This window comes from Staphylococcus argenteus (assembly GCF_000236925.1).
Taxonomy (GTDB): domain Bacteria; phylum Bacillota; class Bacilli; order Staphylococcales; family Staphylococcaceae; genus Staphylococcus; species Staphylococcus argenteus.
In genome coordinates this window covers 2,710,558-2,762,785 of the sequence record NC_016941.1, presented here as the reverse complement: position 1 = coordinate 2,762,785, position 52,228 = coordinate 2,710,558, and the positions used below count along the sequence as shown (strand labels likewise).

Sequence of the window (52,228 nt, the reverse complement as noted above, 5' to 3'; positions counted from 1 at the left end):
ATAAAAGTAAAAAAATTGAGCAGTAGTATAAAATGAACTTGCGTTATAAAAAGGATTTTGTTATATTGTAGTAGTTGCTTGAATTATGACTAGATAATCAATGAGCTAAAACGAGAATTTTAATCTAAGAAACGCAAAATCTTATCTATTAAAGTGATCAGAGTCTGCATAATCTGGTATATTAGATAACTGTATAAAGATGGAGGTGTTTTGCATGGTAAAACGTACTTATCAACCAAATAAACGTAAACATAGTAAAGTTCATGGTTTCAGAAAACGCATGAGCACAAAAAATGGCCGTAAAGTTTTAGCGCGCCGTCGTCGTAAAGGCCGTAAAGTTTTATCTGCATAAGATCACTGACTCATCAGTGATCTTTTTTTTCGTTTAAATTAAGAATAAATAGAATTTTTGCGTTAAGCTCAATAGATGTTTAAATATAGCTTTAAATAAAAAACGATAAATAAGCGAGTGATGTTAGTGGAGAAAACTTACCGAATTAAAAAAAATGCAGATTTTCAGAAAATATATAAAAAAGGTCATTCTGTAGCCAATAGGCAATTTGTTGTATACACTTATAATAATAAAGAAATAGACCATTTTCGCTTAGGTATTAGTGTGTCAAAAAAACTAGGCAATGCAGTACTGAGAAACAAGATTAAAAGAGCAATTCGTGAAAATTTCAAAGTACACAAATCACACATATTGGCAAAAGATATTATTGTAATAGCGAGGCAACCAGCAAAAGATATGACAACTTTACAAATTCAGAGTAGTCTTGAACACGTGCTTAAAATTGCTAAAGTTTTTAATAAAAAGATTAATTAAGATGGGGTAGGGGAGAAGGTAAGTACAAATAAGACTCACCGAAGTATAACGTCAGACAAACGTAAGGCTACCTTACCGTGTATTTCAACTTTTTTCAGTATTCTGAAGCGAACAAAAATAAAAGAATTTCAAATAAATGATACGTCATTAAAGGAGGCGAGTAGTAATATGGATTTAGATACAATTACAAGTATTTCAACACCAATGGGTGAAGGAGCGATAGGTATTGTTCGATTATCTGGGCCACAAGCTGTTGAAATAGCGGACAAGTTATATAAAGGAAAGCATCTATTAAAAGATGTACCTTCTCATACAATTAACTATGGTCATATTATTGATCCAGATACTAAAGAAGTAGTTGAAGAAGTTATGGTTTCTGTATTAAGAGCACCGAAAACATTTACTAGAGAAGATATCATTGAAATTAATTGTCATGGTGGTATTTTGACTATAAATAGAGTATTAGAACTTACTATGACACATGGTGCTAGGATAGCTGAACCTGGTGAATTTACGAAGCGTGCCTTTTTAAATGGTCGTATCGATTTATCTCAAGCCGAAGCAGTTATGGACTTTATACGTTCGAAAACAGATCGTGCTTCTAAGGTTGCAATGAATCAAATTGAAGGTCGACTTAGTGACTTAATCAAGAAACAACGTCAATCTATATTAGAAATACTCGCTCAAGTAGAAGTGAATATTGATTACCCAGAGTACGATGATGTCGAAGATGCGACAACAGAATTTCTTTTAGAGCAATCTAAAGAAATTAAACAAGAAATTAATCGCTTATTAGATACTGGTGCACAAGGAAAAATTATGCGAGAAGGTTTGTCTACAGTAATTGTTGGTAAGCCAAATGTAGGTAAATCTTCTATGTTAAATAACTTAATACAAGATAATAAAGCAATCGTTACAGAGGTGGCAGGTACGACTAGAGACGTCTTAGAAGAATACGTTAATGTTCGTGGCGTGCCGTTAAGATTAGTTGATACTGCTGGTATCCGAGAGACAGAAGACATTGTTGAAAAAATCGGTGTTGAACGTTCTAGAAAAGCGTTAAGTCAAGCGGACTTAATTTTATTTGTATTAAACAATAACGAGGCGTTAACGCAAGAAGATTACACATTATATGAAGTTGTAAAAAATGAAGATGTTATCGTAATTGTTAATAAAATGGATTTAGAACAAAACATAAACATTGATGAAGTTAAAGAGATGATAGGTACTACGCCTTTAATTCAAACATCAATGCTAAAGCAAGAAGGTATTGATGAATTAGAAATTCAAATTCGTGATTTGTTCTTTGGTGGAGAAGTACAAAATCAAGATATGACATATGTTTCTAATTCAAGACACATTTCATTATTGAAACAAGCAAGACAAACGATACAAGATGCGATTGATGCAGCAGAATCTGGTGTGCCTATGGATATGGTACAAATTGATTTAACTAGAACTTGGGAAATATTAGGAGAAATTATTGGTGAAACTGCAAGCGATGAACTTATCGACCAGTTATTCAGCCAATTCTGTTTAGGTAAATAGATAAGTGATTTAGACGGTATGATGTCTAAAGAAAGGCTAGTAAGATATCAAATAAGGAGGTTTATATTGTGGTGCAAGAATATGATGTAATCGTAATAGGTGCTGGACATGCAGGTGTTGAAGCAGGTTTAGCATCAGCAAGACGCGGTGCTAAGACGTTAATGTTAACAATTAACTTAGATAATATAGCATTTATGCCATGTAACCCATCTGTAGGTGGACCAGCTAAAGGAATCGTAGTACGTGAAATTGATGCTTTAGGTGGCCAAATGGCGAAAACAATCGACAAAACGCACATTCAAATGAGAATGTTAAATACAGGTAAAGGTCCAGCTGTAAGAGCGTTAAGAGCGCAAGCAGATAAAGTTCTTTATCAACAAGAAATGAAGCGTGTGATTGAGGATGAAGAAAATCTTCACATCATGCAAGGTATGGTAGATGAATTAATTATAGAAAATGATGAAGTTAAAGGTGTACGTACAAATATTGGTACAGAATATCATTCTAAAGCAGTTATCATCACAACAGGGACATTTTTACGTGGCGAAATCATCTTAGGTAATATGAAATATTCAAGTGGTCCAAACCATCAATTACCATCTATTACATTGTCGGATAATTTGAGAGGGCTTGGATTTGATATTGTTCGTTTTAAAACGGGTACACCGCCACGTGTTAATTCGAAGACGATTGATTATTCGAAGACTGAAATCCAACCTGGTGATGATGTAGGACGTGCGTTTAGCTTTGAAACTACAGAATATATTTTAGATCAATTACCATGTTGGTTAACATATACTAATGCAGAAACACATAAAGTTATTGATGATAATTTACATTTATCTGCCATGTATTCAGGTATGATTAAAGGAACAGGGCCACGTTATTGTCCATCAATTGAGGATAAATTTGTGCGATTCAACGATAAACCACGACATCAACTTTTCTTAGAGCCTGAAGGTCGCAACACAAATGAAGTATATGTTCAAGGGTTGTCTACGAGTCTTCCTGAACATGTGCAACGCCAAATGCTTGAGACAATCCCTGGTCTTGAAAAGGCGGATATGATGCGTGCTGGCTACGCAATTGAATACGATGCGATTGTACCTACTCAATTATGGCCTACACTTGAAACGAAAATGATTAAAAATCTATATACAGCAGGTCAAATTAATGGTACATCTGGATATGAAGAAGCGGCCGGCCAAGGTTTAATGGCAGGTATAAATGCAGCTGGTAAAGTTTTAGGCACTGGTGAAAAAATATTGAGTCGTTCAGATGCATATATTGGTGTATTAATCGATGACCTAGTAACTAAAGGTACTAATGAACCTTATCGATTATTAACTTCACGCGCAGAGTATCGTTTACTATTACGTCATGATAATGCAGATTTAAGACTAACAGATATGGGCTATGAGCTAGGTATGATTTCTGAAGAACGATATGCACGTTTTAATGAAAAACGTCAGCAAATTGATGCGGAAATTAAGCGTTTATCAGATATTCGTATTAAACCAAACGAACATACGCAAGCGATTATTGAACAACATGGTGGTTCTCGCTTAAAAGATGGTATTTTAGCTATCGATTTATTACGCAGACCGGAAATGACTTATGATATCATCTTAGAAATTTTAGAAGAAGAACATCAATTGAGTGCAGATGTTGAAGAACAAGTAGAAATACAAACGAAATATGAAGGCTATATCAATAAATCTCTACAACAAGTCGAAAAAGTTAAACGTATGGAAGAGAAAAAAATTCCAGAAGATTTAGATTATAGCAAGATCGATAGTTTGGCGACAGAAGCGCGTGAAAAATTATCTGAAGTAAAACCTTTAAATATTGCACAAGCTTCTAGAATTTCAGGTGTAAATCCAGCCGATATATCTATATTATTAATTTACTTAGAACAAGGTAAACTCCAAAGGGTGAGTGACTAATGACTGTAGAATGGTTAGCAGAACAATTAAAAGAACATCATATTGAATTAAATGAAACTCAGAAGCAGCAGTTTCAAACGTATTATCGTTTACTTGTTGAATGGAATGAAAAGATGAATTTAACAAGTATTACGGATGAACATGATGTGTATTTGAAACACTTTTATGATTCCATAGCACCTAGCTTTTACTTTGACTTTAATCAGCCTTTAAGTTTATGCGATGTAGGCGCTGGAGCTGGTTTTCCAAGTATTCCATTAAAAATTATGTTTCCGCAGTTAAAAGTGACTATTGTAGATTCTTTAAATAAGCGTATTCAATTTTTAAATCATCTGGCGTCAGAATTGTATTTAGAAGATGTAAGCTTTATTCATGACAGAGCAGAAACATTTGGCAAAGGTGTCTATAGGGAGTCTTATGATATTGTTACTGCAAGAGCTGTAGCTAGATTATCGGTATTAAGTGAGCTTTGCTTACCGCTTGTAAAAAAAGGTGGACAGTTTGTAGCATTGAAATCATCTAAGGGTGAAGAAGAATTAGAAGAAGCACAATTTGCGATTGGTGTTTTAGGTGGTAATGTTACTGAAACGCATACTTTTGAATTACCTGAGGATGCTGGAGAGCGTCAAATGTTCGTTATTGATAAAAAAAGACAAACACCTAAAAAGTATCCAAGAAAACCTGGGACGCCTAATAAGACTCCTTTACTTGAAAAATAATGCAGAATCCTTTACAACTAACATAAAAGGAGCGAATGGATAATGAAAAAACCTTTTTCAAAATTATTTGGTTTGAAAAATAAAGATGACATCATTGGACAAATTGAAGAAGATCGCAATAGTAATGTTGAATCCATTCAAATTGAACGTATCGTTCCAAACCGTTATCAACCTAGACAAGTATTTGAGCCAAATAAAATAAAAGAACTTGCTGAATCGATTCATGAACATGGTTTATTACAACCTATAGTTGTTAGACCGATTGAAGAGGACATGTTTGAAATTATTGCTGGAGAACGTCGATTTAGAGCAATACAATCACTAAATTTACCTCAAGCAGACGTTATTATTCGTGATATGGATGATGAGGAGACGGCGGTTGTAGCTTTAATTGAGAATATTCAAAGAGAAAATTTGTCTGTTGTTGAAGAAGCAGAAGCCTATAAGAAGTTATTGGAAATTGGTGATACAACGCAAATTGAATTAGCAAAAAGCTTAGGTAAAAGCCAAAGTTTTATAGCTAATAAACTACGCTTATTGAAGCTTGCGCCGAAAGTGTTGCTTCGCTTAAGAGAAGGTAAAATTACTGAACGTCATGCTAGGGCGGTATTATCATTGTCCGATAGCGAACAAGAAGCGTTGATTGAACAAGTCATTGCACAAAAATTAAATGTGAAACAGACTGAAGATAGAGTACGCCAGAAAACGGGACCCGAAAAAGTCAAAGCACAAAATCTTCGTTTTGCACAAGATGTCACTCAAGCACGAGATGAGGTAGGCAAAAGTATCCAAGCAATACAACAAACAGGATTACACGTTGAACATAAAGATAAAGATCATGAAGATTATTATGAAATAAAAATTCGAATATATAAACGTTAGTAGTAAGATAGGATGTCGTATCATGGTTACTAACACGCAAAAGGCAAAGCTAAGATTATAACAGCTTTGTCTTTTTGTTTTACGTGAAACATAAAAATTCATATTTGTATGTTAATTTAAAAATTACAGTTAATGATAAATATTAATAATTTGAATTGGATTTATCATCATATAAAAACATTTATTGATAGTTAATGAAAGTATCATGAAAGCTTTATGAACATCGCTTTAGTTACCTTTACAGTGTGAAATTTAAGTTTTTCACTTTGTGTGAATGATACGTTTCGTATTGAATTTATTATAGAAAGGTACGTTGAAGATGTTTTCGATTGGAAGTGCAATTCTTCATTTTGTTATTGGTGGTATCGCTGTCGCACTAGCATCGATTATTGCTGATAAAGTAGGCGGTAAGTTAGGAGGGATTATTGCAACAATGCCGGCAGTCTTTCTTGCGGCTATTATCGCATTAGCTTTGGATCATCGTGGTACGCAATTAGTGGAGATGTCGATGAATCTTAGCACAGGAGCAATAGTAGGTATTCTCTCTTGTATTTTAACTGTATTTTTGACATCTCTCTACATTAAACACAAAGGTTATCAAAAAGGAACGATTTTTACAGTTGTTTGTTGGTTTATTATCTCCCTAGCGATATTCGGTATTAGACATTTATAGTTTGGAAAATGCGTGATAAATAGTTGTATTCAGCTAATAAGTAATAAATTATTGGAGGCAGAACATCATGAAATTAACATTAATGAAATTTTTTGTAGGGGGATTTGCAGTATTACTAAGTTATATTGTGTCCGTAACACTACCTTGGAAAGAATTTGGTGGTATATTTGCAACGTTTCCAGCAGTATTTTTAGTATCTATGTTTATTACAGGAATGCAATATGGCGATAAAGTTGCTGTGCATGTAAGTCGTGGCGCAGTGTTTGGCATGACAGGGGTATTAGTATGTATTTTAGTTACATGGATGATGTTACATATGACGCACATGTGGTTGCTTAGTATTATAGTTGGTTTTTTAAGTTGGTTTATCAGTGCGGTATGTATTTTCGAAGCGGTAGAATTTATAGCACAAAAAAGATTAGAAAAACATAGTTGGAAAGCTGGGAAATCGAATAGTAAATAGTGTGAACGTAGTCTCTTTTATAGTACTAACTTCGCAAGTATTGAATAGCATTGAAAAGTTGCATCAATAATAAATGAAATTTAAGTTGTCATTGAGAAAATTACAAGCGCGTAATCATACAGGTACGTCTTGAGGGAGTCTTCAAACCCTGATGCTATCGTATGTCAAAACATTTAGTCAATCATAAAGGTGACTTTAATTAAGTTTATCTGATAGTCTGAATGTAATGATTGCACTAATTGAATGGAGGCGTATGTAATTGAATCTGAGTAAACAAATTAAAAAGTATCGGGAACGAGATGGTTATTCACAAGAATATCTTGCTGAAAAACTATATGTATCTAGGCAGAGTATTTCTAATTGGGAAAATAACAAAAGCTTACCGGACATACATAACTTATTAATGATGTGTGATTTATTTAATGTAACTTTAGATGATTTAGTAAAAGGAACTATTCCATTTGTGCCAGATGTTAAAGTGCAACGAAGTCTTAACTTATGGACGTATGTGATGCTTATTTTTCTGACATTAGCTGCAATTTTAACGGGACCTTTAGTTGTTTATTGGAATTGGGCTTGGGGTATAACGGTAGCAATCATTATGGGAATAGGTTTTTATGCATCTATGAAAATAGAAGATTTAAAAAAAGTGCATAAAATGGACAACTACGATCGAATTGTTGCTTTTATGAATGGAAAAGATCCTAGTGAAGTACAAACGACTAAAGCTAGAAATACGATGACAAATGTACTTTCTGTTATATCAGTAGTTGGTGCATTCATTCTTATAGCTTTGATTAGTATGTATCTGGCAATTAAGTTTTTATAAATCATCGTCGTATCGTCTCATATTATTTGTATTATCCGAAATAGCATAAAAAAATACCAACAAGATTCTAAACCTTGTTGGTAATCAAAGCGATTCATTTATAATGAGTCGTTTTATTTTGTAAGATTAAACAGTTTGTACGTTAACTGCTTGGTCTCCACGTTGACCTTCAGTAATTTCGAAAGTAACTTTTTGACCTTCTTCTAAAGTTTTGTAGCCATCGCTAGCGATACCTGAGAAATGTACGAATACGTCTCCGCCATTTTCTTGTTCGATGAAACCAAAACCTTTTTCTGCGTTAAACCATTTTACTGTACCGTTATTCATATAGAAAACCTCCGTGTGCTTTTGCACTTAATATTTGTAACAAATTCATAACTAAAAAAGAGGATATTCTAAACAAATACACTACAATTTAATTCACGAGCTTTTATTACGTAAGACCAACTATACGCTCATATTGGCATAATGTACAGTGTTTTTTTAAAATAAATTAAAAAAGATTTTTAAAAACCTTAGAAACGTTGATTTAAAGGGGTTTATAAAAATAAATAAATTTTAGTCTTTTATGGCATATAGTTGTTTTCAAAGTAACATATCGTTTAAACATGATGATTTTATAAGTAATCAATAAAAAAACAAGCAACGATAAACGCTACTTGTTGATATTAAAACCTGACTTGAAAGGTCATAGCAATGTTATATACTGATGTAATGCGTTTATTTGCCTTTTTCTTCGCGGCGTTTTAAATAATAAGCGCCACCTAATAAACCAGCTGGAATACCTATAAATGGTGTAGTAACTGAGCTTAAGACAATAACAATTATTGCTAAAGCAATAACGTTATACCAAGTTACAGTCAAATTTTTCAAATCCTCATATGATTGTTTTACTAATTCTTTAAATTTCATGGTTTAATCTCTCCTTTTCTTAAATCAAAGTAATAGTTACACTGCATTTCCAAAAGAAAAATCACAATGTGTTAAATAGTTTTCTTAATCAACATGTTTGAGTGAACAAAAGCAATCAATGCGAAAACAATATAAATAAGTGTATATATAACGATGACAATAATCACCGGCATAAACGAAATATTACCCATCAGCTTCATAAAAGCAATGGCTGCAAATAAAGCATGTAATATGGCAATTAATAAAGGTAAACCAAAGTTAAATGTAATTTTTAATAAGAGCCCTTTAAGCATATCGGTATGAGTAAAGCCTATACGTTTTAATACTCTAAAATTGCTTAATTCATCCTCGGTTTCATCCATTTGTTTAATATAAATAATACATCCTGCTGCGACTAAAAATGCTAACCCTAAAAATGATGTCACAAATATTAAAATACCGTTAGTAGCATCGACCTCTTTTTTCATTTCATCATAAGTGATGACTTTGTCTCCAAGCTGTTTTGCAATTGCTTGAGCTTTTTTCTTTTGTGATGTTTGTTTAATATCATATCCATAAAAAGTATGAACGTTATTTTGTGTTTTCAACTGCTGATACTTTGCAGGACTTACTTCGACGACAGGTGAGTTGAAGCTTAGATTTAAAGGATAAACCTTACTTTTGTCTTCTTGTGTAACACGGAAAGTTTCATTCTTAGTACCTTTTACTACTAAATCTTTGTTTAAATGAATTTTAATAATGTTAGGAAGTGATTTTGTATTTGTAATGATTGCATCATTCCCATTTAACTTTGTATTTGCACTTAAAATAGAATTTGTGCGACCTGAATCGCTACCATTTTCCAAAGTAATAACCTGATCTTTAACATTATTTACAGTGATAGTTTCATAATAATTTTTAGTAAATGTAATATGTTGTTGGCTTAGTTTAGATTCAAATTGTTGCGCATCTTGAGAGGCGACAATGTTAAATTCATTTGGTGCCATAGAGTCGAGCGTTTGATTCGTGTTTGATTTCGATAATGCCGCGAAACACAATACAGTTACAGTTACTGCAGAAATAATTGCAATGATCGTTAAAGACATGGCATTTTTCTTCATTCGGTACATAATAGAAGATGTAAATACAACATCTGTAATAGATACGCGTCCATTTTTTGATTTTTTCAATGTTTTAAAAATAAGTGACACAGAACTTCTGAAAAATAAATACGCCCCTGCAACTGTTAAAAATAAAATGATAAACGGTGATGCCATTGCCATAGTTAGTGCTTTGAATGTACCAAACATTTCTGTTGCCATATAGTAACCTAACGCAATCATACCAATACCTAATATGCCTGAAATAACCTCTAAAACAGTTACTTTTGCATTTGTGGCATCTGTTTTAATTGAATCTTTCATCATTGATAAGATACTGCGTCTTTTTAGAAACAATGCACTTTGAAATAAAATCAACGCGTATGCAATTGCTAACATAAAAACGGTTAATACTAATGCCATAGGTTCGAAATGTATCGATAAGTTAATCGATAACGACATGACTTTGGAAACAATTGATAATAATAATTGTGCACCTGCAATGCCACATAATACGCCGACAACACCCGTGATTAAAAATACAATCATTTGTTCAAGTGCTAACATTTTCAAAATGTTTTGTCGTGTTAAACCAATCAACTGATATAGCGCAAATTCACGTGTACGACGTTTCACGAATAAATGATTGGCATACATTAAAAAGATGACGATAATGATGAATAAAAAGATTGACCCTACAAAAGCACCTTTCTTAATAATTGCCATAGAATCGTCATTGTTTATACCTTTAGTGAACTGTAAAGTGGTAAAACTGAAATATAAGACGATGCTAAAAAATAATGAAAATAAATACATCGCATAATGTTTTATATTTTGACGTAAATTTTTTAAAACGATATGGTTAAATGTCATTTGACACACCACCTAATACAGATTGAAGATGTACGATGTCTTCATAAAAGGCCTGTTTAGAACGTCCTTCCTGATAAAGTTGTGAATGAATTTGTCCATCTTTTAGCATAATGACACGCTCTGCAAAACTTGCTGCTACGGGATCGTGTGTAACCATAATAATCGTTGTATCAAAAGACTTGTTCATATCTTCTAAACGTTGTAATAAATCGTTGGCACTTTTCGAGTCGAGTGCGCCTGTTGGCTCATCTGCAAATATGATTTGTGGTTTGTGAACAAACGCTCTTGCAGCGGCCGTTCTTTGTTGTTGGCCACCAGACAATTCACTTGGGTATTTATTTCCCAGGTCATAAATACCTAATGCTGTTGTGATTGTTTTATAATTTTCTTCCATTGTTGTTTTCGACATTTTTTGAACAGACAAAGGCAACATTATATTTTCCTTAACAGTTAATGTCGGTAAAATACTATAATCTTGAAAAATGAATCCTAATGATTCTTTACGGAACTTGGCAAGCGCTTTTTGATTAAGTTTATTAAGTTCTTGTCCATTAGCAATAACACTGCCTTCAGAAACTTGGTCAATTGAACTCAGTACATTTAACAAAGTAGTTTTACCTGAGCCAGAAGGACCCATTATTGCAACGAATTCACCTTTTTCTATATCAAAATTTATGTCTTTTAGTGCTTGAAATGTATGCTTTTTACCATACGTTTTTGACAAATGTTGAACTGATAATATTGTCATGGTCTCACTCCTTTGGTATGTAATTTTATTTTAAATAATGTTTGGAGGAGTAGCCTTTATCTAAACTTACAATTCAATCAATGAATCTTACAGAGTTGAAAGTTTGTGGCATAATATATAATTTAAGTAATAACAATTGGAATTTTCCATAAAAATTCAACACATTTAGAACGCTTTATATTATGCTGAAATGTTTGTCAAAATTAGAAAAAGGGAATTTCATTATTGTATAATAAATTTTTTGTAAAAAATTAAAAGAGGACGTTAGTTGAAAGGAAATGGTTGTCATGGCAAAAACAAATCAAGGTATTAAATGGTCTAGTTTGATAATGGGTGTATTGTTATTAATGCTGGCAGTCGTTATTTTTACATTTCCAATTGAAAACTTTTATGCGATTACGTGGTTGATTGGATTATTTGTATTAATTAATGGTGTGATTCAAATTGTTTATCGTAGAAAAGCCAAAGCTTTAGTGGGTAGTAACCAAAATTGGATTCTGTTTATGGGAATTGTAGATATTCTCTTTGGTCTTATTGTAATTTTTAATGTTGGTGCAAGTTCAGCATTCTTTATTTATATGTTTGCATTCTGGTTTATTTTCAGTTCTATTGCAGGACTATTTACATTTTCAGGTAGCGGTAGCTTAAAATTAATTTCAGTTATCTTTAACATTTTAGGTATTTTGTTCGGTATTATTTTATTATTTAATCCACTAATGGGTATCGTATTTGTGTCAACGATGATTGCCATTACATTTGTATTTGTAGGTGTCATTTATGTTGTAGATGCACTCGCTTAGTAAAATGAAGCGGTTCAAAAGAAGGATGTGGTATGTTTAATGCCATATCCTTTTTATTATATTTATGAAGCGTTAAAAAGGGCGATACCTACAAGTTGTAAGTTACGCCCATCATTTTTATGATTTACTATCGCTGTTTTCAAAACGATTAATAGTTACATTTAGTCCAAAATATTTTGCTAAAAAATCTTTATAGTTATCTTTCGTCACATCAAATTTTTCTAAGGTACTATTTCTTGTTAAAGTTAAATGATTTTCAGACATTGTGGCGCGTCCAAATGATTGTGGCATTGTAATTAGTAAATGTTCAACAAAAATTGAATCTGGATTGGTTTGATTATATTTGATGCTGTTATTAAAATCTTCTATTTGTTTAGGTTTAAACTCAGCTTCGTACTTTGTATTCCAGTTATCATTTTCAAATTTTTGTACGTAAAATAGCTCCTTATGTTCATTTTCAAAAATAGCACGAAATGTGCCGTTTATATCTGTGACTGGTTGTGTATGCTCTGACGAAGTAATTGGCATAGCATGTAGAGGTAAGTCTCCAAAGCCAACATCAGTTACATAGAATTCATCATTTATAGAAACAACAAGTGAAGCATGTGAACCGTTCAGACTACGACCGCCACCAGGCGTATGAATGGTAGCTGACATTAACATCGGATTAAATCCTTTTTGTAATAAATATGCTTTAAAAAAAGAGTTCAATTCATAGCAAAAGCCACCACGTTTATCATGAACAATTTTATTGAAAAGAGCATCAATATCTACAGAAATTGGTTTGCCATTTTGTACGTCAATATTTTCAAATGGCACTGTTAACATAAATCGAGTCGCATAATCATTTAATGCTTCGACGCTCGGTTCATCATAACGATTTGAATCAATTTGTAAGTAATTCTCTAACTTTACAATATCCATTTCAATACCGCCTCCTGTTTTAAGACTTCAAGTAAATTGTAAGCGTAAATATAGAAAATTTAAATGAGAACGCACTATATCTTAAGTAACTACAATATAAAAAACTACATTCTTAAATGATGACCGAAACAAAAATGTGATGTGGACACCAATTAAGAATGTAGTATATCAAAGTCATAGTGCTGGCTGTCTAAATACTTACAAAGTAACATTAATTACAAGATAGTCTGTTTTACTTAGCCCATTTACGCTCGATACGACCAAATTTCCAAATCAAACTTGAAATTAGCCATGTAATTAAAAATAATGCGACTAAGATATAACCTAAGTTATCAAATTCGATTGAACTAACGAATGACCAAAAAGTACCATGTAAATCCAATTTGTCAGCAAGGATTTGTAGTAATTCAATCATCCCGATAACTAACGCAGCTATGACAGATATCGCAGTAATTGTAATATTGTAATAAATTTTGCGAATTGGATTGAAGAACGCCCAATTATAAGCATATTTCATTACGACACCATCTAAAGTGTCTAATAAACTCATACCAGATGCAAACAGAATAGGTAAAGATAAAATGCCGATAAATGAAATTGCTTGTTGTGATGCACCTGAAGAAAGGGCAAGTAAGGCAATTTCACTAGCTGTATCAAAACCAAGTCCAAATAAAAATCCAAGTGGTAATACATGCCAACTACGTGTAATTAATTTGAAGTAAGGACCGACAAATCGAGAAACAAACCCTCTAGATTCAAGTAATTCATCGACTTCTGCTTCTTCAACATGTTCGCGACGTAATTTGGCAAATAATTTAATCAATGAGATTAAAATGATTAGATTTAATACACCTATAAGCACTAAAAAGAATCCAGATACGAGTGTACCAATTGTCCCACCGATATCTTGGAAATGCGGTAATTCATCTTTAGCCCATTTTACAGATACCCCTAAAAATACCGCCATTAAAAATACCACAGATGAATGTCCAATTGAGAAGTAGAATCCTACGCCAGATGGATCTTTACGTTGTTGCAATAATTTACGTACAGTATTGTCTATTGCAGCAATGTGATCGGCATCAAACGCGTGACGTAATCCTAATGTATATGCAAGAATTCCCATTCCAAATAGAATATGATGATCTTTTCCAGCAATCCATAGAAAACTAAACCCAATAACATGTAACAAAATAACAATAGTTATGTATGGTAACCAGCTTAAACGCTGATTCTTAAAAACAGTCAAAATAATAGCCTTCTTTCACAATATGATAATTAATCATACTGCAAATACAACAATCACTCTAATAAAAAATACTGATATGACAAAAATGTTATACAAAATTCTTTATTATATAAAAATATACATGTAATTATAAAAGTTTTTTATACATTTATATTCGAGTTTGCAATATTAATCAATGACAATATAAGATGTCAATTTACTCACTTTGGCGTCTTTTTTATGATTTTCAAATTCGAAAAAGTCAGCAAAATGAATTTGTGTTCCATTTTTTAAAATTTGAGTACCATGTAAGGCGCCTAAATGACCATGTGTGATAATAGATTGAATATTGATAGATTCGATATGATCTTGATGTTCGGAAAGTTCTTGAATTAATATTTGTGGGCCATGGATATCAAAATGACCGGGGACAGACCAAATAAATTGGGGTGTAACGAGTGATCGTAACAATTCTATATCTAGTGTGGCTGTAGCGACAATAAAATCAATCATTTGTTGACGCTTAGGTGCATGACTACATGACACATCACCAGTCAATGAAAATGGTAATACGTGGTTACTTTCTTGTTTAAAATGCAGATTATGCTCACTTAAAGCTTGTTCCAAAATTGATATAGCTTTAGGACCAACGCCATGTAAACCTGATAAAAATGACTTTGTATGTTGTGAGGCTGTTTCTAATGTATGAATACCTTGCGCATTTAATGCGCGAGTTGCAGGCTTTCCAATTTTAGGTAAATTCATATGTACCCATCCTTTATGTTTTATGGTTGTCTTTCCCAAGGTATACCCAAATTTAAACTGATTTATTTATAAAATTAATATTTATTGTTTGATGGCGAATGAATGTGAAAAACATAAACAAAATCATATCTTTATCTAAATTTTATTAGTAAAATCGATATATTAGCTTAAACAAATGAGCGATGCAGTAAATTAACAATTGGGAAAGTAAGGAGGTATGTTGATGAATACAGAATACAAAAAGAGCATATTTTTAGCACTAAGTGCCTATGTTCTTTGGGGAATATTGCCTATATACTGGCAATTTATTGATACGATAGGTGCTTTTGAAATTTTAGCGTTTCGAATTATATTTTCAGTAATATTTATGATTTTTATATTAGCTGTAGGTAAGAAGCAACGGCACGCTTTTCAAAGAGATGTGAATCAATTGTTAGCCAAACCTATTCAACTATTAGCTATCGTTGTAGCAGGCTATGTCATTACGTTGAACTGGGGAACCTTTATATGGGCAGTAACAAATGGACATGTCTTACAATCAAGTTTAGGATATTATATTAATCCACTTGTCAGCATTTTACTCGCACTGATCTTTTTAAAAGAAAGATTTAATAAATTTGAATGGTTAGCCATTTTCTTCGCATTCATCGGCGTATTATATATGACAATTAAAATAGGCGAGTTTCCAATAGTATCTATTATCTTGGCGCTATCTTTTGGAACATACGGTTTATTGAAAAAAGTAGTACATATAGATGCTATCAGTAGTATTACCATTGAGTGTATTGTTACCGCACCAGCCGGCATTATATATGTCATTTATTTATGGCAACAACATCAGATGTCGTTCGGGTTTAACATGTCATCATTTTGGTTGTTATTCTCCGGTGCGATTACGGCAGTACCACTTATCCTATTCTCAGCCGGTGCAAAACGTATACCTCTTTCATTGATTGGATTTATTCAATATGTAGGACCAACAATTATGTTTGTGCTTGGTATCTTTGTATTCAAAGAGCCTTTTAATATACATCAATTAATTACTTTTGTATTTATTTGGATAGGTATTGTGTTATACAGCATTTCTCAATATATTAAGTTGAAGAAAAATCCGGTAGCAAAAACGCTGTAATATTTAGTCTACATGTACTGCATGTTCAAATATGTTTGAAGGACCTTAAGATAACGTTAGGGTTAGACTGAGGTATGTGTGCAGTAACAGTGACATGTGCATAAAATATGAGACTGAAAAGTAAATAAAATTTAAGTAAGCATAAAACACTTTTGTTGAATTTATCATTGTATTGAATTCGAACGAAAGTGTTTTCTTTATGAGAATAAAGTTTTTAAGAGAAGATACTTACTTTTGATATAGTATATATTTTCTTAAAATAGCGTATTGTAGCTCTTAATTAAAAAAGCGCCCTAATCGACACGATTAGAGCGACAAAATACACTATATTAAAATATACCAATGACTTTCATCCAAAGTGATCCTAAACCAATCCAGATAATAAAGTAGACGAACCCTAGTATTAAGTTCATTGTCCACCAACGTTTTTGTGTCACGTAACCTGAAGAGAATAGAATCGGCGCTGGACCACTACTATAGTGCGTTGTAGAAGCTAATAAGTTACCGAAGAACCCTAACATTAATGCACTAAATAATGGTGGTGCACCAGCTGCAATTGCAACGCCTAATAATGCTGCATACATAGCACTAATATGTGCAGTGGCACTTGCGAATAAATAATGTGAATAGAAGTAGAACAGTATTAAAATGACAAGCACGATAGGCCAGCTTAAACCACCAAGACTTGTAGCAATAGATTTACTTAACCAAGGAATAAATCCAAGCTTATTTAATTGGTCTGCCATTAATACTAATACTGAGAACCAAACTAATGTGTTCCAAGCACCTGTTTCATTTAAAATATCTTGCCAAGTTAACACACCAGTTAATAATAATAATGCTAAAGCAATAAATGCTGTTAAAGTTGCATCAATGTGAATGAAACTGCCAACAATCCATAGTGTTAGGGCTACGACAAATATACCAATCATAAATTTTTCAGCTAAAGAAATTTTACCCATAACCGTTAATTCATTTTCAGCCCAACTTTTAGCATTAGGTGTTTCTTTAACAGTTGGTGGATAAATTTTATAAATGATAAAAGGTACAACAATTAAAGAAACAAGTCCAGGAACTAAAGCAGCTAGGAACCAATTCATCCATGTAATATGAATATTTGACGTGCTAGATGCTAAGTTTTGTGCAAGTGGGTTACCCGCCATTGCAGTTAAAAACATTGCTGCTGTAATTAAGTTACCTTGAAATTCTGTGAAGATTAAAAAGGCACCCATTTTACGCGATGAATCATCTTTAGGTTTTGAGCCAAATGATTCAGAAAGTGATTTGATAATCGGGAACATGATACCTCCCGCACGCGCAGTATTACTTGGAGTTGCCGGTGCTAAAATCAAATCCACACCTACGATAGAATATGCTAAACCTAATGTTTTTTTACCAAATAATTTGACGAAATGAAGTGCGATACGTCGTCCGAGACCTGTTTTCACAAATCCTCTAGAAATGAAAAATGCCATTGCAATTAACCAAATGCTATTATTACCAAAACCAGCAACAGCAGTTTTCATGTCAACAATACCAACGAGTACCATGACTGTAAAACCAATTATAGAGACAGCTCCAATTGACATCGGTTGTGTAATACAAGCGATAATTGTAGCCACAAATATTGCGAACATATACCATGCTGTCGGATCAACAGCTTCCGGTTTAAAAGGTGTAAGTGCCCAAATAAGGAGACCTACGATAATCGGGAGTACAAACTTACGATATTTAACCGTATTTTCCATGTTAAAACGTCCTTCTTTCTATGTTTTATACATATTTCACTTTAAGAATAATGCTAACTGCAAAAGATGTACAGTAATAATTAAATATAAAATCAATTAATGAAGTATAAATATAAATGATTAATTGGGAAGCGGTGTATAGAAGGTAAAATTGATGTTTATTAAACTTAGAAGAGTGGCCTTTTTAATCAAAAAAATCCGTTAACGTGTTGTTAACGGTTAACTAGCTTGTCTTTATTTAAAACTTTTTAATACACGAGACATTTCCTCAATTTTACCAGCATGAAGTGGGATGTGAATGGCATTTAATACTAATAACTCTTCTAAAGTTTTACATCCGGCAATCGGCTGTTGCAATTCAATTGCTAAATCATCTTCAGTTAGTTTTCGTGCACGTTCAGGTAATGTTTGAAGCCCTTCTAAAATTGTTTCAATACTAGGTACTTCATCTTTCCATTCAGTTGGGGACGAACCGTTTCCAAATAAAGGTCTATAAATATTCAAATCAATATTCTCTTTGCCAGCAACAGCTAATGCCGATTCGAAAATAGTTAATACATGCCCAAATTGCCAATGAATTGTATTCGCAAAAGGCTTATGATAATCATCAAGTACCTTGTCAACTTTCCAAGTATCATACACATTTACTAAATATCCTAAACCCATATCAATGACATCAAATACCGTTTTTGTAGTCATTATTAATTCCTCCTCCATAAATAAAACATACTTCCGTAAGTATTACCCTATTAACAAAGTTGTTAGTCATAGCAGGGAAATATTCGCAACTAACTTATTATGCAAGATAGTAGGTGATGAAAATGTCAGTTTCTAATCAAATTATGAAAGGTCTCTTAGACGGCGCGATATTAGGTCTCATTGCACAAGGTGAAACTTATGGATATGAAATTATGACGAAACTCAAAGATCAAGAGTTTCCAGAGATAAGCGAGGGTAGTATTTATCCAGTTTTAATGCGTTTAAACAAAAAAGGATACGTTGATACGACTATAAAAAAATCTAGTAATGGTGGCCCAAGGCGAAAATACTATACGATTACCGATTCAGGTTTAAAGGAACTAAAAGTATTTAAATCAAAATGGCAAGCTTTGAATAAAGGGATGATTAACTTGTTTGGAGGGGAAAACGATGTTAAGTAAACAGTCTCAAGATTTTTTGGAAAAATTACGTGTTGAACTGTTATTTAGAGGTAAGACTGAAGCAGAAGTAGAAGAGTTATTGGAAGAGCTCGAAGATCATTTAACTATGGCTGAAAAAAATAACGAAGATACAAGTTCAATTATTAATACACCAATTAAGTCAATGGCTGATCAGTTATCACCTGAGATAAGCCTTACTACCGGTTTGTACAAATATATTACTTTATACTTCGCTTTTATTTTATCAGTCATTATAATTCCTAGGTTTTTAGGTTTGGGTACATTTGATGTGACAATTGCATTTTTACTTTATATTGCTAGTATCGTTATTTTAGGTGTTGTCATTGGTATGCTGATTCTACGCAATACATTAGTTCGATTTGGTGACCAAAAAATAACATATGTAATAAATGTGACTTATGGCATAATCGTATTTTTGTGGATGATTTTTGGTGGCTTGATTATTAAAAAATATCCTATCTATCATTTCTTTGAGTTAAGTGACAAACAGAGTTTCATTATTGGGATAACATTTTTAATATTAGTTATTGGAACTTGTATTTTAATTAAACAAAAAATTTATGCGCTCATCGTGTTGGTAATTTCATTGCCAAGTTTGATAGCAAGGATAGCATCTATCTTTAGTAAAGAACCAGACACTTTTAATTTAGTTTCAGTAAGTATACTCATCATTCTAAATATAGCATTTATTATTTATACATTTGTAAATTATAGGAAGTTAAAAAAAGAAGACTAAACAATGTCATGTAGCTAAAGTGTATCTCTACAATAGAAATATCAAATAAGCCCTCTTAAAGCACCCTAAAGTTAGACTAAAACTATCAAATTAGGGTGTTTTTTGTTTGTACATTTATAACTATTCCGTTGTGCCTAGGGCTATGCGTAAATCATCGTCATCAGAAATAGCTTCAATGGCTGCAGTCAAACCTGCAACTATCTTTTCTAATGGCATAGATGGTGTATTAAGCTTACCAACGACCTGCTCTGGTATGTATGGCACATGGATAAATCCAAAGCGAAGGTGAGAATAGTACTTTTCCTTTAAATAGCCTAAGTGATAAAGTACGTGATTACATACATACGTACCTGCGCTATTTGAAAGTGCTCCCGGAAGTCCTTGATCAATAATACTTTGAGTCATTGCTTTAACTGGTAAATTTGAAAAATAAGCTGGCGCACCGTCTAAATGAATGGATTGATCAATAGGTTGAAAATCGTCATTATCGGGAATACGTGCATCATCAATATTAATGGCGACACGTTCAGGGGTAATGGCATTTCTACCACCAGCTTGTCCGATTGCTAGCACAACATCATAGTGATTAGACGCCAAGGCATTATTTATAATAGTATCTACTTTTTTAAAAGATGTTGGTAGTTTTAGTTTATTGATTTTATGTTCACCAATGTGATCTTCTAGTTGACTCACGGCTTCCCAAGAGGGATTAATTTTTTGATTATCAAAAGGTGCAAATCCAGTAACTAAAATTTTCATTCTAAGACACCCCGCAGTATTAAAATTTAATTTAGTATAACATGCTCACAATTAAAAGCATATCAGGCTATGTATGGCATAAAAAATAGCCTTGAAAAACCTTTATAATATTGGTTTTCCAAAGACTATTTTAAAATGTATTAATTGCTTATGCATGTTGATGTAGATCATCAAAGTTTGTTAAACGTTGTTGCCACTCGCTATCACTAATTTGATTTGTTTGAACATAACGATTGCGCTCATGTTTAGCGCATTCATAAGAGCATGCGCCTAAATATTTGGCTTCATTTTCTTCTGAAACTAATATTTGTTTATTACATTCAGGGTTGGCACAATTAATATAGCGTTCACACGGCTCACTATCAAACCAATCCTTACCAATAATTGTTTTTTCAACTTGATTAATATCAACACTGATACGGTCATCAAATACATACATTTTACCGTCCCAATATTGACCTTTTGTTTCAGGGTCTTTACCGTATGTAGCGATACCACCGTGAAGCTGTGCCACATCTTCGAAACCTTCTTTTAAAAGCCATCCAGAAAATTTTTCACAACGAATACCGCCAGTACAGTATGTGACTACTTTTTTATCAGCAAATAATTCTTTGTTTTCTTTAATCCAGTCTGGTAAATCTCTAAAACGTGTGATATCTGGGCGAATTGCGCCACGGAAATGACCTAAATCAAATTCATAGTCGTTACGTGCATCAATAATGACCGTGTCATCATCTTCAAGTGCTTTTCTAAATTCTACAGGTGATAAATACTGACCAGTTGTTTGGCGTGGATCTACATCATTCTCTAAATCTAAAGCAACGATTTCTTTTCGAGGTCGTACGTGCATTTTCTTAAAGGCATGTCCATCAGCTTCATCAATTTTAAATACCATGTCTTTGAAGCGTTCATTGGCATGCATATGTGCCATATATTGTTCGGTTTCTTCTTTAGTACCAGATAATGTACCGTTAATACCTTCTGTAGAAACAAGAATTCTACCTTTTAAATTGTGCGCTTTGCAAAAAGCTAAGTGATCCTGAGCAAACAGTTCAGGGTCATCAATCGTCGTATATTTATAATATAAAAGAACTTGATAGTTCATAGGTTAATCTCCTTCTAAAAACATGTTATAAGCATGTTTATTTTTAAAATAAAGCGTCAATACGCATATTTGTCTACGTCAATCATTTTAACAGAGTTGTAGTTTCGTTCAATATTTATAGCTTGAAATCAGCCACTAGACCGATAAAATAGATAAATGAAAACGTTATCATTTGATTTAATGATTACCTTGTTTAAAATGAAAATGATAGTTAAAACGAATAAATGAAATGAGAGGAATGATCATGATGACACAACAAGATTTACCTACATTAGTTTATAGCGGGAAGTCTAACAGTGCTGTTCCAATTATATCTGAAAGTGAGTTACAAACAATTACAGCTGAACCATGGCTTGAAATTTCCAAAAAAGGATTGCAACTAGAAGGATTGAACTTTGATCGACAAGGACAACTATTTTTATTGGATGTATTCGAGGGAAACATTTTCAAAGTCAATCCTGAAACGAAGGAAATTAAACAGCCTTTTGTAAGTCATAAAGCAAATCCTGCAGCAATTAAAATACATAAGGACGGCCGATTATTTATTTGTTATTTAGGAGATTTTAAATCTACAGGCGGTATTTTTGCAGCGACAGAAAATGGTGACAACATACAAGATGTTATTGAAGATCTTTCAACAGAATATTGTATTGATGACATGGTGTTTGATTCTAAAGGTGGGTTTTATTTTACAGATTTTAGAGGATACTCTACCAATCCACTAGGCGGTGTTTATTATGTTGCGCCGGGCTTTAAAACAGTAACGCCTATCATTCAAAATATCAGTGTAGCTAACGGTATTGCATTAAGTACTGATGAAAAAGTACTATGGGTAACTGAAACGACAGCCAATCGATTACACCGTATTGCACTTGAAGATGATGGTGTTACAATACAACCATTTGGAGCTACCATACCGTACTATTTTACAGGTCATGAAGGACCAGACTCATGTTGTATTGATAGTGATGATAATTTATATGTGGCAATGTATGGTCAAGGCAGAGTGTTAGTATTTAACAAAAGAGGTTATCCAATAGGACAAATATTGATACCAGGACGTGATGAAGGTCATATGTTACGTTCTACACATCCACAATTTATACCTGGAACAAATCAACTCATCATTTGTTCTAATGATATAGAAATGGGCGGAGGATCCATGCTTTATACTGTTAATGGCTTTGCAAAAGGGCATCAAAGTTTTCAGTTTCAATAAGACCTACCTGAGTGAAAGGTGTCTTAATATTGTTTTAAACATTAGAGATTTTTAATTAGAAGTTAAATATAATTTGCTTCAATTTGTAAAATGAAGTTTTGTATAACGTAAATAGGCAATATTTAATATAAGAAAGTATAAAGAAAAATTTTTTTGATTATTTCTGATGAAGCCAATGCTAATTTAATAAGGAGTTGTTTGTTTTGGCTATTTATATTTTTTGTACAATATTAGTTTTAGTTGCAATTGGAGCGCTTTTGACAAATATGATAAGGGATAAAAAAGATAAAAGGCTAGATATTTTATCTAGTGTATTACTTTTAATTTCATCAATATCGTTGTTACTTTATGGTGTTATTATCAATTAAGTTAAATATGATTTTTAATTTTATCGCCCATTATTTTACAATTAGCAATTCAATGATTTATTTTATGATAAATTAAAGAAAAAATGCCAACTATACCTAGGGATGATATAGTTGGCATTTCGTATATATTAAATCAATGAGGATTGTGATGTGAGATTATTCTGAGATTGAAAATTCAGCAGATGCTTCGAATTTAACATCTTTGCCTAGCATTACGCCACCTGTTTCAAGTGCTTGGTTAAAGTTAATGCCATAGTTTTCTCTATTGATAGTACCAGTAACAATAACACCTGTTACTTGAGAACCATCCATTGGGTTTTTACTTACTCCGTTGAATTCAACGTCGAATGTTTCTTCGTTAGTGATACCTTTAATTGTTAGATCACCAACAACTTTGCTTTCAGATACTGATTTTGTCACAAATGTGATTTTATCAAATTCATCAGTACCAAAGAAATCACCAGATTTTAAGTGGTTATCACGTGCTTCGTTTTTAGTGTTAATTGAGCTTGGAATAATTGTTGCAGTAGCTTTTAAAGTACTGAAATCATTAATATCTCCTTCAACTGCTACGTCAAATTGATCAAATGAACCTTTCACTTTAGAAACCATTAAATGTTTAATTTGGAATTCTAAACTACTGTGTGCGCCATCAAAAGTAAAGTTAGTCATAATATAAAACCTCCATATTTTTATCTTTTAGATATATTTTTTATATTCGATATACATACGATACCACCTATAAAGTAAAGATGCAAGCTTTTTATTTCGAATTCGAATTTTTTTGTGATGCATATAAAGAATGACCTATAAAACACCACACTATTGTTATACCCTAGTCAATTAATTCAAACATAAATAAATGTAATCATCGTTCAATACAATTTAATTAATGAGATAAATCTGACTATTATTATCATTTTTATAGTCGCTACTATTGACTTTGAAACAAGTGACTCGTACTATTTTAATATAATTCTGAAAATTCAAAATATGAAACTTTGAATATGTAGATAATAGTTTTTGAAGTTTAAAAGATAAGGAGGTATTTTATGGGAAATTATTTGGTATTGCAATCAGATTTTGGACTTAGTGATGGCGCTGTAAGTGCAATGTATGGAGTCGCATATACTGTAAGTGATGATATACACGTTGAAAACTTAACGCATGATATACCACCGTATGACATTTGGGTAGCGTCATATCGGTTATATCAAACTGTAAAGTATTGGCCCCAAGGCACAGTTTTTGTATCAGTGGTAGATCCGGGCGTAGGTAGTGATAGGAGGAGTATTGCTTGCTTAACAGAATCGGGTCATTACATTATTACACCTGATAATGGCTCTTTAAGTCATATCAAACATTACGAAGGTATTAAAAAAGTTATCGAAATTGATGAAGTGAAAAGCCGATTGCCTCATTCGGAAGAAAGTCATACTTTTCATGGTAGAGATGTTTATGCATACAATGGAGCGAGATTAGCTGCAAATAAGATAGCGTTTGAACGTCTTGGTCAGGCAATTAATGTTGATAGTATTGAGGCATTAGAAATAAGAGAAGCGACAAAAAATGAGGATTCTGTTACAGGAAGCATTGATATTTTAGATATCAGATTTGGGTCATTATGGACAAATATTCCATTGGCATTCTTAAAATCCTTGGAAATTGTTCATGGTAATAATTTGGTGGTAACAATTTATCATCAAGATAAGAAAGTCTATCAAAATATTATTAAATTTGCGCGATCGTTTGCAGATGTTAATGTGGGTGAACCTCTTGTGTATGTTAACTCGCTAGTAAATATTGGTGTAGCGGTCAATCAAGACTCATTTTCAGATTTATATCATATTGGTACTGGAAATGATTGGACGATTCATTTATCTAAAGCACCATCAATTTAATGAATTTTTTATGTAAGGAGTAATGAAGATGAAAAAACAAGATATTTCAGTTAAAACTGTTGTTGCGATTGGTATAGGAGCAGCGGTATTTGTGATTTTAGGGCGTTTTGTTGTAATACCAACAGGTTTTCCTAATACGAATATAGAAACATCTTATGCATTTTTAGCATTAATATCTGCAATATTTGGACCTTTTGCTGGTTTAATGACTGGATTAGTTGGACACGCTATTAAAGATTTCACGACATACGGTAGTGCTTGGTGGAGTTGGGTTATTTGTTCAGGAATTATAGGCTGTTTATATGGATGGATTGGCCTAAAATTAAATCTTTCTTCAGGCCGATTTTCTAGGAAATCGATGATTTATTTTAATATCGGTCAAATTATTGCGAATATTATTTGCTGGGCACTTATTGCACCAACATTAGATATTTTGATTTATAACGAACCAGCTAACAAGGTTTATACACAAGGTGTTATCTCTACAGTATTAAATATTATTTCAGTTGGCATTATTGGGACAATATTATTAAAAGCATATGCTTCATCTCAAATAAAAAAAGGTAGTTTACGTAAAGAATAATTATTTTGTTGAATCAGATATGTAAATGAATGTAGAAAGGTAATGATATATCATGACTGAACCAATTATATCGTTCAAAGACTTTAGTTTTCAATATCATAGTCAAGCAACACCTACATTACAGAATATAAATGTTGATATTTATCCGGGAGAAAAAGTATTAGTAGTTGGTGCTTCGGGTAGTGGTAAATCGACTTTTGCAAATTGCATAAATGGATTAATTCCATTTAAAACTAAAGGTAACGTAACTGGGGAACTACATATAAATAATCAAGATGCAACTGTTGGTTGTTTACACGAAAGATCTAATGTTGTTGGTACAGTTTTACAAGATACAGACGGACAGTTCATAGGCTTAACAGCAGCTGAAGATATGGCCTTTTTATTAGAAAATAATTGTGTTGAACAAGATGATATGAAGAAAAATGTAAGTTATTGGGCTGAAAAAGTTGGTATGTTAGAACATTTAAATCACCGACCGCAGGATTTATCTGGAGGTCAAAAACAACGCGTTTCATTAGGTGGTATATTAATCCATTGTACACCTATTTTAATATTGGATGAGCCACTAGCCAATTTAGATCCTGTGACAGGACATGAAACACTGAGATTGTTAAATAATATTCATGAAGAAACAAAGTCAACGATGATCGTTGTAGAACATCGATTAGAAGAATCATTAGATGATACGTTTGATAGAGTTATTCTTTTTAAAGATGGAAAAATTATCGCTAATACAACACCTAGTGATTTGCTAAAATCATCTAAGCTTAAAGAAGCAGGCATACGTGAACCATTATACTGTACAGCGCTTAAATATGCAGAAGTAGATGTTGAATCCATTGATAACTTAGCGAATTTACGTGAAGTTTGTATGAGTGAACATGTTAAATTTAAAGTGAAAAAATGGATAGATAAAACATCTTCAAATGATGATAATAAGTACAAATCTGAACCGCTATTAGAATTAAATGAGGTGTGTGTTCAATATAGTAACTATAGTAATAGTGTGCTTAATAATGTTCAATTAAATGTTTATAGAAGAGAAATGCTTAGTATAGTTGGTCACAATGGTGCCGGCAAATCAACACTTGCTAAAGCAATTTGTGGATTTTTAGATATAACAGGTAATATCCAATTTTGTAATAAGGGATTTAATCAATTGTCAATTAGCGAACGATCTGAATTCGTAGGTTATGTGATGCAAAATCCAAATCATATGATTTCCGAAAAAATGATTTACGATGAAGTAGCATTAGGGTTAAGAGCACGAGGTATGAAAGAATCAGATATAAAGATACGAGTAGAGAATGTGCTCAAAATATGCGGACTTTATGCATTTCGGAATTGGCCAATTGCAGCTTTAAGCTATGGTCAAAAAAAGAGGGTCACTATAGCATCTGTTTTAGTCTTAAATCCGGAAATAATCATATTGGATGAACCGACTGCTGGTCAAGATTTCTATCATTATAATGAGATAATGTCATTTTTAATTGAGCTAAACAGACAGGGGAAGACGATTATTATGATTACGCATGATATGCATTTATTGTCTGAGTATAGTTCAAGAACAGTTGTATTATCAAAAGGTCAAGTCGTTGCTGATACCACGCCAGTATTGGTATTAAATGATAAAAAAATCTGTGAGATTGCATCATTGAGACAAACATCGCTATTTGAAATGGCCGAATATATAGGGATTAGCGAGCCACAGAAATTAGTACAATTATTTATTAACCATGATAGGAAGGTGAGACGCCAATGAATCAATATAATACTATAGGTTTTCACCCGGGAAATAGTCGTATTCATCAATTAAATGCGACTGTTAAACTTTTATTCTTATTAGTTGTTTCTATTTCTGCAATGGTGACTTATGACACAAGATATTTAATTTTAATTAGTGCTTCATCTATTTTATTGTTCAAATATGCTCATATTGAATGGAAACAAGTTCGTTTTGTTGTTAAATTCATTCTGTTTTTCACAATATTAAATATTATTGCCGTATACATATTTGACCCTGAATATGGTGTGAAGATTTATAATCAGCGTACAGAGTTAATCAATGGTATGGGTCGATTTACGCTAACATCACAGGAATTATTCTATCTTTTTAATCTAATATTAAAATATATTAGTACAGTTCTTTTAGCGTTAATATTTTTATTCACAACGAATCCGAGTCATTTTGCTGCAAGTTTAAATCAGCTAGGTGTGAATTATAAAATCAGTTACGCAGTTTCACTATCGTTAAGGTATATTCCAGATATACAAGAAACATATTTTAATATTTCACAAGCGCAACAAGCAAGAGGATATGATAATTCAAAAAAGGCGAAATTCACTAGCCGTGTTAAAGGTATCAAACGCATAGTGTTACCTTTAATATTTTCTAGTATTGAAAGAATAGACACTATTAGTACTGCTATGGAGTTAAGACAATTTGGACAGTATAAAAGGAGAACCTGGTACGTCAAAAAACAATTAAAAAAAGATGATTATGTTGTTTTGTGTCTGACGTTAATACTTCTGATATTAGTAGTTGCATTATTCTTTTTAAATAATAGTCGATATTTCAACCCGTGGTATTAGTATTCAAATAAATAGTCTTTAAAGAGAAATAGGAGGGAGACACTTAATGATAAATACTGAAAGATTAAGTTTAATGATTCCAAGTTCCTTACATTTGATTGAACTTTATAATATTTGTAGTCATCCACAAGCAAATATATACACTCCCAAAGGTTTGCATAGTTCCAAATTAGACACACAACGGTGGATTGAAAAATGGCGAAACCATTGGCAACAATATCAATTTGGTTACTTTGTATTGGTAAAAAAAATAGATTGTAGTGTTATTGGTATTTGTGGATATGAATATCGGCAATTAAAGCAAGAAACGGTACTTAATTTATTTTATAAACTTCATCCAGATTTTGAAGGACATGGGTATGCATACGAAGCGATTATAGCAATTACAAATTTTGTCGATCACATTGATTATGAAACCACAAAGGTTATCAGGACAAATAAATATAATCATCGTTCAATACAATTAGCAGAAAGGCTTAATTTCAAGAGAGACGATACAATGGACGACATTATCAATAAAGGGGATATTGTGTTTTATAAATAAAATACTATGACTTTATCTAAAAAATAAAATTTAAATCCCAACAGTTTATTAAAAAGTTACGAGCCACATAATAAAAATGTTATAATTGTGCTTAATAAAAGATAGGGAGATATTTTAATGCACAAAAAATATTTATTGTTATTTTTTCTGATGTTATCAGTTGGCGTGTTATATAGCTGTTCTAAGCACAATGAGCAAGTTAAAAATACATCTATTGATCCAAATGAATATGCAAAACATAAATCGAAAGTGAATGATAATTGGGAAACTTATCACGGTCAGGTTTATCATGTGTTCTATCATCCTTTAGTCACGGATCCAAAAGTAGCATTTACAGGAGATTCACACCAAGCAAAAGGGAATAATGATTGGATGATAACTGTCAGTGAATTTAAAAAATCGTTAAATGAATTATATAAAAATAATTACATCATTGTTAATCCACATGATGCTTACGATTTATCAGCTCATCCGGTCAAAGCAAAAAAATTAAAGTTACCTAAAGGGAAAAAGCCTTTAATTATCTCAATTGATGATATGAATTATTATAGTTATATGAGACATCATGGATATGTTGACCGCTTAGTACTCGATAAAAATAAGCATGTTGTTTCTGAAACGACAGATAAAAAAGGCCACACTACATATTCAGATGATAATGATATTGTGCCGATTTTAAATAAATTTGTAAAAGAGCATCCAGATTTTTCTTTAAACGGTGAAAAAGGCGTTGTTGCATTAACTGGTTATGAAGGTGTATTAGGATATCGTACGAATGAATTAAACAGTAAAGACTATGAAAAAAATAAAAAGGCCGCTGAAGAAGTGGTTCGCGCTATGAAACGAGATGGTTGGTCATTTGCGAGTCATTCATATGGTCATATTAATTTTGAAAAGACATCATTTGATGGTATTAAAAAAGATACTAAAAGATGGAAAGATGAAGTTGAACCAATTGTAGGTAAAACGGATATGTTTGTATTTCCTCATGGTGCACAAGATAGACATACACCAGCATATAATTACTTGGTAGATGATGCCGGATTTAAATTCATTGCAGGCGTCGGACCGAATAATTTTACAGATATTTCATCAACGAACGTTTACCAAGATAGAGTTGCAATTGATGGTCTAAACTTATTTGAATTTAAATATAAACTAAAACCATTTTTCAATCCTGAAAATGTATATAGTCAAGAAGATCGACATTACTTTAAAGGTAATCGAAATTATGAAGAATAAGTTGAAATGAATAGAATAATCCTGAAAAAAAGATAATGTATTAAGTCATTAGGCAAGGACAATATGTGCAAGAAGTACAACTTCAATATAAAAATTTTAGTTATGAATTTTTATATGCGCTATTGTCCTGCTTTTTTATTCAAAAAATCCAACCTCAATATAGTGAATTTTCAGAAAAAGGTTGTAATAATTTGATAAAAATGATAAGTTATTATCCATATTACACTTTAGCGTGGTAGAGAATTAAAGTAAAAATCATAAAACATTATTTGTTTTACATAGGATATTGAAGGTAAGGGTGGTCGAGTGAATAATTCAAAACAATTAATTGCTTTAAAAGAAGCAGAGACAGCATTTTTAAAATACTTTAATCAAGCGAATTATGAGCTTGTAGATTTTAACGTCATTGAAAAATTGGACTGGAAACAATTGAATCATGAAGATTTGCAGCAGATGGGTGAGCGTAATTTTTGGCAACATGAACACCAAATTTATGCACTTAGAAATGATTTTACAGATCAATTATTACGTTATTACACGATGTATCCAACATCAGCAACGAAAGTAGCATATACAGGCTTAATCATTCGAAATAATGAAGCGGCTGTACAAGTAGGTTTGGAAAACTATATGCCAACATTAACTAATGTGCAACAGAGCTTACAGCTATTTATTCAATTTATCCAACAACAATTACAAGATAATGTGCAATTTGTCGTACTAGGGCATTATCAATTACTCGATGCATTGCTAGATAAAGCATTACAAACACCGGACATATTATCGATGATTGAGGAACGCAATTTATCAGGTTTGGTTACATATTTATCAGCTGAACATCCGATTGTTCAAATTTTACAAGAAAATACGCAACAACAATTAAAATTATTGCAACGTTATATTTCTAAAGATCACCCTGCACTTGTTGAACTAAATGTTTGGCAACAATGGTTAGATACACAAGGTTATAAAGATGTTCATTTAGATATTACGGCACAGCCGCCAAGATCATACTACAAGGGACTATTTATTCAATGTCATTTAACAGAAAATGAATCACGTATTTTAACCGGAGGCTACTACAAAGGAAGTATCGAAGGGTTTGGATTAGGACTAACTCTTTAATGTAAAGGAGTGATGATTATGTTAAGAATTGCTATAGCGAAAGGGAGACTAATGGAAAGTTTAATTGATTACTTAGATTCAATTAAATTTACGGTATTATCAGAAGCATTAAAGAATAGAGAACGCCAACTATTATTAAGCGTAGACAATAATGAATGTATTTTAGTAAAGGGAAGTGATGTGCCCATCTATGTTGAGCAAGGCATTGCTGATATTGGCATCGTTGGTAGCGACATATTAGATGAGCGTCATTACAATGTTAACAATTTGTTGAATTTGCCATTTGGGATGTGTCATTTTGCAGTTGCAGCGAAACCTGAAACAACAAATTATCGTAAAATCGCAACAAGTTATGTCCATACTGCTGAAACATATTTCAAATCAAAAGGCATTGATGTCGAGCTTATTAAATTGAGTGGTTCTGTTGAATTAGCCTGTGTCGTTGATATGGTCGACGGTATTGTTGATATCGTTCAAACAGGCACTACTTTAGAAGCAAATGGACTGATTGAAAAGCACTATATTAGCGATATCAATGCAAGGTTAATTACTAATAAAGCAGCTTATTTTAAAAAATCACAGTTAATAGAGCAATTTATTCGTTCTATGGAGGTGTCTATTACCAATGTATAATGCACAACAATTTTTGAAACAATTTTCACTAGAAGCGCCATTAGATGAGTCGTTATATCCAATTATTCGCGATATTTGTCAGGAAGTTAAGGTTCATGGGGACAAGGCTTTAAAAATGTATAATTTAACATTTGATCATACTAAAACAGATTGTTTAGAAATTAGTCGTGAACAGATTAAAGCAGCATTTGATACGTTAGATGAAAAAACGAAGCAAGCATTACAACAAAGCTATGAAAGAATTAGAGCATATCAACAAAGTATTAAACAGACCAATCAGCATGTAGGAGAAGCAGGTGAATGCTATGAAATTTATCACCCACTAGAAAGTGTCGGTATTTATGTACCAGGTGGTAAAGCAAGTTATCCTTCAACGGTATTAATGACCGCGACATTAGCACAAGTTGCAGGTGTGGAAAATATTGTCGTTGTGACACCACCTCAACCTAATGGTGTGTCTCAAGAGGTATTAGCAGCATGTTACATTACGCAAGTTAACCAAGTATTTCAAGTTGGGGGTGCTCAAAGTATTGCAGCATTGACATATGGTACTGAAACGATACCTAAAGTAGATAAGATTGTTGGTCCAGGTAACCAATTTGTTGCATATGCCAAGAAATATTTATTTGGACAAGTAGGTATTGACCAAATAGCAGGGCCAACAGAAATAGCACTGATTATTGATGAAACAGCAGACTTAGATGCCATAGTATATGATGTTTTTGCACAAGCAGAACATGATGAATTAGCTCGTACGTATATTATTAGTGAAAATGCGCAAGTACTTAAAGATCTAGAATCACGCATTGCCAAAGCATTGCCTAATGTAGAAAGATACGACATTGTATCTAAAAGTATTACTAACCAACACTATCTTATTCATGTTAGTGATTTTGAAGAAGCATGTCATGTTATGAATACGATTGCCCCTGAACATGCGTCGATCCAAACGGAAAATCCTCAATTATATATTGAAAAAGTGAAGTATGTGGGTGCATTGTTTATTGGACATTATTCGCCGGAAGTCATAGGGGATTATGTAGCAGGTCCAAGTCATGTATTACCTACAAATAGAACGGCTAGATTTACCAATGGGTTATCAGTCAATGATTTCTTAACACGTAACACGGTGATTCATTTAACAAAAGACACATTTAATCAAATTGCTGATTCAGCGCAACATATTGCTCAAGTCGAAGCACTATTTAATCACCAACAATCTATTTTAATACGTCAGTCTTAGGGGAGTGTAATTGAAATGATTTATATTGATAAAAATGAAAGTCCCGTTACGCCGTTGAATGAAAAAACAATAGCTTCAATTATTAGTGCGACACCATATAACTTATATCCAGATAAAGCATATGAACAATTCAAGGAAGCTTACGCTAACTTTTACGGGTTATCGGCTGAACAAATTATCGCAGGAAATGGTTCGGATGAATTGATTCAAAAGTTAATGTTGATAATGCCAAAAGGTCCAGCGTTAACTTTAAATCCAGACTTTTTTATGTATCAAGCATATGCGGCACAAGTAAATCGTGAAATTGCATTTGTAGATGCAACACCTGATTTAACATTTGATTTGGAAACTATTTTATCGAGAATTGATGAAGTACAACCGTCATTTTTTATCATGAGTAATCCGCATAATCCATCAGGTAAGCAATTTGACACTGCTTTTTTAAAAGCTATTGCAGACAAGATGAAAGCATTAAATGGATACTTTGTCATTGATGAAGCATATTTAGATTATGGCATGGCATATGATGTTGAAATGGCACCACACATTTTAAGAATGCGTACATTATCAAAGGCCTTTGGTATTGCTGGATTAAGATTAGGTGTATTAATTAGTACTGCTGAAACGATACAGCTTATCCAAAAAATAGAACATCCATATCCATTAAATGTATTTACACTAAATATTGCGACTTATATTTTTAGACAAAGAGATGATACAAGACGATTTTTAACGATGCAACGTCAATTAGCTAATCAGTTAAAACAAATATTTGATACACATGTTGCAGATAAAATGTCAGTATTCCCATCAAATGCTAATTTTGTACTTACTAAGGGTTCGGCGGCACAACAATTAGGACAATACGTATATGATCAAGGTTTTAAACCTCGTTTTTATGATGAGCATGTCATGAAAGGTTATGTAAGATACTCAATTGCAACAGCATCACAGTTAAAGCAATTAGAAGAAATTGTTAAAGAATGGAGCGCAAAATATGATTTATAAAAAACAACGAAACACAGCTGAAACGCAACTAAATATTTCAATATCTGATGATCAGTCACCATCGCATATTAATACAGGTGTGGGCTTTTTAAATCATATGTTAACTTTGTTTACGTTTCATAGTGGACTGTCGTTAAACATCGAGGCACAAGGTGATATCGATGTAGATGATCACCATGTAACTGAAGATATCGGCATTGTTATTGGCCAACTATTACTTGAAATGATTAAAGATAAAAAGCACTTCGTTCGTTATGGAACGATGTACATTCCAATGGATGAAACATTAGCGCGTGTCGTTGTGGATATAAGTGGGCGTCCATACTTATCATTCAATGCATCGTTAAGTAAGGAAAAAGTAGGCACATTTGATACGGAATTAGTGGAAGAATTTTTCAGAGCGGTCGTAATCAATGCGAGATTAACAACTCATATTGATTTGATTCGTGGAGGCAATACACACCATGAGATTGAAGCTATATTTAAAGCATTTGCCCGCGCATTAGGTATGGCATTGACTGCTACTAATGATCAGCGTGTACCGTCATCGAAAGGTGTGATTGAATGATTGTCATCATTGATTATGGACTGGGTAATATTAGCAATGTAAAGCGTGCTGTTGAACATTTAGGATATAAGGTGGTTGTCTCCAATGACCAAAATATAATCGAACAAGCAGAAACAATCATATTACCGGGTGTCGGTCATTTCAAAGATGCGATGTCAGAGATAAAACGATTAAATCTCGATGCAATATTGGCTAAGAATACTGATAAGAAAATGATTGGTATTTGTCTAGGCATGCAGTTAATGTATGAGCATAGCGATGAAGGTGATGTATCCGGATTAGGATTTATTCCAGGAAATATCTCGCATATTCAGACAAACTACCCTGTGCCACACTTAGGCTGGAATAATTTAGTGAGTCAGCACCCTATGTTAAATCAAGATGTTTATTTCGTACATTCTTATCAAGCACCGATGTCAGAAAATGTCATTGCATATGCGCAATATGGAGTTGATATTCCAGCAATTGTTCAATTTAACAATTATATTGGTATTCAATTCCATCCTGAAAAAAGCGGTACATATGGGTTACAAATTTTGCGTCAGGCAATACAAGGGGGATTTATAAATGATTGAATTATGGCCAGCGATTGATTTGATTGAGTCAACAAGTGTGAGGTTAACAGAAGGTAAATATGATAGTGAAGAAAAAATGTCGCGTTCGGCTGAAGAAAGTATTGCTTACTATAGTCAATTTGAATGTGTTAATCGTATTCATATCGTCGACTTGATAGGTGCTAAGGCACAGCATGCCCGAGAGTTTGATTATATTAAGTCGTTGAGAAGGTTAACAACGAAAGATATTGAAGTAGGTGGTGGCATTCGTACGAAAGCACAAATCATGGACTACTTTGCTGCAGGAATTAATTATTGCATCGTTGGAACGAAAGGTATTCAAGATACAGAATGGCTTATAGAGATGGCACATACATTTCCAGGTCGCATTTATTTATCTGTTGATGCTTATGGCGAGGATATTAAAGTGAACGGGTGGGAAGAGGACACAGAGTTGAATTTATTTAGTTTTGTGAAACAGTTATCGGATATACCTCTTGGAGGCATTATTTATACTGATATTGCTAAAGATGGCAAAATGTCGGGGCCTAACTTTGAATTAACTGGTCAATTAGTGAAGGCAACGACGATTCCTATCATCGCGTCTGGTGGTATTAGACATCAGCAAGATATTCAACGATTAGCGTCGCTAAATGTTCACGCTGCTATTGTAGGGAAGGCCGCGCACCAACCAGCTTTTTGGGAGGGGCTAAAATGATAAAAAAACGTATCATTCCATGTTTAGATGTAAAAGATGGTCGTGTCGTTAAAGGGATTCAATTTAAAGGGTTAAGAGATATTGGAAATCCTGTTGATTTAGCAATGTATTACAATGAAGCGGGTGCTGATGAGTTAGTGTTTTTAGACATCTCTAAGACGGAAGAGGGTCATAGTTTAATGCTAGAAGTTATTGAACAGACGGCATCACGCTTATTTATTCCTCTTACTATAGGAGGTGGGATTCAAAGTCTCGATGATATTACCCAATTGTTAAATCATGGTGCAGATAAAGTATCATTAAATTCAAGTGCTTTAAAAAATCCACAGCTAATTAAACAAGCAAGTGATAAATTTGGTAGACAATGCATATGCATAGCAATTGATAGCCATTATGATCCTGAAAGAAAAGCACATTATTGTTGTACGCATGGTGGTAAAAAGATGACAAATATTAAAGTGTATGACTGGGTACAGCAAGTAGAACAGTTAGGTGCAGGTGAATTGCTCGTTACGAGTATGGGACATGATGGCATGAAGCAAGGCTTTGATATTGAACATCTTGCGAAAATAAAGTCTCTTGTGAACATTCCAATTATTGCATCTGGTGGCGGTGGCAATGCACAACATTTTGTAGAATTGTTTGAACAGACGGATGTATCTGCTGGTTTAGCTGCAAGTATTTTGCATGACAGGGAAACAACGGTTCAATCTATTAAAGAAGTTATACGACAAGGGGGTATAGCAGTAAGATGACCAATTATAAAATTGATTTTAGTAAAGGATTAGTACCTGCTATTTTACAAGATAGTCGAACAAAACAAGTCTTGATGTTAGGTTATATGAATCAAGATGCTTTTGACAAAACTGTAAAAGATGGTGTGGTATGTTTTTATTCTCGATCTAAACAACGTCTTTGGACAAAAGGTGAAAAATCTGGTCATACGCAACGTGTTGAAGATATTCATGTGGATTGTGACAATGATACCATCTTAATCGATGTCATACCAAATGGCCCAACATGCCATACAGGCAGTCAAAGTTGTTTCAACACAGAAGTTCCATTTTCAGTGCAAACATTAGCTCAAACAGTTCAAGATAGTGCCCAATCCAATAATGACAAGTCATATACGAAATATTTATTAACAGAAGGTATAGAAAAGATTACAAAAAAATACGGTGAAGAAGCTTTTGAAGTCGTAATTGAAGCAATTAAAGGTGACAAAAGGGCATTTGTAAGTGAAGTAGCAGATGAACTTTATCATTTATTTGTCTTGATGCATGCGCTAGGCGTCGATTTTTCAGAAATTGAGGCAGAACTAGCGCGTAGACATCATAAGCGCAATAACTTTAAAGGAGAACGACAAAATATCGAACAGTGGTAAAAAAAGTATGTACTGAGATGTAGAGAAGTATATAGATCGATATAATGAAGTTATGAAGGGGAAAAATATGAAAAAATGTTCATTACAGGAAAAAGCTAAAAAGTTATGTTTGTCGTTACTACCTATTAATATCATAGTTGTCTTTATATTCTTTGTATTTATACTGTGAATAAAAATATATCTAGCCTGAAATAGAAATGTCATAGCCTATGTAAAAGACAATCTCCATTAGAACTAAGATGTGCATCCCAAAAGTTGGACTAAAAAACTAACTTTATGGGGTGTATTTTTATGCTAATCATCATAAATTCGAGATTAAGTTAAAGGTAGTTCAAGAGTAATTAAACAATAAATTAAAAATATTAGAATACTTACTTTGAGGGAAGAAAACTAACTGTATATATTTAATGTAGGAACAAGTATAACGGCTTATCCTGATACAATCATTGTGGAAGACAATCTATTTTTAGGTTTAAAATACGACACCAGCAATAATTAAAACTGTAATAGCTCATAAATTACCTTCATACAGCTAATCTAAAAAGCGTGATACATCATTGGAATCAAGCCCCAAATAAATAAGTATAAATAAGTATAAAGGATATATGTAAAAAAGTTACAATTTGCATAATTAAATTGTGTCTAATTATTGACTAATTAAATTTTGCCAAATATAATATTAATTAATAATTTGAAATGATTAGCGTATGCACTTTAAATTCTCTTTGGAGAATATATTTTTTAAATATAAATGTAAACGCTTTCTCGTCAAATTAATTACATAGAAAGGATGGTCATTATGAGTACTTGGTTAAGTAAATTATTTGAGTTTATTCCTCGAATAATTATCAATTTGTTTATCTAAAATAAAAAATAGAGGTGCTGACAATGAGACAAAGTCAAAATAAGTATAGTATTCGTAAATTTAGTGTAGGTGCATCTTCCATTTTGATAGCTACATTACTATTTTTAAGTGGTGGACATGCGCAAGCAGCTGAGAAGCAAGTGAACATGGGAAATTCACAGGAGGATACAGTTACAGCACAATCTATTGGGGATCAACAAACTAGGGAAAATGCTAATTATCAACGTGAAAACGGTGTTGACGAACAGCAACATACTGAAAATTTAACTAAGAACTTGCATAATGATAAAACAACATCAGAAAAAACTAACCAAAAAGCAGATGAAATAAATAAAGATCAACTAAAGGATGATAAAAAATCATCGCTTAACAATAAAAATATTCAACGTGATACAACAAAAAATCACAATGCTAATCTTAGTAATGTAAATCAAGGGTTAGAACAGAACGTTAATGATGGCAAACAAAGTAAAGTGGCGTCACAGCAACAGGCAAAAGAGGGAGATAATAGTCAAGATTCAAACGCTAATAACAATCTACCTTCATCAAGTTTAACAAAACAAGGACCATCATTGGATAAAACAGAACAAGCAAGCCAACCAGAAATTGTTAATGAGACAGAAATAGAAAAAGTACAACCACAACAAAAGAATCAAACGAATGATGAAAATACTAACCACAATTTTAACGATGAACAAGCAGTGAATTCAAAAAAAGACGTAAAATCACTGCAAGTATCAGATTTAAAAGACAATCAAAAATCACCAGTAGAACCGACAAACGATAATGATAATAAAAAAGAGTTAAATATATTAAAAAATAGTGCAGTAGCCACATTGCCTAATAAAGGGACAAAGGAACTTACTGCAAAGGCGAAAGGTGATCAAACTAATAAAGTTGCCAAACAAGGTCAGTATAAAAACCAAGATCCTATCGTTTTAGTTCATGGTTTCAATGGTTTTACAGATGACATTAATCCATCGGTATTGGCACATTATTGGGGCGGTAATAAAATGAATATTCGCCAGGATTTAGAAGAAAATGGTTACAAAGCATATGAAGCGAGTATCAGTGCTTTTGGAAGTAACTATGATCGCGCAGTTGAACTTTATTATATTAAAGGTGGACGAGTTGATTATGGTGCCGCACATGCAGCAAAGTATGGCCATGAACGCTACGGAAAAACATATGAAGGCGTATATAAAGATTGGAAACCAGGACAAAAAATACATTTAGTTGGACACAGCATGGGTGGTCAAACGATTCGTCAATTAGAAGAATTATTGCGAAATGGAAGCCGTGAAGAAATAGAGTATCAAAAACAGCATGGTGGCGAAATTTCTCCGTTATTCAAAGGTAATCATGACAATATGATTTCATCAATTACTACTTTAGGAACACCACATAATGGTACACACGCATCAGATTTAGCTGGAAATGAAGCTTTAGTGAGACAGGTTGTATTTGATATCGGCAAAATGTTCGGTAATAAAAATTCTAGAGTAGACTTCGGGTTGGCTCAATGGGGTCTAAAACAGAAACCAAATGAATCCTATATTGATTATGTAAAACGTGTTAAACAGTCTAATTTATGGAAATCAAAAGATAATGGATTTTACGACTTAACACGCGAAGGTGCGACAGAATTAAATCGCAAAACATCATTGAATCCTAATATTGTATATAAAACATATACTGGTGAAGCGACGCATAAAGCTTTAAACAGTGATAGACAAAAAGCTGACTTAAATATGTTTTTCCCATTCGTAATAACAGGCAATTTAATCGGTAAAGCTACTGAAAAAGAATGGAGAGAGAACGATGGCTTAGTATCAGTTATCTCTTCTCAACATCCATTTAATCAAGCCTATACAAATGCTACAGATAAAATTCAAAAAGGTATTTGGCAAGTAACACCGACAAAACATGATTGGGATCATGTTGATTTTGTAGGACAAGATAGTTCTGATACGGTGCGTACAAGAGAAGAATTACAAGATTTTTGGCATCATTTAGCGGATGATTTAGTGAAAACTGAAAAAGTGACAGATACAAAACAAGCATAATTAAAAAAGTGAGGTATAGAAAATGACAGCAGACTTCTTTCAATTAATCGGTTCATTATTTAGAATACTAAAAGAACTATTTAAATAATTCTTTTGAGTGAATGCTTAAACACTTATTAGATAAATAAAACACACGATGGTTTGAGTTTAGTTTAAATCGAGCTGACTCATCATCGTGTGTTTTTTATTAGTTAGAATGCATTAATATTTAATTTATATGGCTGTTTTCCAATGATAAATCTAAAAATATAGAATTCACGGAATATCATACCTACACCTATACATAATCCCAAAATTAAAAGTAGAGATATTGTAAGGAAAACCATTGTATTATCTTCAAATATATTTGTATATGCAAATAGTGAGTCTAAGATAATTGGATGTAATAAATATATAAAGAATGAGAATGCACTAATCATTTGAATTGTATTAAATAGCATTGTTTTAAAATGTGTACAAATTCCTAATATTACAATAAACATAACACTATTATATGGTGTTAATGAATATGAGAAACTTGTAACATTCCAATAATCCCCATTTGCCAACGCAATAAATACAAAGTATGTTGCTACAGCTAAAACAATCATAATAACTAAATAGCGTTCTAAGAAATTTAAGACACGCTCGTAGTTATAGCCAAGGTATGCACCCAAGAAGAAATAGAAAATCCATCCTAATATCAAAGTATTTTCACTTAATGGATAATAGTGTAAAACTGTATCATGAAATGCTGAGTTGTTTGAAAAGTAGTATAAAAATGTTTGCTGTACGATAAATGATAGTAGCAACAATATTTTACTGTTGAAAAGATTATAATTAATTTTAAAAATAATATAACTCAAAATAAAGAATTGCATGATAACTACGATAAAATAACCATACCATTGACCTAATAAAACATTTTCAACGAATTGTTTGTTGAAAGAAGAGTTAGTTAATAAGGACTCACTGTAACTGTAAAATAAACCCATTAATATGTAAGGAATAAGTATATATTTCACACGCGTTGTTAAATATCTGTATGTGACTTTTTGATAATTCAATGTTGTAAGTAATTGAGATAATATAATAAAGCATGGCGTTCCAAAAATAACAATATTACGAATATAGAATTGTAATACTAAAGAACCACCCTCCAAATTTTCATGCTTTAAAGTAATTTGTGTTAATAAATGTGTAATGATAATAATCGTACATATAATTGCTCTTAAATAAACAAGTTCAAGTCTAATCTTTTTCATGGAATCCGTCCCATCTCTTAATTAAATGCTCAAAAGCATCATCACTAATTAATATTCTTGGGATGTAATAATCATTGGCGTCAGGCGTGACTGCTTTTTCCTCTAATGAAAAACCATATTTTATTCCTGCTTTTTTAATGGCAGGTAATTTTTTGTCATTCATCAAGCCATAAGGATAGGCTATTGTATTCTGTGACTTTTTAAAGTTTTTAGTTAGATATTTTTCACTTTTATTTATATCTTTGATAATTGTTGCATCCGATGATTTCATCAACTTCGATTTATTGTTTTTACTCAAATTATGCAAATCATCTGTGTGAGTTTCAAACTCCCATAACCCAGTTTTATACATTTCTTTCAGTTGCTTTTTGCTAATCATATCTAGATTGTGGAAGTTATCTTCACCTACATGCCCAGTTATGATAAATCCAGTTGCAGGAATTTTATATTTTTTTAGAATTGGATAAGCATTTTCGTAAATGGTTTCATCCATATCATCAAAGTTTATCCATACACTTCGTTTTGGAAATTTTCCTTTTTTCTTATAATATAAAAATTCTTTCAGTGTTAAAAATTTAGCATCGTGTGATTTCAGCCATTTAATCTGTGCCTCAAATTGTGATTGACTAACACTATAATTCTTAATTTCTTTACTACTTGAAAAGAAATAAATAAAATTATTCAGAAAATTTGCTTTTCTCACACGGTGATAATTTAATGCAAGGGCACTATCTTTTTTGTATTTCAGTTTTTTAGGTGCATCGTCATCTGCATTAGCAACATGATGCGTGTCCAGTGTGCTCACAGGTAAGATGATTAATAGACTTAATACAAGGATAATTAATTTTCGTAACTTCACGAATCTCTTCCTCTCTGCCACTTTTGAATGAGTAGACTAATTGTAAAAAATACAAAAATTATAATCGCGAAAATACCCATACTTTCAAAAATGTTTAAAATTTCAGTATTTTCAATATTCAAGGCAACTCGAATGGTGTTAATACTCTCGTCATGAAAACCAAAAATGGTACCAATATAAACGAGTAAAACGACAAAACAATAAATCCAAAAGAAACAGGATATAGCGACAAGTGCTGTTTCTCTAACGATATTTAGCGATGATTTTAACGTTGGGTATTCCCTCTGTCTGGGCTTGACCATGTTGCGTAACCACCTTTCTTACGTTTTAAGGCTTTTGGAAATGCGACCAGTACAACTGCTGCATTAATAATCCAGTATACTGTTGGATACCAACTGACGAATATGAGTCCTGCCATATTCTTTTTTTCGTAGCGACTATCTATAAAGAGTGCGACTGTAAATTGAATAACGTTTATAAAAGTCATAGTGAAAGATGATAGTAAAAAGATTGAAAAACTATATGTCATAAATGTATAGTCTAAGAAGTTTGCAGTGATGAACAAATAACCTAAATATAGAAGCACAATATATACCCATAAAATTGAGATGATTTGTTCAAACATCAAAATATATAAAGGAAACCTTTTTGTTTTCATCGTGCTAAAAAAGTCTCGTAATAATACTTCATGTCCCCCTTGAGCCCATCTAACACGTTGTTTCCAAAGACCTCCCAAAGTTTCTGGAACCAACATCCAGCACATTGCACGAGGCTCATATTTAATATGGTATCCGAGTAAATGCAATTTCCAAGAAACTGCAATATCTTCAGTTATCATATCGGTATCCCAGTAGCCAACATCTACAACTGCACTTTTTTTAAATAGAGTGAAGACACCAGAAATAGTATTGACTGCCCCAGCAAGTGTTTGACTACGCTTTATACAGCCAATTAAACTAGCATATTCTATCGTTTGGATTTTACCTAAAATAGAACTCTTATTTCGAATTCTAGGATTACCAGTAACAGCACCAAGTTTTGGATCATGTTTGAAATTTTTAATCATATAATATGGTGCATCTTGATCAACGATAGTGTCTGCATCTAAGCACATTACATAATCATATGATGCCTGTTTGATACCTTGATTGAGTGCGTTAGCTTTACCTTTATTTTCTTGTAAATCTACGAAAATAAAGTCATTATTCTCCTTCATCTTATAGATGAGTTCAGCTGTGTTATCTGAACTTCCGTCATTAATAATGATGATTTCTTTTTTCTCATATTTTAATGCCAAAACGTTCGATAATGTATCTTCAATCGTTTCACTTTCGTTATAACAGGCAAGTAAAAATGTAATGCCTTCTAATTCATCCACATTTATGTCTGGTTTCTTTTTCAGTGAATATCTAATTTCTTTAGTGAAAAAGTAATAAATTGAACCTACTATCCAATAAATAGACATAAAAACAGGATAAAATAGTAAAAAGTTAAAAAATTGCAAATTCCTTTACCTACCTTTCGTTAGTTAGGTTGTAAGCCATATGGTAATTGATAGTATTTTAATTTGCAATAGATTGTTGTTATAATTAAACGGAAATATTTGTAATTGCAACTTAATTTTCCTGTAACATAGTGTGATTAATTTTCTGTAGGGGGTTTTAAAAATTGAAGAATAAGATTATTGATAACGCAATAACCTTATTTTCAGAGAAGGGGTATGACGGTACAACACTTGATGATATAGCTAAAAGTGTAAATATAAAAAAAGCGAGTTTATACTATCATTTTGACTCGAAAAAAAGTATTTACGAGCAGAGTGTTAAATGTTGCTTTGATTACCTCAACAATGTAATTCTGGTGAATCAAAATAAATCTAACTATTCAATTGATGCTCTATATCAGTTTTTATTTGAATTTATTTTCGACATCGAAGAAAGGTATATTAGAATGTATGTCCAATTGTCTAATACACCTGAAGAATTTTCTGAAGATATCTATAGACAAATACGTGATTTAAACCAATCATTAAGCCAAGAAATAGCGAAGTTTTATGATGAATCAAAGGTAACGATGACAAACGAAGATTTTCAAAACTTGATACTTCTATTCCTTGAAAGTTGGTACTTAAGAGCATCATTTTCTCAAAAATTTGGCTCAGTGGAAGAAAGTAAAAGTCAATTCAAGGATGAAGTGTATTCACTGCTAAATATATTTTTGAAAAAATGATTTTTGTAACTAGTTTGTAATAAATAACTTTGTTTTGTAAAAAAAGACATGAGATTATTTTTGGGAATCGGTATATAGTTGACAATAAAACTCGAAATTGAGAATATTAAGATGTATATAAAATCTATAAATTAAATACAATGTATTAATATTAATATCAGTTATTACAAAATACGATTTGTCTAAGAATTTGATATTATTATACTTTATTGTTGTGAGATGTTAAGTTTGTATTTGAACATATTTTAAATGCGTCACGTTCCCCTAAATAGAATAGGATGTCATCTAATTACAGGAAATTTGTATCAATTAGATGAAATTAAAAGTAAAAATAAATAGTAATAAGCGTCGATGAATTGTTAATACATGTCATTGACGCTTATTTTTTATGCGAATCGGTAATGTTATTTATCAAGGACAGAGTATGGGACATCAATGTCCTTAGCTCAACTATATTATATTGGCAGTAGTGGGGCCCCAACACAGAGAAATTGGAACCCAATTTCTACAAGCAATGCAAGTTGGGGTTGGGGCCCCAACACAGAGAAATTGGATCCCAATTTCTACAGGCAATGCAGGTTGGGGTGGCCCCAACATAAAGAAATACTTTTTCTTTAGAAATTAGTATTACTTATGCATGAGTTTTACTCATGTATTCCTATTTTTAAGTACACATTAGCTGTGGCTAATGTACAAGAACCACTACATAATAAATCATTTCCAGCTCTTTATCATTTCTGTCCCACCACTCCCTTCTTTGAGATGAAAACAAACATGGTATGACACACTTTACATAAAATAAAAAATGAACAGATTTAACTACAAGACAATATTAAGCGTTGAACAAAAATATAAATATGTTATACATAACTAGTAAAAATCATGATATAATTTTAAACGATAAAAAATTTATATAAAATATTAATGAAAATGTAGTTGTGAATGTTATAGAGGTAAGTAAGTTAACTTTAAGATTCCGCCTATAATATAAACACGATGATTATAACGAATGTTTAAATGGAGGATGCCATGAAGGAAAAGTTTGATTTAGTAAAACTATTAAATATTTTGAAGAAGAATATTAAATTATTAGTCATTTTACCAGCGATATGTCTTGTCGTAATTGCGGCGCTAACTTTTTTTGTTATGCCTGACAAATATACTGCTTCTACGCAAATACTTGTTAACATGAAAAAGTCTTCAAGCGATTTAGCTTTCCAAAATGTTCAAAGTAGTTTGCAATCTGTAAATACATATACAGAAATTATTAAAAGTCCAAGAATTCTTGATAAAGTAGCGAGAGAATTTGATGGTGAATATACAACGACTGAGTTGAATTCGTTTTTAAAAGTCACAAATCAAACTAACTCTCAAATTATTACCGTATCAGTTACAACTGGAAATAAATCAGAATCTGACAAAATTGTTAATCGAATATCTAAAGTTTTTGCACATGATATGCCTAAAATCATGAGTGTTGATAACGTTACGATACTTTCATCCGCACACGATAATGCTGTAAAAGTATCGCCAATCATTTCTGTTAACTTAGTGATTAGTATCATCGTTGGAATAGTTTTAGCAATTTTAATCATTTTCCTAAAAGAATTATTAGATAAGCGTATTAAGACTGAAGAAGATGTTGAAGCACAATTAGGGTTACCTATTTTGGGTTCAATACAAAAATTTTAAATTTATGAGGAATTACCATGACGAATACACGAAGAAGTACATCAAGTTTAATTGTCCATGAGCAACCAAAGTCACCTATTAGCGAAAAATTTCGAGGCATACGTTCAAATATAATGTTTGCTAACCCTGACAGTGCAGTTCAAAGCATTGTAATCACTTCAGAAGCACCTGGAGCAGGGAAGTCTACTATTGCAGCAAATTTAGCAGTAGCATATGCACAAGCAGGTTATAAAACATTAATTGTAGATGGGGATATGCGTAAACCGACGCAACATTATATTTTTAATTTACCAAATAATGAAGGACTTTCCAGTTTGTTGTTGAATTGGTCATCATATCAAGACAGTATTATCTCAACTGAAATTGAAGATTTAGACGTCCTGACGTCTGGACCTATTCCGCCAAACCCATCAGAGTTAATTACATCTCGCGCATTCGCAAATTTATATGACACGTTATTGATGAATTATAACTTTGTCATTATTGATACGCCCCCTGTTAATACGGTTACAGATGCGCAATTATTTTCAAAGTTTACAGGTAATGTTGTCTATGTGATTAACTCTGAAAATAATAATAAAGATGAAGTTAAAAAAGGGAAAGAATTGATAGAAGCGACAGGTGCTAAATTATTAGGTGTCGTTTTAAATAGAATACCAAAAGATAAAAGTGCTAGTTATTACGCATATTATGGGACTGATGAATCATGATTGATATTCATAATCATATTTTAGTTGATATTGACGACGGACCAAAAACAATTGAAAAAAGTATTGCTTTATTAAAACAAGCTAAAGATGAGGGTGTCACTAGTATTGTAGCTACACCACATCACTTACATCCGAGATATGAAAATTCATTTCAGCATGTGTTAGTAAAATTGGCTGAGTTGAGAACACATCCAGAAATACAAGCATTAGATATTAAATTATTTCCTGGGCAAGAAATTAGAATTACGGATTCGATTTTGAAAGGTTTAGATAATGGCAGTATTCAAGGTATTAATCGTTCGAAATATTTATTAATTGAATTTCCAACGAATGAAGTACCTCATTATACTAAGCAATTGTTTTTTGAAATACAATCGAGAGGGTACATACCTATCATTGCACATCCAGAAAGAAATAGAAGTATCGCAAATAACCCAGAATTATTATATGAACTTGTTGCTAATGGGGCGCTAAGTCAATTAACATCGAGCTCATTAGTGGGTGGATTTGGAAAAAATATTCAAAAGTTATCGTTGCAATTTATAGAATGTAATCTGGCCCATTTTATAGCTTCAGATGCACATTCATGTGATCAAAGACCATTTTTGATGCAAGAGTTATTTCATAATAATAAATTGAAGAAGTATACAAATGATATTGAAGCGTTACTTCGAAATGCAAGTTCAGTAATTAATGACAATTTTGTTTATTTGGATAGACCGACTAAGCCAGGGAAAGTGAAGTCGTTTTTGAAGTGGTTTTAATTAAATATATTTTGTGAATTAGGCTGGTGTTTATATACCAGTCTTTTTTGAGGTGCGCCTGCGTTAAAAAAATTATGATATAAAATTTATGCTAATTCGTAGCAGATGACGTGTTCTACTGATGTGAATGACTTTCAAATGTGTAAGCTATTTTTTATAGTAAAAGTAGGATGAGTTGGCTATTTCACGAAATGCAAAGTTAAGGAAGTGTTTTTATGGTATTAAGAAAAGTAATCATACAGGACTTAGATCAAATTATTGCACTTGAAAATATTGGTTTTTCACCGGAAGAAGCTGCAACGCCCGAGGCATTGAAATCTAGAATTGAACAAATTCAAGATAGCTTTATAGTTGCTGAATACAACGGGGAAGTCATTGGATACATCAACGGTCCTGTGATAAAAGAGCGTTACATTAGCGATGATTTATTTAAAAATGTCCAAACAAATGATAGTGAAGGTGGTTATATTAGTGTGTTAGGTCTTGTTGTAGCACCAAACTATCAAGGTCAGGGTATTGCAGGCCGTTTACTAAACTATTTTGAAAATCTTGCTAAGAATCAACAACGACAGGGTATAACGTTAACATGTCGAGAATCATTAATTTCATTTTACGAAAAATATGGTTATCGTAATGAAGGTATATCAGAATCATGCCATGGTGGGATTAAATGGTATAACCTAGTAAAAGATATAAAAATAAAGGATGATGAGGTGTAATGATGGCAGTTGTCTATGTAGCAGGAGGATGTCTATGGGGTGTAGAAGCATTTTTCTCAACAATTCCAGGAATTATACATACAGAAGCAGGAAGAGCAAATGGAGGAAGCTCTATATTAGACGGTCCGTATGATGGTTATGCAGAATGTGTCAAACTTCATTTTGATGATCGTATGTTAACAATTACAGACATCATGAATTATTTATTTGAAATTATTGATCCATACAGTGTGAATCAACAAGGAAATGATATTGGAGAAAAGTATCGAACGGGTTTATATAGTTGTGTAGATAAGCATTTGACTGAAGCGCGTCAGTTCATTAATCGACGAAAAGACAGAGGGCAAATTGCAGTGGAAGTCTTACCGTTGTCTAATTATATTAAAAGTGCAGAAGAACATCAGCAACATTTAGAAAAATATCCAGAAGATATGCATATGTGTCATCTTTCAAAAGATTTGCTAAATAAATACAAGTGATTTTCAGAGTGGTATAGATGTTTAAATTAACTTAAAACGGAGAAATAGATGGTTATATTAAGAAAAGAGGTTGGTATAATGCGTACGTTTGATGCACAGTCATTATCCGCTAAAGAAAACTATAAATTGTTAATTGGTTCAATTATTCCACGGCCTATAGCTTTCGTAACAACATTAAATCAAGATATATCAGTAAATGCAGCACCATTTAGTTTTTTTAATATTGTTAATAATCATCCGCCAATGATTGCTATTGCAGTTCAACGTGCAGGAGGTAAGAGAAAAGATACTGCATTGAATATAGAGCGGACTGGAGACTTTGTTGTGCATATTACAGACGAAGATAACGTTCAAGATATTAATGAGACTGCAGCGCCTTTGGTATACGGAGACAGCGAGTTAAGTCGTACAGAGTTATCACTTGTAACATCTACAACGATTAAGACGCCAGGGATCCAAGAAGCAAAAATGAGATTCGAATGTAAACTATCGCAAATCATATTACTTGGAGATGAATTAGATGGAGCTGACTTAATAATAGGTGAAATTGTAACGTATCACATTGATGACAGTATTTATGAGGGTGATTTTAAAATCAATCCACATGGATTACAGGCTGTTTCTCGTTTAGCCGGAAATGATTATGCTAAATTAGGGGAAATATTTACAATAAATAGACCAGAAAAATAATAAAACACATGCTATAGCGGTGTACTGTTTATGGCTTGAATCCAAAGTACATAGTTGCTAAAGTATGTGCTTCTAAAATGAAGACTATTTTTTATTACAAGAAAATGTATCTAGTAAACTTAAAGTAGCAAGTCCTAATAAATCTAATGCATGTTGCGCACCTTTTTTTCCATGACCAGCTTCGAAATGTTTGTAAGCAGCAACACTTAAAATACCTATCGTTGATAGCGAAGCAAGGCGAGAAATGTTTTTATTGATAAAGCTCGCTGAGTATAAAGCAGCAGTAGTTGCTTCTGCAATGCCGACGTATTTTACAAGTTCTTTTTGCAAGCCGAAAGTATGCTCAAACAGTTCAATCATACCCTTATCTTCTTGCAATTTAGGTTTACTGGCTTGGTATAGCTCCTTCGCAAGTTTTAAATTAGTTGCGTAACGCAAAATCATATATAATTCCTCCAATGTTTGATTTTTTGAAAAACGGTTGCTTTATCATTTTACCCGTTTCTTCAAAAATGAATCTCTTATGTAACATGTGTAGTTTAGGAATGTTTGCTATGGAAATATAATTCTATTCACTCAAAATATATGAATTTAATGTGTGGTTTTATCGAGTTGTTCTTTTAATTTGGTTAGATTGTTTTTTAGAGAAGCGGTACTATTTTTAAGTGCATCAACAGATTTACCTTCGTTTTGAGACATTGCGTTTATGACAGCATGAAGTTCCGTTTCTAACATGTCGGCGTCACCTTTAGCATTAGCACTTAATACTTTAATATCTCTTAGAAGGCTATCTGATAGTAGTGCATTTTTGAAAAAATCTTGCATCTCATTGATAATATATTCTGTAAAAATAAGTTCATCTAGGATTAATCGCATATCAGTTAATTGTTGATGTAACTTATCAATAAGATTTTTAAAAGATTTAAGTGTTTCCGCTGTTGTCTTGGCAAATGGAACTTTGGATGCAATCCATTCAATCTTACCAACAAAATAAGATAATGTTGGTGTGCATGCATCAACTATAGAAATGAGCGCAATGATTCTTACTGTTTCTGGTACTATCAAAAGATTTATATTTGACGCAAGTGTACCCAAACCAGATTCCATCACTTTATTTCGGATTTCTAAATTCAATAATAAATTCTTAGATTCTGCAAGTGGTTTTGATGTTTGCTTTGTAGCATTTTTATTGATGGGTACGTTGTTAACCATTACATTGTCATCCAAATGGGTCATTTGGGTCAATATATCATTAATGCCATCACCGAAATTAGTGACTTGATTTTTGATAATTTGAATATTTGGTATTACAACATTCAAATGGGCTAAAACTTCTTCTCTAACACCATCCTCAAATCCTTCTGATAAGTTGACAAACATTTTGACAATAGTGTTGCTAACTATATCAAAAGCAGCTTCCATGAAATCATCACCATATTTAATGAATTTTGAAATTTTATCGGTAATTTTATCAATAAAATCAATAATTGAATTAATAATATGATCGGCACCTACTAAATCTAAAATATTATCTTGGTCTCTAAGTGTTCTGAGGTTACCTTTTAATTCATCCGCTTTACTTTCAATTTTAGTTCTAATTAGATTGGATATGTTGTGAATCCAACCTTCTAATTCGTTAAGTTTTATTACTTTTTTAAAATAATCTTTCGTTTCATTTACATGTTGACTAAAATTATTATTTTCACGTTCAACGGATGTTCGAATATCTTTCATTTTAAGATCAATATTATTTACATATTCGGTTAATCTACCATGCACATAGTCGTTTAAATCCGCCAGGTGCCCTTTATCTAATTTTATTTTTGATGTGCCAGCACCAATAGCATCACCACTCCATACAAATATAGGAGTATGTTCATCCATGTCAGCATAAATTTTCAATCCATTGCGGCTCGTATAGACTTCCTTGTTAATAATATTGTCTTGATCAAAATGGTCTAACTTCTCTTTTTCTTCAAAGTTGTATCCAGTATGAGCAGGTCCCAATGCTCCAAATGTAGACACGCCATTTTCTAGGAAAATGTGTTTTCCGACCATGGAATTATACATAAGCCCACCTATATTAATTCTAGTCAAGACATCACTTCTACTGTGGTAATTATGTATATTATTTGCATCTCGACGAGCCATACGGGTAATAGATCTTGGCATAGGTGCAGAATTTGTAGTAGTTACGTTAAGACCTGGATCTAATACACCTAAATATTGAGCTATGGCTCCAGAGAGTGAATTACCCCCTGCATTTGTGATTGACTTTCCTTTGTAATCATCGATTTTTAAATTATATTTTTTGTAAAATGCATCTGCATCTAAAGAGTCTGCATCACTG

At 32.5% G+C, this 52,228-nt stretch carries 52 protein-coding genes and 2 pseudogenes; 36 read left to right on the top strand and 18 right to left on the bottom strand.

All coding sequences use genetic code 11. The features are described 5' to 3' along the window. The first annotated feature begins 214 nt into the window (after window positions 1-214). The 9 genes from rpmH (at window position 215) to SAMSHR1132_RS13410 (ending at window position 7,886) form a co-directional block, all read left to right on the top strand. The gene (rpmH, locus tag SAMSHR1132_RS13450; protein ID WP_000240855.1) at window positions 215-352 is read left to right on the top strand and encodes a 50S ribosomal protein L34; all 138 of its coding nucleotides are present in this window, start codon (window positions 215-217) and stop codon (window positions 350-352) included. A gap of 120 nt (window positions 353-472) precedes the next feature. After that, window positions 473-826 carry a ribonuclease P protein component gene (gene rnpA, locus SAMSHR1132_RS13445; protein WP_072292101.1) on the top strand — a complete coding sequence of 118 codons (354 nt, stop codon included), beginning with the start codon at window positions 473-475 and terminating at the stop codon, window positions 824-826. Window positions 827-994: 168 nt separating this feature from the next. Then, window positions 995-2,374 (top strand): tRNA uridine-5-carboxymethylaminomethyl(34) synthesis GTPase MnmE, encoded by a 1,380-nt coding sequence (gene mnmE / locus SAMSHR1132_RS13440; RefSeq protein ID WP_000362501.1) that lies wholly within the window; start codon window positions 995-997, stop codon window positions 2,372-2,374. Window positions 2,375-2,442: 68 nt separating this feature from the next. Further along, on the top strand, window positions 2,443-4,320 hold the full coding sequence (gene mnmG, locus SAMSHR1132_RS13435) for a tRNA uridine-5-carboxymethylaminomethyl(34) synthesis enzyme MnmG (protein WP_000249669.1): 1,878 nt from the start codon (window positions 2,443-2,445) through the stop codon (window positions 4,318-4,320). Continuing rightward, complete coding sequence (gene rsmG / locus SAMSHR1132_RS13430; RefSeq protein ID WP_000215578.1) at window positions 4,320-5,039, top strand: 16S rRNA (guanine(527)-N(7))-methyltransferase RsmG; 720 nt, start codon at window positions 4,320-4,322, stop codon at window positions 5,037-5,039. The genes mnmG and rsmG overlap by 1 nt, the downstream gene beginning before the upstream one ends. Before the next feature lie 42 nt (window positions 5,040-5,081). Beyond that, window positions 5,082-5,921 carry a nucleoid occlusion protein gene (gene noc, locus SAMSHR1132_RS13425; protein ID WP_000742844.1) on the top strand — a complete coding sequence of 280 codons (840 nt, stop codon included), beginning with the start codon at window positions 5,082-5,084 and terminating at the stop codon, window positions 5,919-5,921. Between the two features lie 319 nt (window positions 5,922-6,240). Further along, window positions 6,241-6,594, top strand: a complete 354-nt coding sequence (locus SAMSHR1132_RS13420) for a DUF3147 family protein (RefSeq protein WP_000491380.1) — start codon at window positions 6,241-6,243, stop codon at window positions 6,592-6,594. A 67-nt stretch (window positions 6,595-6,661) separates the two neighbouring features. Beyond that, a complete protein-coding gene (locus tag SAMSHR1132_RS13415) occupies window positions 6,662-7,057 on the top strand; it encodes a DUF3147 family protein (RefSeq protein WP_000779137.1) in 396 nt (131 codons plus the stop codon). Between the two features lie 259 nt (window positions 7,058-7,316). Further along, a complete protein-coding gene (locus SAMSHR1132_RS13410; protein WP_001054131.1) occupies window positions 7,317-7,886 on the top strand; it encodes a helix-turn-helix transcriptional regulator in 570 nt (189 codons plus the stop codon). A 126-nt stretch (window positions 7,887-8,012) separates the two neighbouring features. Here SAMSHR1132_RS13410 and SAMSHR1132_RS13405 read toward each other — a convergent pair whose 3' ends face one another. The 4 genes from SAMSHR1132_RS13405 to vraD form a co-directional block, all read right to left on the bottom strand. Continuing rightward, window positions 8,013-8,213: a cold-shock protein gene (locus SAMSHR1132_RS13405; protein WP_001059079.1), complete on the bottom strand. Its 201-nt coding sequence runs from the start codon at window positions 8,211-8,213 to the stop codon at window positions 8,013-8,015. A 393-nt stretch (window positions 8,214-8,606) separates the two neighbouring features. After that, the gene (vraH, locus tag SAMSHR1132_RS13400; protein ID WP_000669106.1) at window positions 8,607-8,798 is read right to left on the bottom strand and encodes a peptide resistance ABC transporter activity modulator VraH; all 192 of its coding nucleotides are present in this window, start codon (window positions 8,796-8,798) and stop codon (window positions 8,607-8,609) included. Window positions 8,799-8,869: 71 nt separating this feature from the next. Continuing rightward, a complete protein-coding gene (vraE, locus tag SAMSHR1132_RS13395) occupies window positions 8,870-10,750 on the bottom strand; it encodes a peptide resistance ABC transporter permease subunit VraE (RefSeq protein ID WP_000143671.1) in 1,881 nt (626 codons plus the stop codon). After that, window positions 10,740-11,498 (bottom strand): peptide resistance ABC transporter ATP-binding subunit VraD, encoded by a 759-nt coding sequence (gene vraD, locus SAMSHR1132_RS13390; protein ID WP_000154158.1) that lies wholly within the window; start codon window positions 11,496-11,498, stop codon window positions 10,740-10,742. Before vraD ends, vraE begins: the two co-directional genes overlap by 11 nt. A 287-nt stretch (window positions 11,499-11,785) precedes the next feature. Here vraD and SAMSHR1132_RS13385 point away from each other — a divergent pair, with 287 nt between their 5' ends. Continuing rightward, the gene (locus tag SAMSHR1132_RS13385) at window positions 11,786-12,298 is read left to right on the top strand and encodes an HdeD family acid-resistance protein (RefSeq protein ID WP_001140710.1); all 513 of its coding nucleotides are present in this window, start codon (window positions 11,786-11,788) and stop codon (window positions 12,296-12,298) included. 117 nt (window positions 12,299-12,415) lie between these two features. On the opposite strand, the gene SAMSHR1132_RS13380 is transcribed toward SAMSHR1132_RS13385, so the two are convergent. The 3 genes from SAMSHR1132_RS13380 to SAMSHR1132_RS13370 all read right to left on the bottom strand — a co-directional run bounded on the left by SAMSHR1132_RS13380 (window position 12,416) and on the right by SAMSHR1132_RS13370 (window position 15,215). Further along, the gene (locus tag SAMSHR1132_RS13380) at window positions 12,416-13,222 is read right to left on the bottom strand and encodes an arylamine N-acetyltransferase family protein (RefSeq protein WP_000355830.1); all 807 of its coding nucleotides are present in this window, start codon (window positions 13,220-13,222) and stop codon (window positions 12,416-12,418) included. Window positions 13,223-13,454: 232 nt separating this feature from the next. After that, window positions 13,455-14,471: a HoxN/HupN/NixA family nickel/cobalt transporter gene (locus SAMSHR1132_RS13375; RefSeq protein ID WP_000215650.1), complete on the bottom strand. Its 1,017-nt coding sequence runs from the start codon at window positions 14,469-14,471 to the stop codon at window positions 13,455-13,457. A gap of 168 nt (window positions 14,472-14,639) precedes the next feature. Beyond that, a complete protein-coding gene (locus SAMSHR1132_RS13370) occupies window positions 14,640-15,215 on the bottom strand; it encodes a hypothetical protein (RefSeq protein WP_001052923.1) in 576 nt (191 codons plus the stop codon). 223 nt (window positions 15,216-15,438) lie between these two features. Here SAMSHR1132_RS13370 and rarD point away from each other — a divergent pair, with 223 nt between their 5' ends. Next, entirely contained in the window at window positions 15,439-16,347 is a 909-nt protein-coding gene (gene rarD, locus SAMSHR1132_RS13365) for an EamA family transporter RarD (protein WP_001091186.1), read from the top strand. Between the two features lie 329 nt (window positions 16,348-16,676). Here the strand turns inward: rarD and SAMSHR1132_RS13360 are convergent, their stop codons facing one another. Further along, window positions 16,677-18,095 (bottom strand): anion permease, encoded by a 1,419-nt coding sequence (locus SAMSHR1132_RS13360; protein WP_000432373.1) that lies wholly within the window; start codon window positions 18,093-18,095, stop codon window positions 16,677-16,679. 234 nt (window positions 18,096-18,329) lie between these two features. Continuing rightward, entirely contained in the window at window positions 18,330-18,794 is a 465-nt protein-coding gene (gene bstA / locus SAMSHR1132_RS13355) for a bacillithiol transferase BstA (RefSeq protein ID WP_000208917.1), read from the bottom strand. Window positions 18,795-18,916: 122 nt separating this feature from the next. Between bstA and SAMSHR1132_RS13350 the strand changes: the two genes are divergently transcribed. Further along, the gene (locus SAMSHR1132_RS13350; protein ID WP_000116725.1) at window positions 18,917-19,255 is read left to right on the top strand and encodes a PadR family transcriptional regulator; all 339 of its coding nucleotides are present in this window, start codon (window positions 18,917-18,919) and stop codon (window positions 19,253-19,255) included. Continuing rightward, window positions 19,245-20,012, top strand: a complete 768-nt coding sequence (locus SAMSHR1132_RS13345; RefSeq protein WP_000949561.1) for a hypothetical protein — start codon at window positions 19,245-19,247, stop codon at window positions 20,010-20,012. The genes SAMSHR1132_RS13350 and SAMSHR1132_RS13345 overlap by 11 nt, the downstream gene beginning before the upstream one ends. Before the next feature lie 120 nt (window positions 20,013-20,132). On the opposite strand, the gene pcp is transcribed toward SAMSHR1132_RS13345, so the two are convergent. Together pcp and trhO are read right to left on the bottom strand one after the other, a co-directional pair. Then, a complete protein-coding gene (gene pcp, locus SAMSHR1132_RS13340; RefSeq protein WP_000699366.1) occupies window positions 20,133-20,771 on the bottom strand; it encodes a pyroglutamyl-peptidase I in 639 nt (212 codons plus the stop codon). Between the two features lie 148 nt (window positions 20,772-20,919). After that, window positions 20,920-21,876, bottom strand: a complete 957-nt coding sequence (trhO, locus tag SAMSHR1132_RS13335; protein ID WP_001109277.1) for an oxygen-dependent tRNA uridine(34) hydroxylase TrhO — start codon at window positions 21,874-21,876, stop codon at window positions 20,920-20,922. A 247-nt stretch (window positions 21,877-22,123) separates the two neighbouring features. Between trhO and SAMSHR1132_RS13330 the strand changes: the two genes are divergently transcribed. Next, window positions 22,124-23,095 carry an SMP-30/gluconolactonase/LRE family protein gene (locus tag SAMSHR1132_RS13330; RefSeq protein ID WP_072292167.1) on the top strand — a complete coding sequence of 324 codons (972 nt, stop codon included), beginning with the start codon at window positions 22,124-22,126 and terminating at the stop codon, window positions 23,093-23,095. Window positions 23,096-23,619: 524 nt separating this feature from the next. Here the strand turns inward: SAMSHR1132_RS13330 and SAMSHR1132_RS13320 are convergent. Beyond that, a complete protein-coding gene (locus tag SAMSHR1132_RS13320) occupies window positions 23,620-24,135 on the bottom strand; it encodes a YceI family protein (protein WP_000181131.1) in 516 nt (171 codons plus the stop codon). Between the two features lie 380 nt (window positions 24,136-24,515). Between SAMSHR1132_RS13320 and SAMSHR1132_RS13315 the strand changes: the two genes are divergently transcribed. From SAMSHR1132_RS13315 to lip1, 15 genes and pseudogenes are all read left to right on the top strand, one after another. Continuing rightward, window positions 24,516-25,364, top strand: a complete 849-nt coding sequence (locus SAMSHR1132_RS13315) for an SAM hydrolase/SAM-dependent halogenase family protein (RefSeq protein ID WP_000528914.1) — start codon at window positions 24,516-24,518, stop codon at window positions 25,362-25,364. A gap of 28 nt (window positions 25,365-25,392) precedes the next feature. After that, window positions 25,393-25,947, top strand: coding sequence for an ECF-type riboflavin transporter substrate-binding protein (locus tag SAMSHR1132_RS13310; RefSeq protein WP_000743716.1), 555 nt, complete (start codon window positions 25,393-25,395; stop codon window positions 25,945-25,947). A 52-nt stretch (window positions 25,948-25,999) separates the two neighbouring features. After that, a complete protein-coding gene (locus SAMSHR1132_RS13305; RefSeq protein ID WP_000138660.1) occupies window positions 26,000-27,712 on the top strand; it encodes an ABC transporter ATP-binding protein in 1,713 nt (570 codons plus the stop codon). Then, window positions 27,709-28,542, top strand: a complete 834-nt coding sequence (locus tag SAMSHR1132_RS13300; protein ID WP_001077821.1) for an energy-coupling factor transporter transmembrane component T family protein — start codon at window positions 27,709-27,711, stop codon at window positions 28,540-28,542. Before SAMSHR1132_RS13305 ends, SAMSHR1132_RS13300 begins: the two co-directional genes overlap by 4 nt. A 46-nt stretch (window positions 28,543-28,588) precedes the next feature. After that, window positions 28,589-29,086 carry a GNAT family N-acetyltransferase gene (locus tag SAMSHR1132_RS13295; protein WP_000610981.1) on the top strand — a complete coding sequence of 166 codons (498 nt, stop codon included), beginning with the start codon at window positions 28,589-28,591 and terminating at the stop codon, window positions 29,084-29,086. 117 nt (window positions 29,087-29,203) lie between these two features. Next, window positions 29,204-30,328, top strand: a complete 1,125-nt coding sequence (locus SAMSHR1132_RS13290; protein WP_000549238.1) for a polysaccharide deacetylase family protein — start codon at window positions 29,204-29,206, stop codon at window positions 30,326-30,328. Between the two features lie 306 nt (window positions 30,329-30,634). Beyond that, the gene (locus SAMSHR1132_RS13285; RefSeq protein WP_001065787.1) at window positions 30,635-31,453 is read left to right on the top strand and encodes an ATP phosphoribosyltransferase regulatory subunit; all 819 of its coding nucleotides are present in this window, start codon (window positions 30,635-30,637) and stop codon (window positions 31,451-31,453) included. A gap of 18 nt (window positions 31,454-31,471) precedes the next feature. Beyond that, window positions 31,472-32,086, top strand: a complete 615-nt coding sequence (gene hisG, locus SAMSHR1132_RS13280) for an ATP phosphoribosyltransferase (protein WP_000944153.1) — start codon at window positions 31,472-31,474, stop codon at window positions 32,084-32,086. Further along, window positions 32,079-33,329: a histidinol dehydrogenase gene (gene hisD, locus SAMSHR1132_RS13275; protein ID WP_000282116.1), complete on the top strand. Its 1,251-nt coding sequence runs from the start codon at window positions 32,079-32,081 to the stop codon at window positions 33,327-33,329. Before hisG ends, hisD begins: the two co-directional genes overlap by 8 nt. A gap of 15 nt (window positions 33,330-33,344) precedes the next feature. Continuing rightward, window positions 33,345-34,337 carry a pyridoxal phosphate-dependent aminotransferase gene (locus SAMSHR1132_RS13270; protein WP_000639201.1) on the top strand — a complete coding sequence of 331 codons (993 nt, stop codon included), beginning with the start codon at window positions 33,345-33,347 and terminating at the stop codon, window positions 34,335-34,337. Then, a complete protein-coding gene (hisB, locus tag SAMSHR1132_RS13265) occupies window positions 34,327-34,905 on the top strand; it encodes an imidazoleglycerol-phosphate dehydratase HisB (RefSeq protein WP_000639494.1) in 579 nt (192 codons plus the stop codon). Before SAMSHR1132_RS13270 ends, hisB begins: the two co-directional genes overlap by 11 nt. Further along, window positions 34,902-35,480: an imidazole glycerol phosphate synthase subunit HisH gene (hisH, locus tag SAMSHR1132_RS13260; RefSeq protein ID WP_000635358.1), complete on the top strand. Its 579-nt coding sequence runs from the start codon at window positions 34,902-34,904 to the stop codon at window positions 35,478-35,480. The genes hisB and hisH overlap by 4 nt, the downstream gene beginning before the upstream one ends. Beyond that, entirely contained in the window at window positions 35,473-36,177 is a 705-nt protein-coding gene (hisA, locus tag SAMSHR1132_RS13255) for a 1-(5-phosphoribosyl)-5-((5-phosphoribosylamino)methylideneamino)imidazole-4-carboxamide isomerase (protein ID WP_000571724.1), read from the top strand. Before hisH ends, hisA begins: the two co-directional genes overlap by 8 nt. Continuing rightward, window positions 36,174-37,561: pseudogene (gene hisF, locus SAMSHR1132_RS14345) on the top strand (imidazole glycerol phosphate synthase subunit HisF). Before hisA ends, hisF begins: the two are co-directional and overlap by 4 nt. An 888-nt stretch (window positions 37,562-38,449) precedes the next feature. Then, window positions 38,450-40,492: a YSIRK domain-containing triacylglycerol lipase Lip1 gene (lip1, locus tag SAMSHR1132_RS13235; RefSeq protein ID WP_001249927.1), complete on the top strand. Its 2,043-nt coding sequence runs from the start codon at window positions 38,450-38,452 to the stop codon at window positions 40,490-40,492. Between the two features lie 191 nt (window positions 40,493-40,683). Here lip1 and icaC read toward each other — a convergent pair whose 3' ends face one another. From icaC to icaA, 4 genes are read right to left on the bottom strand one after another with little or no spacing between them, the layout of a single operon-like run. Next, a complete protein-coding gene (icaC, locus tag SAMSHR1132_RS13230; protein WP_000723847.1) occupies window positions 40,684-41,736 on the bottom strand; it encodes a polysaccharide intercellular adhesin biosynthesis/export protein IcaC in 1,053 nt (350 codons plus the stop codon). Next, window positions 41,723-42,595, bottom strand: a complete 873-nt coding sequence (gene icaB / locus SAMSHR1132_RS13225) for an intercellular adhesin biosynthesis polysaccharide N-deacetylase (RefSeq protein WP_000776687.1) — start codon at window positions 42,593-42,595, stop codon at window positions 41,723-41,725. The genes icaC and icaB overlap by 14 nt, the downstream gene beginning before the upstream one ends. Further along, complete coding sequence (gene icaD, locus SAMSHR1132_RS13220; protein WP_000240582.1) at window positions 42,592-42,897, bottom strand: intracellular adhesion protein IcaD; 306 nt, start codon at window positions 42,895-42,897, stop codon at window positions 42,592-42,594. Before icaD ends, icaB begins: the two co-directional genes overlap by 4 nt. Beyond that, window positions 42,861-44,099: a poly-beta-1,6 N-acetyl-D-glucosamine synthase IcaA gene (gene icaA / locus SAMSHR1132_RS13215; RefSeq protein ID WP_001159434.1), complete on the bottom strand. Its 1,239-nt coding sequence runs from the start codon at window positions 44,097-44,099 to the stop codon at window positions 42,861-42,863. The genes icaD and icaA overlap by 37 nt, the downstream gene beginning before the upstream one ends. A 164-nt stretch (window positions 44,100-44,263) precedes the next feature. Here icaA and icaR point away from each other — a divergent pair, with 164 nt between their 5' ends. From icaR to SAMSHR1132_RS13180, 7 genes are all read left to right on the top strand, one after another. Beyond that, window positions 44,264-44,824 (top strand): ica operon transcriptional regulator IcaR, encoded by a 561-nt coding sequence (gene icaR / locus SAMSHR1132_RS13210; protein WP_000790912.1) that lies wholly within the window; start codon window positions 44,264-44,266, stop codon window positions 44,822-44,824. A 1,029-nt stretch (window positions 44,825-45,853) separates the two neighbouring features. Further along, window positions 45,854-46,516, top strand: coding sequence for a Wzz/FepE/Etk N-terminal domain-containing protein (locus SAMSHR1132_RS13205; RefSeq protein ID WP_000659685.1), 663 nt, complete (start codon window positions 45,854-45,856; stop codon window positions 46,514-46,516). Window positions 46,517-46,533: 17 nt separating this feature from the next. Beyond that, a complete protein-coding gene (locus SAMSHR1132_RS13200; protein ID WP_000185856.1) occupies window positions 46,534-47,226 on the top strand; it encodes a polysaccharide biosynthesis tyrosine autokinase in 693 nt (230 codons plus the stop codon). Continuing rightward, window positions 47,223-47,990, top strand: coding sequence for a tyrosine-protein phosphatase (locus tag SAMSHR1132_RS13195; protein WP_000565318.1), 768 nt, complete (start codon window positions 47,223-47,225; stop codon window positions 47,988-47,990). Before SAMSHR1132_RS13200 ends, SAMSHR1132_RS13195 begins: the two co-directional genes overlap by 4 nt. A 215-nt stretch (window positions 47,991-48,205) precedes the next feature. Beyond that, the gene (locus SAMSHR1132_RS13190; protein ID WP_000244263.1) at window positions 48,206-48,709 is read left to right on the top strand and encodes a GNAT family N-acetyltransferase; all 504 of its coding nucleotides are present in this window, start codon (window positions 48,206-48,208) and stop codon (window positions 48,707-48,709) included. A gap of 2 nt (window positions 48,710-48,711) precedes the next feature. After that, complete coding sequence (locus SAMSHR1132_RS13185; protein ID WP_014373923.1) at window positions 48,712-49,188, top strand: peptide-methionine (S)-S-oxide reductase; 477 nt, start codon at window positions 48,712-48,714, stop codon at window positions 49,186-49,188. Window positions 49,189-49,266: 78 nt separating this feature from the next. Beyond that, window positions 49,267-49,878 carry a flavin reductase family protein gene (locus tag SAMSHR1132_RS13180; protein ID WP_001258701.1) on the top strand — a complete coding sequence of 204 codons (612 nt, stop codon included), beginning with the start codon at window positions 49,267-49,269 and terminating at the stop codon, window positions 49,876-49,878. An 84-nt stretch (window positions 49,879-49,962) separates the two neighbouring features. Here SAMSHR1132_RS13180 and SAMSHR1132_RS13175 read toward each other — a convergent pair whose 3' ends face one another. Both SAMSHR1132_RS13175 and SAMSHR1132_RS14340 read right to left on the bottom strand, forming a co-directional pair. After that, complete coding sequence (locus tag SAMSHR1132_RS13175) at window positions 49,963-50,322, bottom strand: hypothetical protein (protein WP_000603478.1); 360 nt, start codon at window positions 50,320-50,322, stop codon at window positions 49,963-49,965. Between the two features lie 147 nt (window positions 50,323-50,469). Beyond that, window positions 50,470-50,688: pseudogene (locus SAMSHR1132_RS14340) on the bottom strand (hypothetical protein); the annotation flags it as partial. Window positions 50,689-52,228: the final 1,540 nt, after the last annotated feature.

Excerpts from the sequence above, each read along its gene's own strand:
- SAMSHR1132_RS13315 (WP_000528914.1), top strand. The coding sequence starts at position 24,516 with ATGGGAAATTATTTGGTATTGCAATCAGATTTTGGACTTAGTGATGGC.
- SAMSHR1132_RS13420 (WP_000491380.1), top strand. The coding sequence starts at position 6,241 with ATGTTTTCGATTGGAAGTGCAATTCTTCATTTTGTTATTGGTGGTATC.
- SAMSHR1132_RS13350 (WP_000116725.1), top strand. The coding sequence starts at position 18,917 with ATGTCAGTTTCTAATCAAATTATGAAAGGTCTCTTAGACGGCGCGATA.
- SAMSHR1132_RS13385 (WP_001140710.1), top strand. The coding sequence starts at position 11,786 with ATGGCAAAAACAAATCAAGGTATTAAATGGTCTAGTTTGATAATGGGT.
- hisG (WP_000944153.1), top strand. The coding sequence starts at position 31,472 with ATGTTAAGAATTGCTATAGCGAAAGGGAGACTAATGGAAAGTTTAATT.
- hisH (WP_000635358.1), top strand. The coding sequence starts at position 34,902 with ATGATTGTCATCATTGATTATGGACTGGGTAATATTAGCAATGTAAAG.
- vraD (WP_000154158.1), bottom strand. The coding sequence starts at position 11,498 with ATGACAATATTATCAGTTCAACATTTGTCAAAAACGTATGGTAAAAAG.
- hisB (WP_000639494.1), top strand. The coding sequence starts at position 34,327 with ATGATTTATAAAAAACAACGAAACACAGCTGAAACGCAACTAAATATT.
- SAMSHR1132_RS13190 (WP_000244263.1), top strand. The coding sequence starts at position 48,206 with ATGGTATTAAGAAAAGTAATCATACAGGACTTAGATCAAATTATTGCA.
- SAMSHR1132_RS13310 (WP_000743716.1), top strand. The coding sequence starts at position 25,393 with ATGAAAAAACAAGATATTTCAGTTAAAACTGTTGTTGCGATTGGTATA.
- rpmH (WP_000240855.1), top strand. The coding sequence starts at position 215 with ATGGTAAAACGTACTTATCAACCAAATAAACGTAAACATAGTAAAGTT.
- SAMSHR1132_RS13330 (WP_072292167.1), top strand. The coding sequence starts at position 22,124 with ATGACACAACAAGATTTACCTACATTAGTTTATAGCGGGAAGTCTAAC.
- SAMSHR1132_RS13370 (WP_001052923.1), bottom strand. The coding sequence starts at position 15,215 with ATGAATTTACCTAAAATTGGAAAGCCTGCAACTCGCGCATTAAATGCG.
- hisA (WP_000571724.1), top strand. The coding sequence starts at position 35,473 with ATGATTGAATTATGGCCAGCGATTGATTTGATTGAGTCAACAAGTGTG.
- mnmE (WP_000362501.1), top strand. The coding sequence starts at position 995 with ATGGATTTAGATACAATTACAAGTATTTCAACACCAATGGGTGAAGGA.
- hisD (WP_000282116.1), top strand. The coding sequence starts at position 32,079 with ATGTATAATGCACAACAATTTTTGAAACAATTTTCACTAGAAGCGCCA.
- SAMSHR1132_RS13200 (WP_000185856.1), top strand. The coding sequence starts at position 46,534 with ATGACGAATACACGAAGAAGTACATCAAGTTTAATTGTCCATGAGCAA.
- rsmG (WP_000215578.1), top strand. The coding sequence starts at position 4,320 with ATGACTGTAGAATGGTTAGCAGAACAATTAAAAGAACATCATATTGAA.
- icaD (WP_000240582.1), bottom strand. The coding sequence starts at position 42,897 with ATGGTCAAGCCCAGACAGAGGGAATACCCAACGTTAAAATCATCGCTA.
- SAMSHR1132_RS13205 (WP_000659685.1), top strand. The coding sequence starts at position 45,854 with ATGAAGGAAAAGTTTGATTTAGTAAAACTATTAAATATTTTGAAGAAG.
- icaC (WP_000723847.1), bottom strand. The coding sequence starts at position 41,736 with ATGAAAAAGATTAGACTTGAACTTGTTTATTTAAGAGCAATTATATGT.
- rnpA (WP_072292101.1), top strand. The coding sequence starts at position 473 with ATGTTAGTGGAGAAAACTTACCGAATTAAAAAAAATGCAGATTTTCAG.
- trhO (WP_001109277.1), bottom strand. The coding sequence starts at position 21,876 with ATGAACTATCAAGTTCTTTTATATTATAAATATACGACGATTGATGAC.
- SAMSHR1132_RS13270 (WP_000639201.1), top strand. The coding sequence starts at position 33,345 with ATGATTTATATTGATAAAAATGAAAGTCCCGTTACGCCGTTGAATGAA.
- SAMSHR1132_RS13320 (WP_000181131.1), bottom strand. The coding sequence starts at position 24,135 with ATGACTAACTTTACTTTTGATGGCGCACACAGTAGTTTAGAATTCCAA.
- SAMSHR1132_RS13175 (WP_000603478.1), bottom strand. The coding sequence starts at position 50,322 with ATGATTTTGCGTTACGCAACTAATTTAAAACTTGCGAAGGAGCTATAC.
- rarD (WP_001091186.1), top strand. The coding sequence starts at position 15,439 with ATGAATACAGAATACAAAAAGAGCATATTTTTAGCACTAAGTGCCTAT.
- vraE (WP_000143671.1), bottom strand. The coding sequence starts at position 10,750 with ATGACATTTAACCATATCGTTTTAAAAAATTTACGTCAAAATATAAAA.
- SAMSHR1132_RS13195 (WP_000565318.1), top strand. The coding sequence starts at position 47,223 with ATGATTGATATTCATAATCATATTTTAGTTGATATTGACGACGGACCA.
- SAMSHR1132_RS13415 (WP_000779137.1), top strand. The coding sequence starts at position 6,662 with ATGAAATTAACATTAATGAAATTTTTTGTAGGGGGATTTGCAGTATTA.
- bstA (WP_000208917.1), bottom strand. The coding sequence starts at position 18,794 with ATGACTACAAAAACGGTATTTGATGTCATTGATATGGGTTTAGGATAT.
- SAMSHR1132_RS13380 (WP_000355830.1), bottom strand. The coding sequence starts at position 13,222 with ATGGATATTGTAAAGTTAGAGAATTACTTACAAATTGATTCAAATCGT.
- pcp (WP_000699366.1), bottom strand. The coding sequence starts at position 20,771 with ATGAAAATTTTAGTTACTGGATTTGCACCTTTTGATAATCAAAAAATT.
- noc (WP_000742844.1), top strand. The coding sequence starts at position 5,082 with ATGAAAAAACCTTTTTCAAAATTATTTGGTTTGAAAAATAAAGATGAC.
- SAMSHR1132_RS13405 (WP_001059079.1), bottom strand. The coding sequence starts at position 8,213 with ATGAATAACGGTACAGTAAAATGGTTTAACGCAGAAAAAGGTTTTGGT.
- SAMSHR1132_RS13185 (WP_014373923.1), top strand. The coding sequence starts at position 48,712 with ATGGCAGTTGTCTATGTAGCAGGAGGATGTCTATGGGGTGTAGAAGCA.
- SAMSHR1132_RS13360 (WP_000432373.1), bottom strand. The coding sequence starts at position 18,095 with ATGGAAAATACGGTTAAATATCGTAAGTTTGTACTCCCGATTATCGTA.
- SAMSHR1132_RS13295 (WP_000610981.1), top strand. The coding sequence starts at position 28,589 with ATGATAAATACTGAAAGATTAAGTTTAATGATTCCAAGTTCCTTACAT.
- vraH (WP_000669106.1), bottom strand. The coding sequence starts at position 8,798 with ATGAAATTTAAAGAATTAGTAAAACAATCATATGAGGATTTGAAAAAT.
- SAMSHR1132_RS13305 (WP_000138660.1), top strand. The coding sequence starts at position 26,000 with ATGACTGAACCAATTATATCGTTCAAAGACTTTAGTTTTCAATATCAT.
- SAMSHR1132_RS13290 (WP_000549238.1), top strand. The coding sequence starts at position 29,204 with ATGCACAAAAAATATTTATTGTTATTTTTTCTGATGTTATCAGTTGGC.
- lip1 (WP_001249927.1), top strand. The coding sequence starts at position 38,450 with ATGAGACAAAGTCAAAATAAGTATAGTATTCGTAAATTTAGTGTAGGT.
- SAMSHR1132_RS13180 (WP_001258701.1), top strand. The coding sequence starts at position 49,267 with ATGCGTACGTTTGATGCACAGTCATTATCCGCTAAAGAAAACTATAAA.
- SAMSHR1132_RS13300 (WP_001077821.1), top strand. The coding sequence starts at position 27,709 with ATGAATCAATATAATACTATAGGTTTTCACCCGGGAAATAGTCGTATT.
- SAMSHR1132_RS13345 (WP_000949561.1), top strand. The coding sequence starts at position 19,245 with ATGTTAAGTAAACAGTCTCAAGATTTTTTGGAAAAATTACGTGTTGAA.